General features: G+C 35.0%; 62 protein-coding genes and 1 riboswitch (1 of these 63 running past the window's edge). Of the genes, 42 read left to right on the forward strand and 20 right to left on the reverse strand.

All coding sequences use genetic code 11. The annotated features are described in order from the left end of the window. Window positions 1-97: 97 nt before the first annotated feature. Together FD688_RS07345 and FD688_RS01280 are read right to left on the reverse strand one after the other, a co-directional pair. Window positions 98-268 (reverse strand): hypothetical protein, encoded by a 171-nt coding sequence (locus tag FD688_RS07345; protein ID WP_190242858.1) that lies wholly within the window; start codon window positions 266-268, stop codon window positions 98-100. Between the two features lie 17 nt (window positions 269-285). Further along, window positions 286-849 carry an NAD(P)H-dependent oxidoreductase gene (locus FD688_RS01280; protein WP_138741485.1) on the reverse strand — a complete coding sequence of 188 codons (564 nt, stop codon included), beginning with the start codon at window positions 847-849 and terminating at the stop codon, window positions 286-288. 169 nt (window positions 850-1018) lie between these two features. On the opposite strand from FD688_RS01280, the gene FD688_RS01285 reads away from it, so the two are divergent. Continuing rightward, complete coding sequence (locus FD688_RS01285) at window positions 1019-1210, forward strand: CsbD family protein (protein ID WP_138741486.1); 192 nt, start codon at window positions 1019-1021, stop codon at window positions 1208-1210. 28 nt (window positions 1211-1238) lie between these two features. On the opposite strand, the gene FD688_RS01290 is transcribed toward FD688_RS01285, so the two are convergent. The 3 genes from FD688_RS01290 to scrK are packed head-to-tail and all read right to left on the reverse strand — an operon-like array spanning window position 1239 to window position 4415. Continuing rightward, window positions 1239-2129 carry an ROK family protein gene (locus FD688_RS01290; protein ID WP_138741487.1) on the reverse strand — a complete coding sequence of 297 codons (891 nt, stop codon included), beginning with the start codon at window positions 2127-2129 and terminating at the stop codon, window positions 1239-1241. 15 nt (window positions 2130-2144) lie between these two features. After that, window positions 2145-3500, reverse strand: a complete 1356-nt coding sequence (locus FD688_RS01295; protein ID WP_138741488.1) for a glucose-6-phosphate isomerase — start codon at window positions 3498-3500, stop codon at window positions 2145-2147. Window positions 3501-3518: 18 nt separating this feature from the next. Continuing rightward, complete coding sequence (gene scrK / locus FD688_RS01300; protein ID WP_138741489.1) at window positions 3519-4415, reverse strand: fructokinase ScrK; 897 nt, start codon at window positions 4413-4415, stop codon at window positions 3519-3521. Between the two features lie 264 nt (window positions 4416-4679). Here scrK and FD688_RS01305 point away from each other — a divergent pair, with 264 nt between their 5' ends. The 13 genes from FD688_RS01305 (at window position 4680) to FD688_RS01365 (ending at window position 19794) form a co-directional block, all read left to right on the forward strand. After that, window positions 4680-6086, forward strand: coding sequence for a sucrose-6-phosphate hydrolase (locus tag FD688_RS01305; RefSeq protein WP_138741490.1), 1407 nt, complete (start codon window positions 4680-4682; stop codon window positions 6084-6086). 111 nt (window positions 6087-6197) lie between these two features. Then, window positions 6198-6752, forward strand: coding sequence for a hypothetical protein (locus tag FD688_RS01310; protein WP_138741491.1), 555 nt, complete (start codon window positions 6198-6200; stop codon window positions 6750-6752). Between the two features lie 99 nt (window positions 6753-6851). Continuing rightward, on the forward strand, window positions 6852-7157 hold the full coding sequence (locus FD688_RS01315) for a PadR family transcriptional regulator (RefSeq protein WP_138741492.1): 306 nt from the start codon (window positions 6852-6854) through the stop codon (window positions 7155-7157). Window positions 7158-7159: 2 nt separating this feature from the next. After that, window positions 7160-7768, forward strand: coding sequence for a DUF1700 domain-containing protein (locus FD688_RS01320; protein ID WP_190242859.1), 609 nt, complete (start codon window positions 7160-7162; stop codon window positions 7766-7768). Further along, complete coding sequence (locus FD688_RS01325; RefSeq protein ID WP_190242860.1) at window positions 7755-8609, forward strand: DUF4097 family beta strand repeat-containing protein; 855 nt, start codon at window positions 7755-7757, stop codon at window positions 8607-8609. The genes FD688_RS01320 and FD688_RS01325 overlap by 14 nt, the downstream gene beginning before the upstream one ends. Window positions 8610-8698: 89 nt before the next feature. After that, entirely contained in the window at window positions 8699-8986 is a 288-nt protein-coding gene (locus FD688_RS01330) for a hypothetical protein (protein WP_034530871.1), read from the forward strand. Window positions 8987-9140: 154 nt separating this feature from the next. Further along, window positions 9141-11993 carry a nucleoporin gene (locus FD688_RS01335; RefSeq protein ID WP_138741495.1) on the forward strand — a complete coding sequence of 951 codons (2853 nt, stop codon included), beginning with the start codon at window positions 9141-9143 and terminating at the stop codon, window positions 11991-11993. A 158-nt stretch (window positions 11994-12151) separates the two neighbouring features. Continuing rightward, a complete protein-coding gene (locus FD688_RS01340) occupies window positions 12152-13327 on the forward strand; it encodes an LPXTG cell wall anchor domain-containing protein (protein WP_190242861.1) in 1176 nt (391 codons plus the stop codon). A 186-nt stretch (window positions 13328-13513) separates the two neighbouring features. Further along, window positions 13514-14620 carry an LPXTG cell wall anchor domain-containing protein gene (locus FD688_RS01345; protein ID WP_138741497.1) on the forward strand — a complete coding sequence of 369 codons (1107 nt, stop codon included), beginning with the start codon at window positions 13514-13516 and terminating at the stop codon, window positions 14618-14620. Between the two features lie 170 nt (window positions 14621-14790). Next, window positions 14791-15888 carry an LPXTG cell wall anchor domain-containing protein gene (locus FD688_RS01350; RefSeq protein WP_138741498.1) on the forward strand — a complete coding sequence of 366 codons (1098 nt, stop codon included), beginning with the start codon at window positions 14791-14793 and terminating at the stop codon, window positions 15886-15888. Between the two features lie 617 nt (window positions 15889-16505). Continuing rightward, entirely contained in the window at window positions 16506-17546 is a 1041-nt protein-coding gene (locus tag FD688_RS01355) for a zinc-dependent alcohol dehydrogenase family protein (RefSeq protein WP_138741499.1), read from the forward strand. A 342-nt stretch (window positions 17547-17888) separates the two neighbouring features. Next, entirely contained in the window at window positions 17889-19241 is a 1353-nt protein-coding gene (locus FD688_RS01360; protein WP_138741500.1) for an APC family permease, read from the forward strand. Window positions 19242-19368: 127 nt separating this feature from the next. Then, window positions 19369-19794 (forward strand): YjdF family protein, encoded by a 426-nt coding sequence (locus tag FD688_RS01365; protein WP_225426086.1) that lies wholly within the window; start codon window positions 19369-19371, stop codon window positions 19792-19794. Window positions 19795-19828: 34 nt separating this feature from the next. Here FD688_RS01365 and FD688_RS01370 read toward each other — a convergent pair whose 3' ends face one another. Next, window positions 19829-20437 (reverse strand): helix-turn-helix domain-containing protein, encoded by a 609-nt coding sequence (locus FD688_RS01370; RefSeq protein ID WP_138741502.1) that lies wholly within the window; start codon window positions 20435-20437, stop codon window positions 19829-19831. A gap of 158 nt (window positions 20438-20595) precedes the next feature. Here FD688_RS01370 and FD688_RS01375 point away from each other — a divergent pair, with 158 nt between their 5' ends. Both FD688_RS01375 and FD688_RS01380 read left to right on the forward strand, forming a co-directional pair. After that, window positions 20596-20796 carry a hypothetical protein gene (locus FD688_RS01375; RefSeq protein WP_138741503.1) on the forward strand — a complete coding sequence of 67 codons (201 nt, stop codon included), beginning with the start codon at window positions 20596-20598 and terminating at the stop codon, window positions 20794-20796. 10 nt (window positions 20797-20806) lie between these two features. Beyond that, a complete protein-coding gene (locus tag FD688_RS01380; protein WP_053795030.1) occupies window positions 20807-21643 on the forward strand; it encodes an SPFH domain-containing protein in 837 nt (278 codons plus the stop codon). Between the two features lie 29 nt (window positions 21644-21672). Here the strand turns inward: FD688_RS01380 and FD688_RS01385 are convergent, their stop codons facing one another. Beyond that, a complete protein-coding gene (locus FD688_RS01385) occupies window positions 21673-21936 on the reverse strand; it encodes a hypothetical protein (RefSeq protein WP_138741504.1) in 264 nt (87 codons plus the stop codon). A 70-nt stretch (window positions 21937-22006) separates the two neighbouring features. Between FD688_RS01385 and FD688_RS01390 the strand changes: the two genes are divergently transcribed. Together FD688_RS01390 and FD688_RS01395 are read left to right on the forward strand one after the other, a co-directional pair. Continuing rightward, window positions 22007-22891: an ABC transporter ATP-binding protein gene (locus FD688_RS01390; RefSeq protein ID WP_190242862.1), complete on the forward strand. Its 885-nt coding sequence runs from the start codon at window positions 22007-22009 to the stop codon at window positions 22889-22891. 10 nt (window positions 22892-22901) lie between these two features. Further along, window positions 22902-23651 (forward strand): ABC transporter permease, encoded by a 750-nt coding sequence (locus FD688_RS01395; protein WP_054604509.1) that lies wholly within the window; start codon window positions 22902-22904, stop codon window positions 23649-23651. 26 nt (window positions 23652-23677) lie between these two features. Here FD688_RS01395 and FD688_RS01400 read toward each other — a convergent pair whose 3' ends face one another. Beyond that, the gene (locus tag FD688_RS01400; protein WP_138741506.1) at window positions 23678-24274 is read right to left on the reverse strand and encodes a helix-turn-helix domain-containing protein; all 597 of its coding nucleotides are present in this window, start codon (window positions 24272-24274) and stop codon (window positions 23678-23680) included. Between the two features lie 179 nt (window positions 24275-24453). Here FD688_RS01400 and FD688_RS01405 point away from each other — a divergent pair, with 179 nt between their 5' ends. From FD688_RS01405 to FD688_RS01445, 9 genes are all read left to right on the forward strand, one after another. After that, window positions 24454-25410 carry a biotin--[acetyl-CoA-carboxylase] ligase gene (locus FD688_RS01405; RefSeq protein ID WP_138741507.1) on the forward strand — a complete coding sequence of 319 codons (957 nt, stop codon included), beginning with the start codon at window positions 24454-24456 and terminating at the stop codon, window positions 25408-25410. A 475-nt stretch (window positions 25411-25885) separates the two neighbouring features. Next, window positions 25886-26632: a hypothetical protein gene (locus FD688_RS01410; protein ID WP_138741508.1), complete on the forward strand. Its 747-nt coding sequence runs from the start codon at window positions 25886-25888 to the stop codon at window positions 26630-26632. 109 nt (window positions 26633-26741) lie between these two features. Continuing rightward, entirely contained in the window at window positions 26742-27146 is a 405-nt protein-coding gene (locus tag FD688_RS01415) for a MerR family transcriptional regulator (RefSeq protein ID WP_138741509.1), read from the forward strand. A gap of 12 nt (window positions 27147-27158) precedes the next feature. Further along, window positions 27159-27584 carry a cupin domain-containing protein gene (locus tag FD688_RS01420; RefSeq protein ID WP_138741510.1) on the forward strand — a complete coding sequence of 142 codons (426 nt, stop codon included), beginning with the start codon at window positions 27159-27161 and terminating at the stop codon, window positions 27582-27584. A gap of 1 nt (window position 27585) precedes the next feature. Then, complete coding sequence (locus FD688_RS01425; RefSeq protein ID WP_138741511.1) at window positions 27586-27897, forward strand: carboxymuconolactone decarboxylase family protein; 312 nt, start codon at window positions 27586-27588, stop codon at window positions 27895-27897. Between the two features lie 310 nt (window positions 27898-28207). After that, complete coding sequence (locus FD688_RS01430; protein ID WP_225426085.1) at window positions 28208-28723, forward strand: biotin transporter BioY; 516 nt, start codon at window positions 28208-28210, stop codon at window positions 28721-28723. 61 nt (window positions 28724-28784) lie between these two features. Then, the gene (locus tag FD688_RS01435) at window positions 28785-28967 is read left to right on the forward strand and encodes a hypothetical protein (RefSeq protein ID WP_138741513.1); all 183 of its coding nucleotides are present in this window, start codon (window positions 28785-28787) and stop codon (window positions 28965-28967) included. Continuing rightward, a complete protein-coding gene (locus FD688_RS01440; RefSeq protein ID WP_053795048.1) occupies window positions 28954-29340 on the forward strand; it encodes a VOC family protein in 387 nt (128 codons plus the stop codon). The genes FD688_RS01435 and FD688_RS01440 overlap by 14 nt, the downstream gene beginning before the upstream one ends. A gap of 58 nt (window positions 29341-29398) precedes the next feature. Then, window positions 29399-29875, forward strand: coding sequence for a kinase (locus tag FD688_RS01445; protein ID WP_138741514.1), 477 nt, complete (start codon window positions 29399-29401; stop codon window positions 29873-29875). Window positions 29876-30172: 297 nt separating this feature from the next. Here the strand turns inward: FD688_RS01445 and glyA are convergent, their stop codons facing one another. The 4 genes from glyA to FD688_RS01465 all read right to left on the reverse strand — a co-directional run bounded on the left by glyA (window position 30173) and on the right by FD688_RS01465 (window position 34768). Then, window positions 30173-31405 (reverse strand): serine hydroxymethyltransferase, encoded by a 1233-nt coding sequence (glyA, locus tag FD688_RS01450; RefSeq protein WP_138741515.1) that lies wholly within the window; start codon window positions 31403-31405, stop codon window positions 30173-30175. Window positions 31406-31691: 286 nt separating this feature from the next. Next, a complete protein-coding gene (yjeM, locus tag FD688_RS01455) occupies window positions 31692-33191 on the reverse strand; it encodes a glutamate/gamma-aminobutyrate family transporter YjeM (RefSeq protein ID WP_138741516.1) in 1500 nt (499 codons plus the stop codon). Between the two features lie 147 nt (window positions 33192-33338). Further along, a riboswitch (Lysine riboswitch) is annotated at window positions 33339-33519 on the reverse strand. Window positions 33520-33592: 73 nt separating this feature from the next. Then, on the reverse strand, window positions 33593-33841 hold the full coding sequence (locus tag FD688_RS01460; protein ID WP_138741517.1) for a hypothetical protein: 249 nt from the start codon (window positions 33839-33841) through the stop codon (window positions 33593-33595). A gap of 69 nt (window positions 33842-33910) precedes the next feature. Beyond that, complete coding sequence (locus tag FD688_RS01465) at window positions 33911-34768, reverse strand: aldo/keto reductase (protein ID WP_138741518.1); 858 nt, start codon at window positions 34766-34768, stop codon at window positions 33911-33913. Window positions 34769-34861: 93 nt separating this feature from the next. Between FD688_RS01465 and FD688_RS01470 the strand changes: the two genes are divergently transcribed. From FD688_RS01470 to FD688_RS01480, 3 genes are all read left to right on the forward strand, one after another. Beyond that, entirely contained in the window at window positions 34862-37213 is a 2352-nt protein-coding gene (locus FD688_RS01470) for an HAD-IC family P-type ATPase (protein ID WP_138741519.1), read from the forward strand. Between the two features lie 53 nt (window positions 37214-37266). Further along, window positions 37267-37764: a DUF1836 domain-containing protein gene (locus tag FD688_RS01475; protein ID WP_053795054.1), complete on the forward strand. Its 498-nt coding sequence runs from the start codon at window positions 37267-37269 to the stop codon at window positions 37762-37764. Between the two features lie 67 nt (window positions 37765-37831). Next, window positions 37832-38473, forward strand: coding sequence for an HD domain-containing protein (locus tag FD688_RS01480; protein WP_138741520.1), 642 nt, complete (start codon window positions 37832-37834; stop codon window positions 38471-38473). Window positions 38474-38485: 12 nt separating this feature from the next. Here FD688_RS01480 and FD688_RS01485 read toward each other — a convergent pair whose 3' ends face one another. Beyond that, window positions 38486-38983 (reverse strand): aminoacyl-tRNA deacylase, encoded by a 498-nt coding sequence (locus tag FD688_RS01485; RefSeq protein WP_053795058.1) that lies wholly within the window; start codon window positions 38981-38983, stop codon window positions 38486-38488. 114 nt (window positions 38984-39097) lie between these two features. Here FD688_RS01485 and FD688_RS01490 point away from each other — a divergent pair, with 114 nt between their 5' ends. The 4 genes from FD688_RS01490 (at window position 39098) to FD688_RS01505 (ending at window position 43422) form a co-directional block, all read left to right on the forward strand. Next, complete coding sequence (locus tag FD688_RS01490) at window positions 39098-39661, forward strand: cadmium resistance transporter (RefSeq protein ID WP_138741521.1); 564 nt, start codon at window positions 39098-39100, stop codon at window positions 39659-39661. Window positions 39662-39673: 12 nt separating this feature from the next. Further along, a complete protein-coding gene (locus FD688_RS01495) occupies window positions 39674-40003 on the forward strand; it encodes an ArsR/SmtB family transcription factor (RefSeq protein WP_138741522.1) in 330 nt (109 codons plus the stop codon). Between the two features lie 67 nt (window positions 40004-40070). Beyond that, window positions 40071-40790 carry a GntR family transcriptional regulator gene (locus tag FD688_RS01500; protein ID WP_138741523.1) on the forward strand — a complete coding sequence of 240 codons (720 nt, stop codon included), beginning with the start codon at window positions 40071-40073 and terminating at the stop codon, window positions 40788-40790. A gap of 241 nt (window positions 40791-41031) precedes the next feature. Continuing rightward, the gene (locus FD688_RS01505; protein WP_054449616.1) at window positions 41032-43422 is read left to right on the forward strand and encodes a phosphoketolase; all 2391 of its coding nucleotides are present in this window, start codon (window positions 41032-41034) and stop codon (window positions 43420-43422) included. A 76-nt stretch (window positions 43423-43498) separates the two neighbouring features. Here FD688_RS01505 and FD688_RS01510 read toward each other — a convergent pair whose 3' ends face one another. Then, complete coding sequence (locus FD688_RS01510; RefSeq protein WP_138741524.1) at window positions 43499-44389, reverse strand: RluA family pseudouridine synthase; 891 nt, start codon at window positions 44387-44389, stop codon at window positions 43499-43501. Between the two features lie 86 nt (window positions 44390-44475). Here FD688_RS01510 and FD688_RS01515 point away from each other — a divergent pair, with 86 nt between their 5' ends. Together FD688_RS01515 and FD688_RS01520 are read left to right on the forward strand one after the other, a co-directional pair. Further along, a complete protein-coding gene (locus FD688_RS01515; protein ID WP_138741525.1) occupies window positions 44476-44856 on the forward strand; it encodes a hypothetical protein in 381 nt (126 codons plus the stop codon). An 18-nt stretch (window positions 44857-44874) separates the two neighbouring features. Beyond that, the gene (locus FD688_RS01520; RefSeq protein ID WP_138741526.1) at window positions 44875-45408 is read left to right on the forward strand and encodes a hypothetical protein; all 534 of its coding nucleotides are present in this window, start codon (window positions 44875-44877) and stop codon (window positions 45406-45408) included. Window positions 45409-45629: 221 nt separating this feature from the next. Here FD688_RS01520 and FD688_RS01525 read toward each other — a convergent pair whose 3' ends face one another. Then, on the reverse strand, window positions 45630-46472 hold the full coding sequence (locus FD688_RS01525; RefSeq protein ID WP_138741527.1) for an SAM-dependent methyltransferase: 843 nt from the start codon (window positions 46470-46472) through the stop codon (window positions 45630-45632). A gap of 207 nt (window positions 46473-46679) precedes the next feature. On the opposite strand from FD688_RS01525, the gene FD688_RS01530 reads away from it, so the two are divergent. Further along, window positions 46680-48008 (forward strand): ammonium transporter, encoded by a 1329-nt coding sequence (locus FD688_RS01530; RefSeq protein ID WP_138741528.1) that lies wholly within the window; start codon window positions 46680-46682, stop codon window positions 48006-48008. Window positions 48009-48052: 44 nt separating this feature from the next. On the opposite strand, the gene FD688_RS01535 is transcribed toward FD688_RS01530, so the two are convergent. Then, the gene (locus FD688_RS01535; protein ID WP_138741529.1) at window positions 48053-48484 is read right to left on the reverse strand and encodes a helix-turn-helix domain-containing protein; all 432 of its coding nucleotides are present in this window, start codon (window positions 48482-48484) and stop codon (window positions 48053-48055) included. 116 nt (window positions 48485-48600) lie between these two features. Between FD688_RS01535 and FD688_RS01540 the strand changes: the two genes are divergently transcribed. Then, window positions 48601-49554: an alpha/beta hydrolase gene (locus FD688_RS01540; protein WP_138741530.1), complete on the forward strand. Its 954-nt coding sequence runs from the start codon at window positions 48601-48603 to the stop codon at window positions 49552-49554. Between the two features lie 171 nt (window positions 49555-49725). Next, entirely contained in the window at window positions 49726-51318 is a 1593-nt protein-coding gene (rny, locus tag FD688_RS01545) for a ribonuclease Y (RefSeq protein WP_138741531.1), read from the forward strand. A gap of 53 nt (window positions 51319-51371) precedes the next feature. Here rny and FD688_RS01550 read toward each other — a convergent pair whose 3' ends face one another. Then, the gene (locus FD688_RS01550) at window positions 51372-52931 is read right to left on the reverse strand and encodes a bifunctional metallophosphatase/5'-nucleotidase (RefSeq protein ID WP_138741532.1); all 1560 of its coding nucleotides are present in this window, start codon (window positions 52929-52931) and stop codon (window positions 51372-51374) included. Between the two features lie 245 nt (window positions 52932-53176). Here FD688_RS01550 and spx point away from each other — a divergent pair, with 245 nt between their 5' ends. Together spx and FD688_RS01560 are read left to right on the forward strand one after the other, a co-directional pair. Then, window positions 53177-53575: a transcriptional regulator Spx gene (gene spx, locus FD688_RS01555; RefSeq protein WP_138741533.1), complete on the forward strand. Its 399-nt coding sequence runs from the start codon at window positions 53177-53179 to the stop codon at window positions 53573-53575. A 65-nt stretch (window positions 53576-53640) separates the two neighbouring features. Beyond that, the gene (locus FD688_RS01560) at window positions 53641-54444 is read left to right on the forward strand and encodes a Cof-type HAD-IIB family hydrolase (protein WP_138741534.1); all 804 of its coding nucleotides are present in this window, start codon (window positions 53641-53643) and stop codon (window positions 54442-54444) included. 39 nt (window positions 54445-54483) lie between these two features. On the opposite strand, the gene FD688_RS01565 is transcribed toward FD688_RS01560, so the two are convergent. Beyond that, window positions 54484-55446 carry a nucleoside hydrolase gene (locus FD688_RS01565; protein ID WP_138741535.1) on the reverse strand — a complete coding sequence of 321 codons (963 nt, stop codon included), beginning with the start codon at window positions 55444-55446 and terminating at the stop codon, window positions 54484-54486. Window positions 55447-55658: 212 nt separating this feature from the next. Next, on the reverse strand, window positions 55659-56438 hold the full coding sequence (locus tag FD688_RS01570) for an alpha/beta hydrolase (RefSeq protein ID WP_053791419.1): 780 nt from the start codon (window positions 56436-56438) through the stop codon (window positions 55659-55661). Window positions 56439-56519: 81 nt separating this feature from the next. Here FD688_RS01570 and FD688_RS01575 point away from each other — a divergent pair, with 81 nt between their 5' ends. Continuing rightward, the gene (locus tag FD688_RS01575; protein WP_138741536.1) at window positions 56520-57509 is read left to right on the forward strand and encodes an NAD(P)/FAD-dependent oxidoreductase; all 990 of its coding nucleotides are present in this window, start codon (window positions 56520-56522) and stop codon (window positions 57507-57509) included. A 4-nt stretch (window positions 57510-57513) separates the two neighbouring features. Here FD688_RS01575 and FD688_RS01580 read toward each other — a convergent pair whose 3' ends face one another. Next, window positions 57514-57671 carry the 3' portion of a potassium channel family protein gene (locus FD688_RS01580; protein ID WP_138741537.1) on the reverse strand. Its footprint extends 604 nt past the window's final position, so only the last 158 of its 762 coding nucleotides appear in the window; its start codon lies beyond the right edge, outside the window — the gene reads right to left on this strand; its stop codon occupies window positions 57514-57516.

Genomic DNA, 57671 nt, shown 5'->3' on the forward strand with positions numbered 1-57671 from the left:
CAGCTAATTTTAATTCTTTAGAAAACATAAAAGAACCCCTTAGGTTAGATTTCTCCAACTCAAGGGGTTCAGTTCACGCTCAATCGAGCGACCTTTTTTATTTGCGATGGCGATTTTTAATCCACATGATAACTGTGACGAATAAAGCGATAATTACGACTGAATGAAAGATAGTGCCGACAGTGGTGTGTGGCAAAATATCGTTACTAATTAGCGCTAAATTGATTAATAGTAGGACAATCATCAAGATTGTGTAGATGTTTTTCATTGGAAAACCTCCGAATATTATTTAATTGTATTAGCACATTTTTGAATGTATTTTTGACGGCGTTCAAGAGTATCCTGCTGGTCTTCCATGTTTCCTAAATCAAAGCAGTGGGTGGTTTTAATTCCACAGTATCCCAATAATAGGTACTTCCATCTGAATAAGACGTTACCAAACATTTTGTAGAAAAAAGCAGGTCCGTGGCTTGTTGTGAATACACTAGCCGTTTTACCTGTTAGTAATTTTTCGCGCTTACCATTTGGATGATAAATATAAGCAAATTTAGGTGTGAAAACGCGGTCAAACAGTCCCTTTAGTACAGAAGGTTCAGCAGACCACCAAATTGGGAAGAAGAATGTTATGTGGTCAGCATTCTTTACCAATTCTTGGACATGTTTGGGAAAAGTTTCATCTTCCATGTGTTGTCTGTAACCATAACGTAAGACAGGATCGAATGTGGTATTACTTAGGTCTATTAATTCAACCTCATGGCCTAATGATTTGGCGTGATTCACATAGTTCAATGCATTACCATGTGAAAAGGAAGCTGCATCTGGATGACCTTGGATAACTAGAATTCTCATATTATTTCCTCCGGAATATTTATCATCATTATATCTTTATACAAATCATTTTACCAATTCTAAATTTGTAACATAATCTTAGTAAAAACTTTACCGCCATTACAGTAAAAATGTTTTATTATAATGTCAGATAAAGTAATTTATCCAATAAATATCTTGAGGTGATATTATGAGTTTAGAAAACGCAAAAGATAAAGTGGTTGGTAAAGCAACTGAATTAAAAGGTAAAGCAACAGGTAGTAAATTAGATGAAATAAAGGGTAAGGCTCAAAACTTCTTCGGTAAGGCTAAAGACAGTTTTGACGAAGCACGTCGTAAGTCAGAAGAACGTAGAAACGAACGCGACGGAGAAAATAAATAAAAAAGACGCCAATCGGCGTCTTTTTTATTTATCTAATGTCTTCTGAGTAGAATTGTTGTTTTGCTAAAGCGAGGTTACCAATAATTGATAACTTGTCAGCATCTTGACTAGGAAGGGTGATGTATTTATCGATATCACCAACATCAAGGTAGCCATCAAATAGTTTCTTGAATTGTTCCTTAATTTTACCTAATTCTATTTCGTTTAAGATACTACCGCCCAAGATAACCTTTTGTGGTCTGATGAAAACGGTGGTTTGAATTACAGATTGTGCGATGTAGAACGCCACAGTATCCCATAGGGGGTTAAACATTGAGATTTCTTGTGGACGCTTATGCGTTCTGGCTTCAATTGCTTTAGATGATACAAGACCTTCTAGGCAGTCACCTTGATATGGACAGGTTCCTTTAAAGTCTTGGTCGTTAATATCTCTTTGGGGGATGATATGACCAATTTCAGGACTTCCCATGTGTCCAACGAACTTTCCATCGTTTACAATTCCGACACCGACGCCATCGCTGATAGTGATGTATGCCAGACTCAAAATTGGTTTATCGTTTAGAATTGAGCTAATATATTCGCCATATGCACGACTATTAACATCAGTTGTAAATGAGATTGGAATATTGAAATGATGCTTAAATGTGCCTAATAGGTTAATATTTTGCCAGTTAGGACGGGATGATTCCTTAATATAACCGTATTGAGAAGAGTAAGTACGAAGTTCCAAAGGACCGAATGATGAGATACCAATTGCAGCTAAATCATCAAAACCTTTAAAGTAATCAATAGCTTTTTTCAAAGTTTCTTGAGGTTCAGTTAAATCAATTACGATCCAGTCTGAAATGTTGCACTTACCGTCACCAACGGCACAAACCATTTGGTTATTATCAGTGGTACAGAGACTTCCTAATAACATATTCAACGCCTCTTTTTAGTGAAATTTTTCGTTATCTTGTTCTTTAATTTCCTTACGTCTTTCTTCGTATCCTGGTTTACCAAGTAGGGCAAACATGTTTTGCTTGTAGTCTTCAACACCTGGTTGGTTGAATGGGTTGATACCATTTAGGTATCCTGATACCGCAATCGCAAATTCGAAGAAGTAGATTAAGTAACCTAAAGTAGCTTCACTGTTGTCTTCAGCATTTACCAACATGTTTGGTACACCACCATTTGTGTGAGCGATAACTACGGCTTCTCTAGCAGTCTTGTTAACTTCGTCCATTGTAGTGTTTTCCAGATACTTTAGGCCATCTAAGTTTTTTTCGTTGTTAGGAATTCCTAAGTTAGAAGCAGGTTGTTTGATTTCAACAACTGTTTCCATTAGGTTACGCATACCTTCTTGGATGTATTGGCCTAATGAGTGTAAGTCAGTACTGAAGATAGCTGAACTAGGGTAGATACCTTTGTAGTTCTTTCCTTCAGTTTCACCAGCAAGTTGTTTCCACCATTCAGCTAAGAAACGAAGATGGGGTTCGTAACTTTCGAGGATTTCGTTAGTGTATCCCTTACGGTACAAGATGTTTCTGTATGCTGCATATAGAAGTGAATCGTTTTCATATAAAGGAGCATCCTTTAATTCGACTTGAGCTTCATGTGCACCATCCATTAAGTCATCGATGTTAGCTCCCGATGCAGCGATTGGAAGAAGGCCAACAGGAGTTAGTACAGAGTATCTTCCACCGATTCCATCAGGAATTACAAAACCAGTGTAGCCCTGATCAATTGCTTCGTCGTGTAAAGCACCTTTTTTAGCATCAGTAGTTACATAAATACGCTTGTTAGCTTCTTTTTCACCGTATTTTTCAACTAACTTTTCTTTGAAGATTCTAAATGCCATTGCTGGTTCAGTAGTGGTACCTGATTTAGAAATAACGTTAACTGAGAAGTCACGGTCACCGATTACACGTAGTAAGTCGGCAGTGTATGCAGGACTAATAGTGTTACCTGCGAAGAAAATTTTAGGGTGTTTATCAGTACCTTCAAGGTTGAAGAAACTTCCGTGTAGAAAATCTAGAGCCATTTTGGCACCTAGGTAAGAACCACCAATACCGATTACCACTAATACGTCAGAGTTTTCTTGAATGTCTCTAGCGGCATCCTTAATGCGGTCAAATTCTACTTGATCAAATTCTTCGGGTAGATTTACCCAGTCACCCATTTTGGCTTCAACACCGGTTCCGTGAACTAGTAAGTCACGAGCGGTTTGTACCATTGGTGCGATTTCCTTTAATTCATTTGATTGAACAAAGGATTTTAATCCCTTTGTGTCTAATTCTACTCGTTTCATTTTATGTTCCTCCATCGATTAATCAATCTTAACGATGTTTTCTTTGTAGTATTGTCTTGATGCTAATGCGAAGTTACCGATTGTAGCTGAACCGTTGTCTTCACATGCAGGCATAGTGATGTAGTAGTCTAAGTCACCAACATCAACGTAGTCGTTAAACATTTCTTTGAATTGTTCACGAACCTTTTTGATGACTGGTGCTGAAATCACTCCACCACCTAGGATAACTTTTTGTGGACGAATGAATAAGGTAGCTTGCATTACCGCTTGAGCAATATAGTAAGCCATGATGTCCCATACAGGATCATCCATAGGAACATCTTTACCTTTCTTTCCACAACGAACGTCAAAAGTAGGACCAGCTGCTAGACCTTCTAGACAGCTGTGGTGATATGGACATAGTCCCTTGAAATCTAAGTCGTCTGGGTGACGTTTTAGATAAATATGTCCAGCTTCAGGGTGACCTAGTGAACCAATGAATGAACCTTCATTGATAATTCCGGCTCCAACACCAGTACCGAATGTATAGTATACCAGTGTTTGTAATGGATTATGATTTCTAATTGATGTAATGTATTCACCGTAAGCAGATCCATTAACATCAGTAGTCCAAAAAATTGGAATGTCGAAGTGTTTCTTCATTGTTCCTAAGAAGTTAGTGTTGGACCAGTTTGGTTTTGGTGTATCTGTTATATAACCATATTTTGGTGAGTCTGTGCGCACTTCGATGGGACCAAATGACGCAATACTCATGGCTGTTAAATCGTCAAATTTTTCAAAGTATTCAATACATTTGCTTAATGTTTCATCAGGAGTGGTGGTAGGAATTCTCACGCTATCAAGAATTTCATAGTTTTCATTACCTACGGCACAAACAAATTTTGTTCCGCCTGCTTCAATGCTACCAAATTTCATATTTGAATCTCCTTTAACCTTTTTCTATGGGGAGTATTAGTTTTTGTATGCGCTCCCAATTTTTATTATGGACCCGATTTTACTAAATACAAGTAAAAAATGATTAAAAAAAGGTTAAGAATTGAAATATGGATTACCATGGGTATATAACTATGATGACAGTCTTTTTAAAGATTTTATAAAGATAATGTAAACGGTTTCATTTGCACTTTAAAACTGCTACAATTATGCACAAATAAATAAGAAAAAGTGAGGCTAGAAAAAATGGATACTAAGTATTGGAATATTGATCGATTAGGTCGACTCTATAAGGATTGGGACCCCAAAGTATTAAAAGAATTAGAAACAAAGATTGCGAAATCACACTGGAGACCCGGATACCACATTACCACTAAGACCGGTTTGTTGAATGACCCCAATGGCTTTTCATACTTCAATAACCAATGGCACTTGTTTTATCAAGCGTTTCCATATGGTGCTGTCCACGGACTAAAGAGCTGGCAGCACATGGTTTCAAATGATTTAGTGCACTGGAAGCGTGTCGACAAGCCAATGGTGCCAGACTTATACTCCGATCGAAATGGTTGTTATTCAGGAAGTGCTATTAATGTCGACGATAAGCTTTTCTTGATGTACACCGGAAATACTTTTGAGGGTGAAGAGATGGCTAGACATCCATACCAACTAGGTGCTTGGATGGATTCAGATAATAATATTTCAAAACTAGACCATCCATTAATTGAAAGTGAACCGGCTGGAGTTACTGGTCACTTTAGAGACCCACAAGTAATCAAACACGGTGAATACTATTATGCCTTCTTAGGAGCCCAAACCGTTGATAATAATGGTGAAATCTTAACTTATCGGACTAAAAAAGTTGATGATGGTTGGGAATTATACAAGAAGTTAGATTTAGGAACTGACAACCTTGGATATATGGCCGAATGCCCAAATGTTGGTTTCATCGATGGAAAGGTCGTTGTTATATTCTGTCCACAAGGTGCTGATAAACACGAATTCCATTACGACAACGTTCATCCAAATGCATATATTGTTGCGGATGATTTAGACTTTGAAGAAATGAAGTTAATTAATCCTTCAGAAATGAAACAATTGGATGAAGGATTTGATTATTATGCTACCCAAGTATTGAATGCTCCTGATGGTCGTCTGCTATCAGTCGGATGGGTGGGATTACCAGACACCGAATACCTATCAGATCCAGAGGGGTGGGAAGGTGAACTTTCAATGGTAAGGGAATTGCACATTGAAAACGGTGATTTAACCCAACGTCCGGTTCAAGAATTCAAACAATTGATTCAAGAAGACGAAGCAAGTGATACTGATTTGCAAAAACACATTGAGGCTGCTCCATTTGATGAACACTTCAATGTGAACTTAGAATCAGAAGATAGTTATCTTCGTTTGTCATACGATGAAAGTGACCAAGAATGGGCATTGAAACGCAAAAATGTTGGCGAAGACGTTTCAATTCGTACATTCAAGGGTGAAGCATCATCAATTGATTTTTATTTAGATAACACTGTTTTTGAAATCTATATTTTAGGTGGCAAGATTACAATGACTGGACAATTTTTCCATGATGGTAATGAAGTCAGAGTTAACAGTGAAAATATGAGTATTAAACAAAATAAGATGAGTAATATGTAAATGAAAGAGCAACTAGATTAAATATCTGGTTGCTCTTTTCAGTCGACTTTATTAAAAAACAATTATATAATCATAAATGTTTCAAATGAATTAAAAGGAGAGGGTTATTTCATGAGAGTGAAAAATACTATTAAGCTATTATTAATGGCTGTACTTGCATTTATTACTATTAGTTTTTCTACTAATGCTGAGGCATCAACGAAGGTTCACTATATTTCAAGTTATCCAAAATTCATTCGTGGATCTTGGTATATGAGAACAAAATGGGATGGTCAATGGGGTGGACGTTACTTAAAATATACTAAGAACCGTAATAGTGGATATAGTTTGTATAGTACAACAAGACAAGCAACAAATGTATTGCATAACATCCGTGATAAGAAGGTCAAAGCATCTCTATTGGGCTGGAAAATTCCAGTTTATGCTGGATATGTAAAAAAGAATAATCGTACTTGGTACTTTGATAAATATTGGGGAGAAAAGAAATCAGTAACACCTACTTTATACTACACATACAGTAAGTACAAGGGTCATCATGTAGTAGTTCTTGCTGACAGTAAGTTCAGAGTTACAAATATAGCATACAGAAATGATAAATTAGCTAAAAAGTACTATAATAAGAAGATTAAGCATTTTAAATATAATAAATATTTTGCGCAATATTAACAAAAGAGCAACCTGATTAAATATTTGGTTGCTTTTTTTATTTCTCTATAATATTATATGTCATATAATATGATTTGAAATATAACTGGAGATGTTCAGATGACCATTAAAGTAGCAACAAAGCTATTAGATGGTTGTGTCTTGGGTCTATTGGAACAAGAAGAGATGTATGGATATGAACTCACTAAACGAGTTCAACAATCTATTAATGTTTCGAATTCAACAATGTATCCAGTCATGCGCCGCTTAAAATCAGAAGGATTGGTTGATACATACGACGAATCTTTTGAAGGCCGCAATCGTAGATACTACAGAATTACTGAAGCAGGGAAGACACAGCTAGAAGAAGTAAAGACAGAATGGATGACGTTTAAAAACGGAATCGATGATTTAATGGGGGAATAAAATTGAATCAGTATATAGAGGAACTGACTCAACATTTAAAGAAACTTAGCGAAAAAGACGCGACAGACGCTATCAGCTACTACACTGATTACTTAATAGATGGGAACTTAGTTACATACGATGAATGTGTGAAGGAATTGGGCTCGCCAAAACGTTTAGCACTTCAAATCCGTGCTGATATTTCCATCAACAACCAAAATAGTTCAACGCCACAAAAATTATGGGAATTACCATCAATTGTGATTTTGGCATTGTTTGCCAGCCCGATACTAGTACCAGTCATAATTAGTCTGATCTTAGTTATTTTAGGTGCTGTTTTGGCAGCAAGTTTATTGGTACTTTTCTCAGTATTAGTACTAATTTTGACTTTTATCGTGTTCCTATGCACAACTGTATGGAGTGTTACTAATATTACTGGTCACTTTTTTGAAAGCATTATGGTATTTGGGATTGCATTATTTTCACTTGGCCTATCAATGGAGATATACCCGTTATCCAAATGGTTAGTGAAAAGATTGGCTAATTGGATTCAACATGTCACAATCTGGACATACAAGAAGTGCCTAACATATGTCCATGCAGAAGGGAGACTCAACAATGAAGAAATTTAGTCTAATTGGATTAGGACTAATCGTTGCTGGAGGAATCATCTTTTCAATTGGATATGCTAAATCTGAACAAAGCATTACCGACATTTTCTTTAGTCGTAATATGGATAAGACATATACTAAGTCGATTAATGAATATGATAAGATTAGTGCCTATGGAAACATCAATTTAACAATCAAATCAGGTAGCAAGTTTACCATCACATCAACTGATTCTAAGGACCATCCACTGGCATACAAGGTGCAAAATGGCACCTTAGAACTTCGCCAAGACAATAATGAAAGTAGCTTTTCAACCAATTTCCAAATGGGTGAATTATCACGACTATCATTTGTGACTGTTACAGTTCCCAGTCATCAATTAACAAAGGTGGACGGGCTAGATAATCGTTTCAGCCTAAAATTAAAACACTACAGTAACAAGTTGCCATTGGATATTACCGGATGGGGAAATGTGAAAATTAAGGACGTTAACGCTAAATCAATTCACGTGCGTGGAATTGAAGACCGTGTCTCAATCAGTGATAGTACGTTCAATGGTGATGCTAGTCAAATTAATTCGGGTGGCGATTATGTCGATTTACATAATAGTAGTTTTAAATCATTGTTCGTTAAGACAACGACGGGGGATGTCAATTTAGATAGACCAACGATTGAAAGTCATCTTTCAGTTATTACCGATATCGGTAACATTTTTACAAAGTTAAAGAAGTCAGATGATGCAAGACTAGAAGTGAAAACATCTGGACCTAAGCCATCTGTGAAAACGGCAACTAAGGCAATTAATCCTGATAAACAATATCAATTTAGGTCTAATACGGGAACAATTACAGTATTGGATTAATCATTTTACGATATATCATATAAATTTCTTATTAAATATAGTAAAATTGTAGGTATAATAATGAAAATCATATCAGGAGGGACAATAACGTGTTTAACGATAAAATCGTTTTTAATTACATGTATAATTTATGGGTAGCTGTCTACTCAGACTTAAGTGACGCTGACGTCGAAGAAATTGGCCAAGTGCTATTAAAGAATAGTAAGGAAGAATACAACAGCCAAAATGATCAAAATATCACCGACGACGACTTCATTGATATGATTTCCGAATACTCAGAAGACATTCGTGAACAAGCTGTAAGTGAAGCTGAAGAAGATATTAAAAAACACCGTGCACCTAAGTTTAAAAAGGTAGACGGTAAGTGGAATATTTAAAGTAAAAGACCGACTCAACTGAGTCGGTCTTTTTTTGTGAATATATTCATTGAAATAAATTATATGTAATTGATGTGTTAAAATTTGATTAATTATATTATAATTTTATTATAATTTAATAAAATACTAATTTTTATATTTAGGGGAGATTTTTATGAAAGAACATAATATAAGTGGGTTGGAATTTTCAAAATACTGGAAGAAAGCATTATATTCATCAGTTGTATTGGGAGCACTTTTTGTTGGGGGACAATATGTAAGCTCAGTACATGTTCACGCTGATGACTCAAATAGTCAACCAATACTTAATATTAAAGATGATACTACTAATACAATAATAGATTCTATAACCGTTGATGTGGGAAAACCCTTCGATTTAACCAATGAAATATCTTATTTAAAAGATGAGGGTGAAGATACAACTAATCTCCCAACAAGTTATACACCTAAGACGAACAATGATGTACTTCATGTTACATCTGCTAAATTAAGTCCCAGTGATAACAAAGATAACCAAACCTATGCTCAAATAAAAGTTACTGATCAAAATGGTAATTATATAAAAGTTTTAAAATATAAGGTTAATAATGATCAATTGGATACTGACATGGTATTGAAAGATATGAAAAAAGATGGGTATATAGTTCCTTCATATATAGTTGATGACTTTGAACAAAAATGGAACGCTGATAAGGTTGGAAATGATTACTATTATAATTTGCTGGTAAATATACCAGAACATATTACTAACGTTCATTTTGTTGATCAAGATAATAAACCTGTTGCCTCCTTACAAAGTGGTGTATCCACTTATGGACATACAGATGTTAGTGGTTGGTTAACAAATAAATACACAATTATAGGATCGTCATTAGTTGATAATTCATTACCAGATAATACTGTTAAAGTACAGCATAATTCAAATTATGACAATTTGAATACTATTAATGCTGATGTCGTAGGTAACTTCGTAAAGAACAGTGTTGCGGGAGTTGTTAAGTCATCGAGTTCTGATAATGATTTCAACCCAGCATCATATCTTTATCATTCAATGGTTACAGTTGAAGATATGGATGGAAAGATTATGGAAAATGATATTGTATTTAACCACGATGATAATATTGTCGATACTGGATATTTTATTGATAAGTATATAAATAAAGTAACTGACGTTAATAATAACGGACTTATTCCAAATTATATTGATCTTAATAAAGGTCCTTATGTATTCAAAATTCATCGTCCTTCTTCTATGACACAATCTTTAACGCTTACCAAACCAGTTAAACACACTACCGATAAAGCTAAAATTATATTTTACGATGATTATACTGATTCGGAAATTACACTTAACTTTCCTGTTGATGGATATGTTAATGAGCCATTTAGTTTAAAAAATGCGAAGATTCAGTTATCTGATTTAGGGTATGACGTGTCTAACATTCCTGATACGTTCACACCAAACGAAGATCCAACTAAAAATAATATTTATGTTCCGTCTATAGATACCGAAAAATTACCTAACGATTCAGCTTCGATTATTTTTAGATTAGTCGATCAAAATGGTAATTATATTAAATCCGTTTATGAAAACGCTAATGATGACGTATATGATATGTCTGAAGTTGTCAATACATTAAGAAAACAGGGATATGCCATTCCTGATTCTTATAAAAGTATAGTAGATGTTGATGAAACCAAAAAGAATGTATTTTATATCACTGCTACTTTACCAGTTCATACTTTGACTATTAACTATATTGACCAAAATAACAATGTAGCTTTGACTACGACCAGAAAAGTCACTGATTATGGGCACACAGATGTTTATATTGACACACCGGATATGTTAGGTGATGGAGGATATATTAATCCAAATCAAGATTATATAGACAATAAGGATAGCTCAGCTAATGTTCAAGTTACTTTAGCAGAAGTAACTTTACATGACAATCAGCCTAGAGGTATGAGTTACGATTATCCTAATCCAGATGCTAACTTTACATCAGAAAGCACTTCAAAAGGTAATCCTAATCCTAATGGCGATTTATATTACACAACAATTAAATTTGTAGACAAGAATAATAATGTCGTTGATTCTGTAATAGTAAGCAGTTCTGATTCAAATGTAGTGAACATTGATGGGTTGAATGATTATGATGGGTTGAAAATTAATTTAGACGCAGTTACTGATATGGTGAGTGACATAGATTTAACAAAAGGTCCATATATATTCCACTATGATCCTTCTGTTCTATATGGGAACTCTTCAAACCCAACACAAGGTAATGGTGATACTGGACAATCACAAAGTAATAACTCTTCAAACCCAACACAAAGTAATGGTGATACTGGACAATCACAAAGTAATAACTCTCAACCAACACAAAGTAATGGTGGTACTGGACAATCACAAAGTAATAACTCTCAACTAACGCAAAGTAATGGTGGTACTGGACAATCACAAAACAATACTTCACAACCAACGCAAAGTAATGGTGGTACTGCACAACCTTCTGTACAAAATAGTTCCCACATAACTTCATCTCAACAACCAGTTAAACAGCAAAAACAAGTTAGCAAAAAAGTCACAGCCAATAAGCCAACTATTGCTGAATATAGAGCAGCAGTTAAAAGTCTTAATAAAGCTAAACGCAAGGCTAAAAGTGATTCTAAAAAACTTAAAGCAATGAAGAAAAAGGTTAGAAAACATTCTAACAAGAAGCTGAAGTCAACATACAAGAAGTTACAAAATAACTTATTCTCAGAAAATAAAATAATTAAAGCACTTAAGATAAAAGTAGCAAAACTTGCTAAGTACTTTAAAAATGTTTCAATTATCAGAAGTGAAAATAAAAAGATTAAATCTTTAAATTCACAAATCAAGAAACTAAAGAAAAGTCATTCTAAAGCAAGTAAGAAGAAATATGCAAAGGATGTAAAAGCTTTAAAGAAAGCTAACAAATCTTTGAAAGCAGCTACCCAATTTGTTAATAATTACAAGTGATATAAAAGCAGGCCAATACACGGGCCTGCTTTTTTGTTTCGTTGAAAAATTGTAACTTTTTTTAAAAAATAGTAAAGATTCGTTCTCATCTATACACAATGTCCAAAAAGCTTCTAAAATGGAGTTGTAAAAAACATAAAGGAAAGAAGCTGTGTATTATGATGAAGTTTAATAATACAAAGAAATGGGTTTATGCCGCAGCTATGACTGGGGTATTATTTGCTGGAGCCCAATATGTTAATTCATCCAGTAATTATTTAGTTAAGGCGGATACAACCGACAACACGTCTCAACATCAATACAAGTATAATTCAAAGATTAATTTCCAAGATCAAAATAATAATTCACTTGGTGGTATCACTGCTTCAAGTGACAGCAATAATTTCCAGAAGTCACGTTTGTCATACACCTTGCATTATAATAACAAGACATATGATTTTTCAGACCAAATTAAAAATGATAAAAACATTCCTGATACTATTGATTTGAGTAAATCTGAATATAATTACACGTTGAATCAACCAACTCATACATTGACGGTTAATATCGTTGATAAGGACACAGGAGCGATTCTTGCTACAAAAGGATATACTGTAACAGATTTTGGTACAACCAGCATTAAGGACTTCGTTGACCAATACGCAAATGAATATAGTTACAGTTATTCAGATCCATTCAATTATGAAGATCAATACAATGTTGAAGTATCAAAGCAAAATGTCTCAAGTGCTAGTGGTACCACCATTCATGGGCAAACCTCAGCATCTTATGATAATGACGGTAAACAAATTGCTTCAACAACTACATCATCAGCTGCAGCATCAACTAAAACTGATACTAATGAATCCAGTTATAGTTCAAAAGAAAGTTCATCAGCTGAATCGTCAAGCGCAGCAAGCTCTAGTCAATCTAGCAAAGCATCCAGTGCTTCAAGCTCCAATTCATCCAGTGCAGAAAAATCCACTGAATCTTCGAATGATAGTCAAAGCAGTGAAGCTACCAGTAATTCATCACAAGCAGCAAACAAAAGTTCTGAGGCAGCAAATACATCATCAGTTGAATCATATGTTGCTTCTTCTGTAGCATCATCAATAGCTGAAAAGAAATCAGAAGCTGACAATAACAATGAAAAGAAGTCAGTTGTTAACACTCCAATTAACTCTGGAGAAATGAATGCATCTAAAAATGCTGGTACTCCAACAAAGGAAGAAGCCAATAAGTTACCACAAACTGGTGATAAGACTAACCAACAAGCTATTGCTGGTATGGGCGTTATCGCTATGATTATAGGTGGATTGTTGGGGATCTTTGGATTGAGAAGAAAGAATAGATAGTTTATCTATATTTATCAAAAGGAAGGCCTATATGGTCTTCTTTTTTTGTTATAAATGGCGTGAAAGTTTAAAAAAGTATAAAGTTGATGTCAAATATACATAGAAAATTAAAAAACGATATATAATAATTAAGTAAAGTTAATTGTATATTAATTAAAATTTTATAGAGAAGAGAGACGTTGTATTATGAAGTTTAATGATAAGCAATCAAAATTATTCAAGAACGCTAAAAAGTTCGTGTATGTTTCAGCAATCACAGGGGTATTATTAACTGGAACACAAGTTGGACAATATGCATCTACATATACAGCACATGCGGATGATACCACTACTCAAGATAACAATATTGCCACAATTTTTGTTGACCAATTTGGTAACCGCATTTATGGCGCATACTATCAAATTAGTAAGGGTGAAACTAATGTATCATCTCAACGCATTGCCGATTCATTACGTAGTAGTGGCGTTGATGTATCAAGCATGCCAGCAACGTTTGACTTAACTAGCCAACGTACTTATAAGCTACCACAACCAACCCATAAATTGACAGTTAATCTTGTCGATCAAAATAATAAAATCGTTCAAACTAAAACTGTTGATCAAGTGACTAATTACGGCCAAACTGATTTAAATGATTTGATTACGTGGGCACAATCAAATAAATATGGATATAATTCATTCCCATCAGCTGTGGACAATAATGAAACTACTGTAAATATTTCTGTAATTGAACCAACCACAACAGTTGTTAACCACACTACTCAACAACAAACAAGCTCAACGATTGAGACAAACACTAATACTACACAAAGTGATTCAAATACTAAAGTTCAAACCGGCTCAAATGAAAATGAAAAAAGCTCAACACAATCATCTGCATCAAATCATGATGAAAAAAACAGTTCTTCTGATAGCGAATCATCTAATTCGGTTGAAAAATCAGGTGCATCAACTAAGCAATCAAGCTCTGCAAGTGAAAATGTAAAATCAGAAGCGGATTCATCAGCAGTCTCATCATCTGCTTCAACTTCATCAGAAAGTTCAGCACAATCATCAACTTCAACACAATCACCAAAGAGTGATGAAAAGGTAATCAAGTCAATTGACCCAGTAAATAAGGATGCAAAAAAGACAGGTAAGCAAACTTCTTCTGCTAACAAGAAAGATGTTCGTGCTAAATTACCACAAACTGGTGACAAGACTAATCAATCTGAGGAAAGCTTACTAGGTGTTATGACAATCGCACTTAGTGCAGTTCTTGCATTCTTTGGTTTAAGAAGAAAAAACAAATAATAATAAATTAATTGTCTAAAAAAAGAGGCCTTTTGGGCCTTTTTTTTAGTTTAAATAAAACTGTTTTAAGAATATGTAAAAAAATCTGTAGAACTAATAATAATCAAAAAAACATCGATATAATACTCAACGAGTACTCACAAAATTAGAAAGAAAAGAGACGTTGTATTATGAAGATTAATAAGGATTCAAATCTATTTAAAAATACGAAAAAATTCGTTTATGTTTCAGCAATTACTGGTGCTTTATTGGCTGGAACTCAAGCGGGATATTTAGTATCTACATATACTGCGCATGCTGATGAAAACGTTCAATCATCAGTTGTGAATTTGAATTTTGTGGATCAATTTGGTAATCCAATTCAAAAATCATATGGCAGTAATGAAGTCACCACAGCAAATTATGAAATTGGAGTAGAAGCAAACACTACAAGAAGTAAGGATTACTTCATTGGTATTTTACAACTTCAATTCCCTGGAGTAAGCACATCTGAAAATAATATTCCTGACAATATTGATTTAAGCAAACCAGCTACATACACTTTTAAATTAGTTCAACCAACGCATACGTTAACTGTAAATTTAGTTGATAGTTCTAATAATGTTGTTAATACTAAATCTATTTCCGGTGTAACCAATTATGGAAAGTCAGACATTACTGACATGTTTAATTGGGCTAATGAACATAATTACGATACTAATGGTTTCCCAACATTAGTAAGCAATGGTGAAAATGTAAAAAATATCTCAGTTTCATTGATTAAAAATAACGATGATACTAAAACCACTACAGCCGCACCATCCAGCTCTGCAAGTCAATCATCACAATCTTTTGCTGTCGCTAGTTCAACACAATCGACGATTCAATCAAGTTCATCAAGTCATGTTGTACAAAGCTCTAGTGCGCAATCTAGTTCTTCATCTCAGATTTTTCACAGTTCAAACGCAGAATCAAATTCAACAGTTTCATCATCTGCTAATTCTGTAGTTTCCAGTCAAAGTGAAAATCCAATTCATAGTCAAGCACCTAATCATAATGAAGCAGTTAGCAGACCATATGATCCAGTAAATTATGGCGAAGAAAGCAAAACACGTAATGTAAAACACATTAAGCAATCTCCCGTTGACTTCATTGAAAATAAAGCAAACAAGAAATTACCACAAACCGGTGATAACACACATCAAGCTAGAGCTATTGCATTGGGTGTAGCGACAATTGCAGTTGGTTTAGGTGTTGCTTACTACGGACTAAGAAAACGCAACAAGTAATTATAATTAGACAGTTACTCCAATTATTTATACAAATATCTAATTTGTAACTTTTTTATGTATTTCATGAAAATCGATTTAACAATGTTTTGTTTAATTTTCTTAATTATGAGAAAAATTTTTAAAGACATTCATTAATAAGGAGTGTAAAGTGTAACACAAGAGGAGAGAAGTACTTAATGTTAGAAACACTATTTTTTATCTTTTTTCTGGGTCTATGTTGCACACACTACTATGTTAGATTTGGAAAATACTTTGCACTAGCAGGATTAATAATCCCGTTGATAATTATAATTTTAACCGTAATATTAACGATTAATCTACACAGATACACAATCATCATCTACGGACAAGGATTCCTAAATGTTCTAGAATCCATATTAGTCGTTAATCAGGTTAGACTTAGATTCGAAGGGGAATAAAAAAGACATCTTACGCAGCGTTGTAAGATGTCTTTTTTAAATGAATTCATGGATAAATGTATGTTATATTTATAATAGAACATTTGTTCGTAAGATGCAAGTGATTAAATCAAATGTTTTTGAGTCTTATTATTTGACTTAAAGTGTACTTTATATGAAATAATTATAGTTATCAAAATTATGGAGGATTCAATTATGAAAAGTGCAGTATTTATTGAACCTGGTAAAGTCGAAGTGCAAGACGTCGACATGCCAAAGATTGAAAAAGATGACGACGTTATCCTAAAGGTAGTTCGTACCTGTGTCTGTGGATCAGACCTATGGTCATACCGTGGATTAGACGAATACAAAAAGAAAGCTTACAACAATGGTCATGAAGCATTGGGTGTTGTTGAAACCGTTGGTAAAGATATCACTACTCTACAACCTGGTGATTTTGTAATCGTACCATTTACCCATGGTTGCGGTCATTGTGCGGCTTGTTTAGCGGGTTATGATGGAAGTTGTCTAAATCATTCTGATAACTTTACTCAAAGCGCTCAAGCTGAATACCTAAGAGCTCAACATGGTGAATGGTCATTAGTTAAGGTTCCTGGCAAACCAGAAGATTACAGTGATGAAATGTTAGATTCACTATTAGCTCTATCAGATGTTATGGCAACAGGATACCATGCAGCTCGTACTGCTGATGTTCAAAAAGGTGACACTGCTGTAGTTATCGGTGATGGTGCCGTTGGTCTATGTGGTGTAATTTCTGCTAAACTACGTGGCGCAAAGCAAATTATTGCGATGAGTAGACATGAAGACAGACAAAAATTAGCCAAGGAATTTGGTGCTACCGATATCATCTCCGAACGTGGTGATGAAGCTGTTAAAAAGGTGATGGAACTAACTCACGGTAATGGTGCAGACGCTGTTTTAGAATGTGTTGGTACTGAGCTATCTACGCAAACTGCTTTAGATGTTGCTCGTCCAGGTGCTAAGGTCGGTCGTGTTGGTTTGCCACACTCAGGTAACTTAGATATTGTTACCCCATTTGGTAAGAACATTGCTCTTGCTGGTGGTATTGCTTCAGTTACTACTTACGATAGACAAGAACTATTGGATGCCGTACTATCAGGTGCCATCCACCCAGGTAAAGTGTTCACTGGTAAATACAAACTGGAAGACATTAATCAAGCATACAAAGACATGGCTGAAAGAAACACTATCAAGGCTACGGTTGTTAACGATTAATATTTAAAAGATCGACTAATGTCGGTCTTTTTTTATATCTTCATAATATGAATTAGAAAATTATTAAGTGCTTATAATTGACTTATCATAATCAAAAGTTTAGTATACGATATAATCGTTAGAAAATATATCGGAGGAGGAGACACATATGAATAATTTTATGAATATGTACAGGTGTGATTGTTGTAAACCGGCGGCTTCTCCTCTGGTTATTTAATCGCGTCGTGATACATACGATTAATCTGAGAAGAGCTGCTGACCTATAGTGATGGGATCAGCGGCTTTTTTGTTTGGAGGGGAATACATACATCACATCATAATACTTAGGAAGTGAAATAAATAATGGATTTAGATGAGTCAAAAAAGATTACTAAATTTGAGACATTTGCGTTAGCCGTTGCAGCTGTTGCTCCAACTGGTTCAATTGCTTTTAACGCTGTACCAGCAGTGCCGTTTGCTGGCATTAATGTACCATTAGCGTTTCTACTTGGTGCGATTGGATTACTTTTTGTAGGTATCTGTTTCGCGGAATTATCAAAACATATTTCAGACGTTGGTTCAGTATATGCTTATAACCAACAAGCTTTAGGAGAAAGATTAGGCTTAGTTAGTGGTTGGACGCTAACATTTGCCTATGTGAACTTGGCGGTTTCATGTATGGGGGCAAATACTAACTTTGCACACGTATTCTTTGCTCAGTTAGGTTTTAATTTCAACAATACAATTATTGCGTTTGTAATTTTATTAGGAGCTGCACTAGTTCTTACATTTGGTCTAAAGCTTACTAGTAAATCAGCCATTGCAATTGAATTTTTGGCGATTGCTATTTTGGTTGTACTAACCGTTATCATTTTTGCCAAAGGTGGACGTGATGGCATTAGTGCCCAACCATTTGTCCCAACTCACAGTAGTGTATCTGGAATTGGACAAGGAATGGTATTTGCCATCCTTTCTTTCTGTGGTTTTGAAGGTGTCACAACTGTAGCTGTTAGAACAAAGAATCCAAAACGTTCAGTGCCATTATCTATTATTGTTACAATTATTTTTGCTGGAATTTTCTTTGTTATTGCTAGTTATATGCAAGTAATCGGATTTGGTATCCACCATGTCTCAGATTTCGCTCATTCTTCATCGCCATTAAACGATCTTTCATTAATGTATATGGGTCGCCCAATGGCTTTGATTATGGATTTTGCCATTCTAATCAGTAGTTTTGGCTCCGTGCTTGGTATCATGAACGCCGGTGCATACATGATTTACGCAATGGGTGTTAAAAAATATCTACCAAAATACTTTGGCAAGTTTAATGAAGAACTAAATAGTCCCACTCGTTCAATTTGGTTGTTAACGGCTATTATGGCAGTGGCTTATATTATTTTTGGTGTTCATTATGGACCTGAAGTAATTTATGCCAACTCCTCAACACTCGGAGTGTTAAGTATGTTGACAGTTTATGGTCTAGCTTGTCTTGGAACCATTCTATATTTCCATAAGCATAGAGATACTATTAAGCGTTCATTTATTAAACATATTTTGATTCCAGTTCTAGGAATTTTAGTGTTAGTTTACCCAATGTGGACTAACCTATATCCAATCCCAGACTTCCCTGGCAACTTATATCCATATGCAGTAATTTTATGGATTATTATTGGATTGGTAGTATACGTAATTAAAAAGAGAAGAAAAGAAGATTAATCAAAAAAAAGACGTCACTTATGTGGCGTCTTTTTGGTATTTATAAATTATTCGAAGTTATGTTGATATATGGTTCTAATAGTTTTATTATTTAAATATAATTTATATTGGAGAGGAGGGTCAAAACATCGATAAGTTTGTTAAAGGTAAGGCGGTTGTAGTTTTTGATCCTCCTTTTTATCGATTAATTATTGAAAATACGTTTGATGATAATTATGAAGTAGCTAAGGTAACGCTAGGAACTTCAGAACCATCCGCCTACTCAATAAATAATCTTATAAATAAAAAGTGGTCACGATTTAAGTTTTATCAAAAATCTTCTGATGAAGTTAATGTTTCAGAGAAAAGAATTAATCCTAAGAGACTACAAAGAATCAGTAGAAAAGAAGTGTCTAAAGGCATTGGGACCAAAGCCCAACAAGCTTTAAAGGAACAGAGTCAGCTAGAAAAGAAGACCAGTAAGAAGAAAAAAAGTGAATATAATAAAGAAAAGAAATTAATTAATTTTAAAATGAAACAACATAAGAAGATGGAAAAACATAAAGGACATTGATGTTATTTAAAAAACGTCACGATTGTGACGTTTTTTATTTTATATTGAACTTATCAATTATATACATGCTTAATGTCATTATTTCTAGGAAAATTCCAGATAAGATTAAATTAAAATTACCTTCATCGGTGAAAATGACGTAAATTCCCCATACAAGTAAAAACAATAATATCGTGCAACCTAAAATAAAAAATATTTTAATTGGTAAACTGCTATTACGATTTACCAATGATAAATCATGGTTCGACTTTAATAAGCCAGATTTTTTCGTGAAGTAATCGCATGCTATTCTAAGAAGAATGATGCCGACAATAAGTATTTCGAATAAAAATCCATTATTCATAGGTGATATGGTCAATGCTAAGAAGAATATTGCATAAATACCGTAATTTAATTCTAGAAAATTATTTCTAATCTTGTCCTTTGAAATGGATTCTTTTAGGCTAGGATAATCATCTAGAAATTCATCATATGGTATTTTATAGAGATTACTAATGTCAATTAATGTACTGGTGACTGGATAACTCTTGCCATCTTCCCAGTTGGAAATTGCTTTTTTTGAGACACGTAAACGTTTTGCTACTTCTTCTTGAGAAAGATTCATAAGTTCACGTTGATCTTTGATACGTTCACCGAATTCCATATTTTTATCTCTTTTCTATTAAATTATTTGTCATCATTATATCTAAAAAAACTTCATTTTAGTATTAAATTTTCTTATATGTTTTTTAGACGAAATGTATCGACTATTAAATATAACAATGGGATAATGGGGCATGAATAAAGGGGGAGGTGTTTTTCATGACTGACAATTTAGAACATCGAATGTTTTTAGGAAGAGTCGTTACTACCGATGACTTCTCATCTGATAAAACGTTGGTTCAAGTAGGGGGTATTTGGTATCGATACCATTTATCCGGTAATTCTACTTATCAGGATGGAACTGATTACCAGGTTGTGAATAACACAGGTAATACTCTTCATTTACAAAAAATTAAGTGAGGTATTGATTATGCCATTTGGAGTTAAAGTTATTCGTCAAAATAACGAAGGATTAGTGGAAACATTAGGAAAGTACAGCCACACTTTAAGTTCTGGTTTACATTTCTACATTCCAGTGATTCAACGCGTTAGAACTGTTAGTCTTGCAATGCAACCAAAATTACTACCAAAGTATTCATTGATTACTAAAGATAACGCTGAAGTATTGGGAAGTGTCAGTTTGAACTACCACGTAACTGAACCTGTTAAGTACCAATACGAAAACACCGATTCAGTAATGTCGATGGTTCAGTTAGTCCGTGGTCATTTAAGAGATATCATTGGTCGTATGGATTTAAACGAAGTATTAGGTTCCACTAAGGAAATCAATAAAGAATTAGCTGATGCAATCGGTGATTTAACCGACATCTATGGAATTAACGTTGATCGTATTAATATCGATGAATTAACTCCAAGTAAGGCAATTCAAGAAGCTATGAACACTCAACTTACAGCTGATCGTGAACGCCAAGCTGAAATCTCACGTGCTGAAGGGGATGCCAAGTCAGTCGAACTACGTACTAAAGCACAAAATGAAGCATTAGTTGCGACTGCTGAAGCTAATGCACAAGCTACCAAGACCAAGGCTGATGCTGAAAAGTACAGAATCGACAAGATTCAAGAAGCTTTACGTGGTGCTGATGACAAGTACTTCAATGCTCAAAGCATCGAAGCATTTAGTAATTTAGCCAATTCAGACACCAATATGGTAGTAGTGCCAAACGACGGTGCAGACTCATATGGTCAAATGACCACTTTTGCGAAACTACTAAAACAAAACAACGAAAAGAAAGAAACAAAAGAATAATAAAAAAGGCCTGACGAATGTCAGGCCTTTTATTTATCTTTTTTAATGCCATTTTTCTTCTTGTGTCTATCATCACCGTAACCCCAAATACAAAGGGTTCCAAAGAAAACAAGAAATACCATTGAGAAATCATGGAATGAATAACTTTTTGAAATAACCATTAGAAATATTACCAGAATATCAATTAGTAGTGGTAGAATTCCGCCAACCCAAAAATATTTTGTATCGGTTAGTACGTAAACTTCCAGTAGGTAAAGTGCAGCAAGCACTAGTAGGAAAATAATGAACCCCACTTCGTTTTCACATACGTTCTTAATTAATGTATTATGTAGATATAATATAGCAGAATTGGAGAGAACTCAATTGACAAAAAGTGTTGAGATTAACAATTTAGACAAACGAATTGGTAAAAGATTGATTCTAAATAATATTTCGTTTGAAATTAATCAAGGCGATATTGTGGGATTAGTTGGTGAAAACGGTGCCGGTAAGACTACAATTATGAAATCAATTTTAGGGATGATTGATAATAATGGTGGCTCAATTAGCATTAATGGCAAAGAAGTTACTGTTTCCAAAAGAGATGGGTTAAAAGGTGTTGGCTCGTTAATTGAAAATCCGGTGTTATATCCATACTTAAGTGGATTGCAACATCTTGAATTGTTTTCTGAAACCGAAGATAACGAGATGATTGATTATTTAGTCAATCGATTGAATATGCAAAATTACATAAATAAAAATGCGATTAATTATTCGCTAGGGATGAAACAAAAATTAGCAATCGCAATGGCACTAGTTAATCGCCCAAGCTTCGCAATTCTGGATGAGCCAGTTAATGGCTTGGATCCTAAAAGTACCAAAGAAGTTAGAGATTTAATTGTTGATTTGAACAAAGAAGGCACTACATTCTTAATATCCAGCCACATTCTTGCTGAATTAGAAAAGATTATTAACCGTGTTGTTATCATTAAAAAGGGTACCAAAATTTTTGATAACTACTTGGAATTCTTTGGCAACAAAGTGAACAAAACTTTCGTTAATACATCAGACAATAATTCTGCTGCAGAAATTCTTAAAGGCAAAGATATTAAAGCTTCTTTGGACAACAATGGTTTAACAATTGTTGGTGATTTTAATTTACAAGAAATTATCGATTTGATAAACGACAAACAAATTAGTTTTACATCTATTCAAACCATTAATGATGATTTTGAAGATGATTTAATCCAAATCTTGGATGAGAAGTAGGAGAGTTAAAATGTTGTATCTTATTAAGCAAGAAATGTTTAAAAACTATCATAAAAAATCGACGTTTATTTCAATGATAATTCAAGTGCTTTTTATGTTATCAATGGCAATTTTGTCATTGAAATATAGCAATGTCTTTAAAGGCAAATCATTATTCATAGAAAATTATAATGCGACTCTATGGATTGTTTTCGTCTTAATCTTCATGGCTAGTAATATATTTTTAAACGAATATAAATATGGGACCATCAAGCTATTAATTTCTAAAGAATTTAGTCGAACTCAGATTTACTTTAGTAAGGTCATTTTTGTCTTTATTCAGTCAGTTGTTTTATACTTACTCGCGATTATAATGACATTTATCATTAACTTTATTTTCACAAGAGTTGCAATTACATCAGCTGATATGAAATCATTGTTTACCAATATTGTCTGTGAGTTTTTCTCAACCTGGTTAATTGTTAGTCTATGTTTCCTTTTAGCATCAATATTTAGATCATCGGGACTATCAATTACTATCAGTATTATTTTGTATTTATCAGCTTCAATCGCGTCTAATTTAATGTTTATGGTTATTGCATCAAACAAGCTACTAAGATTTAATCCAATCAACATGTTAAATATCACTAACCAAGCTGGTGATTCATCATATAGTCACTTAACTCTATTGCCAATGTATGCTTACTTTATTGGAATACCAATTTATGTATTCATCTTTATGCTAATAGGAAACTACATCTTTGTGCAAAGAAATAAATAAAAAGACCTGACGACTGTCAGGTCTTCTTATTTATTTTTTAGATAATAGACTACAATAGCGGTTTCTAAAATTACAATTAGAAAAAATGCGATGATTAAATGTTTAGTAAAAAATGCAGTTGTTAAAATCGCTAGAAAGGATATTGATATAATATTAGACCATTTATAATCTAAATGAAAAAGTTCACCAAATAGGTCGAAGTTTTTAAAACCTATTTTATTTAGGAATTTGTTAATTAATGACACAATCATCACAACAAAAAGAGCTATCCAAGATAAAATGAATTTATTAATGCCGATAACAGAAGGATTAGTAATAATAATTCCATACAAAAACATGATAAATATATCGAAAGAATAAGCGGTACATATTAGTCCAATTAAGTTTTTGCGTACGTCATTTTTTTCGATGAATTCCTTCATACCACTATCTTCTTTTAGCATGGTATCTAATGAAATATCATATATATTACTCAAGGCAATTAAGCTTTTGATATCGGGGTAACTTTTTTCATTTTCCCAATTTGAGATGGTTTGTCGAGAAACATTTAATTTTTCTGCTACCTCATCTTGAGTTAATTCTTTAATCTTGCGTTGTTGTTTTAATCGATCACCAAATTGCATTTTTATCGGGTCCTTTCGTTCAATTTATTATCAGAATTATATAAAATTTTACCGAGAAGAGCTAGCTAAGTTTCTTTGCATTGTTGATTTATCAATGAAATATTCTCTTTTAATAAAATTGATTACAGTATTTATTTTGTCTTTTATGATATTATTTACTTATTAACGAAAGGAAGCTCATGATGAAAAAAGATCAATTATTGCAGTTGTTTATCGAACATAAAGGTGACTGGCTTTCTGGTAATCAATTAGCAAATGAAATGAACATTAGCCGTACGATGATTTGGAAGCTAATTAATCAATTGAGACAACAATGTCATCAAATAGACAGCAAGACTAATCAAGGATACAGGTACATAGGGAACAACGAACTAAACCCACAATTAATCGAATCAGACTTAAATAATGAATACGAAATCATCTTCAAGAAGGAAATTACATCTACGAATTCATACGCCAAGCAAATCAATGACCAAAGTCAAGATGGAAAACATCGTTTGGTGATTGCTGAAAAACAAACTCAAGGACACGGGCGAAGAGGGAGAAGTTTTTATTCTCCAGCTAAGAGTGGAATCTACATGAGCATGGTGGTGCCATTCCGTGATGCCAAACATTTAAATCCTGGTTTGCTAACGACCATGACCGCAGTAGTGGTTGCTAAAGCACTAAAGAAAAGTTATCCAGAAGAGGATTTCTTGGTTAAATGGATCAATGACATCTATGTAAATAACAAGAAAGTTGTTGGTATCCTAACTGAATTAGTGATGGATGCTGAATTAATGCAGCCTTCAGCAATTGTTGTGGGTGTTGGAATTAGTCTATCATCTAAAGAAATTCCGGACGAAATAAAGGATAAGGTTGGTTGGATTAGTGACAAGCAGATTGATAAGAATAAACTAGTCTCCGACATCGTCAACGGATTTGACGAAGAATTTCCTCATTATTTGGAAGCTAACTTCATTGAAGATTATCAAAAAATGTCATTTTTAAATGGTAAAAAGGTCAGTGTTGATACGACAAAAGAGACAATTGATGGGACAGTTACTGGAATCGATAAAGAGGGGCATTTGTTATTAGATGTTGCGGGAAAATCAACAACAATTAATAATGGTGAAGTCGTAAAAGTGAATTTTTAAAAGCCACCTTGAATAAGGTGTCTTTTTGTCACCAATTAAACGAATTGTTGAAATATATATAATCATCTTTAAAAAAATTTAATACTTTAAAACGTTATATTTTCAACGTTTCTTAAATATATATGTACAACGTGTCTATTATCAGCGCTATTTTATTCACCTATTTTTGAAAATTAGTGATATATTAAATGTAGATTATAACAATATAATCTAGTCTGGTTTGCGATGTATCTTGTCTGTTGTTTTTTTCTTAAATACGGTATTAATCGTATTCTTATTTTTTTGTATCAATAAAGATGATTTTTTTGATTATATTTTTTCATTTTAACCGAAAAGATCACCTGATTGTATAGTACATATATGATGCATCTATACAGTTTTTTAGATTTACGGTTTCACGATGATGACAACGTCATTACCGAAATTTTTAAATTAAAAACGAATCCTGAGTAAGGATTTTGAGGGGGATTTTATTATGAAAAAGAACTTTAAAAAGGCCGTGCTAGCTCTAGTACCTGCCGCAACTCTATTTTTCTCAACTGGTGTAAGTGCATTTGCTGAAACTTCAACACCTACTTCAACACCAACTACATCAAAAGATACAAGCAAGAGTGATTCAAAAGGTACTACAAGCACACCAGCTGCATCAAAAGATACAAGCAAGAGTGGTTCAGAAGGTACTACAAATGCATCATCTGCATCAGCGGATAAAAGCAATGATTCTAAGTCATCAGACACATCTTCATCAAAATCAGATGATAAAACTGTAACAACAGATACTAAGAAAGATGCAACTTCAGCTACAACAGATACTAAGAAGGATGCAACTAAGTCAGAAACTAAACTAGAAGCTACCAAGACTGATACAACTGCTGAAACTAAGACTGTAAAAAAACATGTAGCTAAGAAGTCATCAAAGAAAGCAGTAAAGAAGACAGTTGCAAAGAAGACAACTAAGAAAGAAGCCAAGAAGGCTGCTAAGAAAGCTGCTGCAAAGAAAGAAGCCAAGAAGGCCGCAAAGAAAGCTGCTAAAAAAACAACCAAGAAACATGCAAAGAAAGCAACTAAGAAGCATGTAAAGAAGACTTCACATAAGAAGAGTGCTGTTAAGAAACATGCAAAGAAGCACTCAAAGAAGCATGCAAAGAAAGTAACTAAAAAACACTCAAAGAAGACAGCACACAAGAAGGTTTCACACAAAAAGGCTGCTCACAAAGAATAGTAAAAATAAAAAAAGGATCATCGAAATGATGGTTCTTTTTTTATACACTTGACTTATAGTTAACTCTAACTGGTACATTTACTATTGAAGTTAGTAGAAAGGACTTTTTATGAACAAATATAGCATTGGAAAATTTGCCACCAAGGTCGGACTAACCACATACACATTGAGATATTACGATAAACAGAAGTTAATTATCCCTAAACGTGACGGAAATAATAGGCGATACTATGATGATGAGGACGTAAAGTGGATTGGGTTTATTTTGCACCTTAAGGGAACGGGTATGTTAATGACCGAAATTCAAGAATATGTTGAATTGCGCAAACAAGGAGATTCCACCATTAATCAGAGAAAGAAGTTGTTACAGTCCGTTAGGAAGAGAAGCATTGCTGATATTAACGAGCGTAAGTCTCACTTGGAAATTTTATCTCTTAAAATTGATTGGTATGATGGCAAACTAAAGCATAAGGTCAACGAAAACTTCGAAGAATATATTAAACGATTTAGATAGGAGTTGTCATTAATGAATGAAGAAGTAAAGAATGGGATTATTTTTGATCGTGGACCTAAGAACGATGTATACGCAAAATACTTTACTGGTCAAAGCTACCTAAGTGGAATGATTAGTCCAAAAGACGAAGTGAATGTCGGTGTCGGAAATGTTACCTTTGAACCGGGATGTCGAAATAATTGGCATATACACCATGACGGATACCAGTTACTATTGGTGACTGGTGGAATTGGATTGTATCAAGAAGAAGACAAACCAGCTAGATTATTACGACCAGGGGATGTCGTGGTAACTCATGATGGTGTTAAACATTGGCATGGTGCTACTTCAGATAGTTGGTTTTCACATATTGCAATCACTGCCGGAACTCCTGAATGGCTAGAATCAGTAAATGATAATCAGTATAATCAAGCCAATAACGAAGGAAAGCGTGATTAATATGAAAAAACAGACAGCTGGAAGAGATAACTTAGGTGAATTCGCTCCTAAGTTTGCCGAAATTAATGATGATGTACTATTTGGTCAAGTTTGGAGTAGAGAATCACAACTCTCTTTAAAACAACGCAGTATGATTACAATCAGTAGTTTAATTGCTGCAGGTAATTTTGAACAATTGAAAGCTCATCTTCAGATGGGTAAAGAAAACGGCATTACTAAAGATGAAATTTCAGAAATCATCACACATTTGTCTTTTTATGTTGGTTGGCCAAAAGCATGGTCGGCGTTTAATGTGGCTAGAAAAATTTTCTAATAACTTTCTTTGGTTACGAAAGAGTATAACAAATAAACAAGAAGTTAAAATTAAAACACTTAACTAAGAAGCACAGACGTATCCTAATCTTCAAACGTGCACAAATAAGAAAAGCAATTCGTAAGTTAACTAAGTAATCTTAAAAGACGCTATCAAACGATAGCGTCTTTTTTGCTGCACTTAATTGACAACTTATTTTGACATGTCGGTTAACAATTGGTAATATATGGAATTGTTAACTTTATATAAAACGACGGTTAACAATAAGGAGAGAGATATGAAAACGAGAGACGTGACACAAATCGCGCTGATGACGGCGTTAATTATTGCATTGGCATTCGTACCAGCAATTCCAGTTGCAATTATTCCGGTACCAATCGTTCTACAGAATTTTGGAATTATGTTATCTGGTTTATTATTAGGTGGTAAAAAGGGAACTATTTCAGTAGCAATTTTAATGGCAATGGTAGCTGTTGGGCTACCGGTTCTTACTGGAGGACATGGTGGAGCAATTAGTTTCATCGGCCCCTCTGGAGGATACCTATTGTCGTGGCTATTAATGCCTTCACTAATGGCGCTTTTTAATCGATTATGTAGTGCATTTGTCGATAAAAATAGTTTTTGGAATGTATTAATTTCTACTATTATAGTAAGTATCGTAATATCATACTCAATTGCGATTGTGTGGATCAGTGTGCAGATGCACATCACATTGAGTCAATCATTACTTGCTAACATGGTATTTATTCCAGGCGACATTATCAAGGCTGTTATTGCTGCCTTCGTTGCCAAACGATTATTACCAATCATTAATAAAAATGCTTAATATTTTTCCTTTCTCGCATTGACGTATATAATGGTGACAAAAGCAAAAAGGGGATGTTTTCATGGATACATCAAAAATGATTAATCCTATGTTAGGTTGGAAGTTACGTCCACTTGTTGAACAAGTGACTTCAACTGATGATATTGAAGATATCAAATTTAACTACATGTTAATGCCTAAGCCAGATACGCCAGAACATGCTGCAGAATGGAAGAAGGTATTAGCGCAATATGAAAATAAGTAATTTTGACCATTTTGTTTTAACAGTCAATAACATTCAAGATAGTCTTGATTTTTATAATGGAATTTTAGGGATGGAAAAAATCACCTTTAATAAAGGTGATATTAAAAGATACGCCGTAAAATTTGGTCATTCAAAAATTAATTTTCATGAGGTTGGAAATGAATTTGAACCAAAGGCAGAAGTGCCTACACCAGGATCGGCAGATTTTTGTTTAGTGACATCTACTCCCATTAACGATGTCGTTAAGGAAATAAGAAGCAAAGGTTGCGATATTATTCAAGGCCCTGTTGAGAAATCTGGAGCAGATGGAAAAATCATTTCAGTTTATTTACGAGATCCAGATGATAATTTAGTAGAAATATCTAATTATTAAAAACAGCGTTTTTATGCTGTTTTTTATTTGCTATATAATTAGACAATGGAGGAGTAATATGGATCCTGTATTAATTGTGCTTAGGGGAAATGCAGTGACTGGAAAGACCAGTGTTGCATCAGCTCTACAAGAAAGACTAGGAACCACGAACGTAATGTTGGTTCAACAAGATATAACTGAAAAACATACAGATACACAAATTCCAATGATTCAAAAGCTGGTTAACTACGGAAAAAAGCACTTCCATTATGTTATTTTGGATGGGATTTTGCCCAAGGAAGTATACGGAGAAATGTTACATAGTTTCATTAAAGACTTTGGTAGCCAACAATTAGTGTATTACTTTAATGATTCGTTCGAACAAACATTGAAGCATAACGAACAAAAAATTCAGCCACACGATATCGACAAACTAAAATCGTGGTGGATTGATTCAGATATACTATCCGTTGAAGATATAAAATTAGAGAACGGTGAAATTGAAGAATATACTAATCAAATCATTGATGATATCAACGATTTACCTCTATTCTGATTTTATATTAAATTGGATTTAAAAGAGAGATACATTTGTAAATAATTAATATCTAATTAAAATGTGTACAAAAATGTTATACACCCTTGCTAATGATTCATTTTTATTTTATATTAATTCTTGTGTTTTTTTAGATCGTCATATATAATAAGAACAGTTGTTCGCATAAAGGCGATCAGTTAACTCATATTTATTATGTTAATGAGACCTCTCATCTCATTAATACATTTATATTTTCTTATCTCTCTCAAAAAAAGACCACTCTCTCTCAAGAAGGTCTTTTTTTATTTTACATATTTATCTGTTAATGGGATGTTTAATGACTAGGTCATGTACTTGTTGCTTGGCATCATCTAAGATGTTTTGATGACCAGGATGATTTAATACATCAACAATGATAGTGGCTACTTTGATAGCATCATCTTCACTGAAGTTACGACTAGTGATAGTAGGAGTACCAATTCGGATTCCTTCCATAGTATCACCATTTTCTAAGGGCAATAGTTCTTTGTTAGTGGCAATTCCCACAGAGTAAAGTAGTTCAGCTGCTTGATCACCAGTAAGACCAACTGCGTTTAAATCCAATGTCATTTCATGATTTTCGGTATCACCAGATACAACACGAATCTTTTCATCTTGATTAAACACTTTGGCCATTGCTTTAGCATTCTTGATTACATTAACGGCATATTCATGGAAGTCTGTTTTCAAGGCTTCACCCAATGCAACGGCTTTGGCAGCAATAACATGTTCTAAAGCACCACTTTGTGATATTGGGAAAACTGCGTAGTCTAACTTATCTGCAAATTTTGCCTTGGCTAATATCATACCACCTCGTGGTCCACGTAAAGTTTTGTGGGTCGTTGTAGTCACAACGTCAGCAACTTCAACTGGGTTAGGGTGAACTCCAGCTGCAACTAGTCCAGCAATGTGGGCCATATCGACCATTAGGATGGCGCCGACTTCATCAGCTATTTTTCTAAATTCATTCCAGTCAATGATATGACTGTATGCGGAAGCACCAGCAATGATTAGTTTTGGTTTTACTTCTAAAGCGATTTGGCGAATGTTTTCAAAGTCTAGTAATTCTGTTTTAGGGTCAACACCATAAAAATGAGAATCGTAAAGTTGACCGGAGAAGTTATGTTTTTGACCGTGGGTAAAATGACCACCAGCATGCTCACTCATTGCAAGAATATTATCACCGGGTTTTAAGAAAGCGGCATATACAGCTTGGTTGGCTTGGCTTCCAGAATGAGGATGAACGTTTGCATATTCTGCGTGAAATAATTCTTCTGCACGTTGTTTAGCAATTCTATCAATTTCATCAATTGCTTCGTTCCCGGTATAGACACGTTTTTCAGGATATCCTACTGCATATTTATTCGTTAATACAGAACCTTGAGCTGCACGTACAGCCTTGGATGCAATGTTTTCTGATGCAATTAATTCAATGACGTTATCTTGACGATTGTTTTCGTGTTTGATTGCTTTGAAAATTTCTGGATCTTCTTTTGAAAAATCATACATAATTTATTCTCCTTTTGGTAAATAAAAAAACGCCCCTGTACTTTCGTACAAGGGCGTCGTAACACTGTTCCACCTTATTTTTATATCAAGCTCGCACTTGATACCTCTGGTTCTTAATGCGCATTAAGATTTCGATTCAATTGATAAATCTTGACTGCCTTCATCCAAGGACTTGGTATCTCGTTTCACTAAATCAGATACTCGCTTAACAAGTCGATTTGAATTACTACTTTCAAGTTGACACAAGAATATATCAAAAAAATTATACTGTCAAACTATTTTTTAATTAATTTGTAATTCTGTTTTGAAAACGGTGGTAAAAACTCCATGCGATGATGATAAAGAATACCGGACCAAATAGTGTCCAGAAAGCGGTTTGAAAGTCATTTTGTAATAGTGGTTGAAGTGTTGTAAAAATAATTGCAAAACTTAAAGCTAAAATTGTAATAATTGATGTTATCCATGTTGTCCAATTATTCTTATAGAAGATGAAATTGTCACTGGTTTGCTGTACGCGCTTCTTAAAGATAGGGAAAGCAATAACTAAGAATAAGTATGGCACGGCAGTCGTCATATTGTTCATGTCGGTCAAAATGGTGTAGAAGGTTTGTGCACTTGATCCACCAAATGAAATTCCGGCGATGATTAGAATAATAATAAAACATTGAGCCCATAATGCGTTAGCTGGGACATTAAAACGGTTAATCTTTGTTAAGCGCTTTGGCCATAGTTCCTTAGGAGAACCTTCGATAAATGACTTAATAGGTGCGTAAGTTAAGAAAATAAATTCACCGGCGTAACTTAGAAATCCTGTCAAACTAGTAATTCTAGTCACCCATTGTCCCATGACAAGAGATTGTGCAACACTAAGGTGTAAGAAATTATGACCAAAGACGTATCCTAGATTGGTAAGTAATGCAAAACGAACGTTACCTAAGTTGATATTAGAACCGCTTAAAGTATGTAACCAATTAGTACTGATTCCACAGAGTAAGATGCCGATTAAGTATCCTATGGTCATGATAATAGTTGCAATTACAACAGCGCGAGGGAAAGTACGCTTAGGGTTCCTGGTGTTATCAGTAATACTACCTAGCGTTTCCATTCCGGCGTACGCAAAGATAGCATAGACTAAGAACGAAAAAATGGCAATCGGTGATTGGAACGCAGGATTAGGTGAATTCAGTAAAGCGTGGGTTGTAACGGGTTCAGCAAAGTGACCATGATTAGCAGCTAACACAAAAATCGATAATAAGATAAAAATAGTCATGTCGAAAATACCAATAATCCCACTAAAGTAAGAAAGGCTGGCGATAGACTTCATTCCATGATTGGCTAACCAAGTCATGATAATAATGACAATAATTCCTAAAATTCCAATGGTAGCAGTAGAATCCAAGGATCCGATGTGCCAGCTGCTGGTAGTATCATGACCTGAGATAGTAACCGCTAGGGGAATCCACATGGTGGTTAGCATGAAAACCATTGTAATGATCCAGCCTGCTAACCAGGTGAAACTACCGATGAATGCCCACTTCTTACCGATGCAATGTTCTAACCAAGAATAAATTCCTCCGTGTGCGTCCTTGTATGAAGAACCAAATTCAGCGAACATCATACTGGTTGGAATAAAGAATAATACTGCTCCTAATATGTACCAAATGATACTGGAGTATCCCATTTGATAAAATGCTGTTTGTGAATTGGAAATTCCGAAGATGGTGGAAAAGATAATTAACACCAATCCCATCGTTGATATCTTATTGTTACTTGAGACCTTATCCATAATATTTTTCTCCCTTCAAAAGAAGAGTGCTACGGTAAAGAAAAAAGGCCACCTATTGATTTTCAAAAGGAGGCCGGTGTAATAAGAAAGGACTATTCATTCGAATAGTCCTTTTAAAATTATTATCGTGTTAATTTCTCTACGTATAATCTTAAAAGCACCCCGTGAATATAAAATTCACGACAGTCCCTAGTTTATTAAACTAGGCCCCAACAAGTTAGTTTTTTAGGTAACTAATTGTTTCGGCAAATGTCCCTTTAACTTGGTCTCTATGCCTCCTAAATGGCTCTTCCAAGCGACTCTTAACATTTGCGCCTCTTCCTTAGATAAATTATTAAATTGTTTATATCATAACGCTAAATTAAAAAAATGCAACTAAAAAATTATAGTTTTATTACTTTTTATTTTTGTGATGTGTTCTTTTTACCGTTAATTTTTTCGCTCATCGCCTGATTTTCCGATTTTAGTTGGTTGACCATTTGCATAGTTTGTTGGGTATGGGCTTCCATCTCTTGAGCACCTTGTTTTCTTTCATCGCGATCGAAGAAAAAACTAATTAACCACACGATGAATAGGCATGTATAGACCACCACAAAGCCAAGCCCTAACAGGACAAACATTGAAACGATTCCGATAATTAATAACCACATGGCCAAAACCCCTTATATATGTATTATTAATAAGCGATTATACACCTAGTATAATTGCTTATTAAATTTTTATTTGTGACGAGGGTATTGATGCTCGATTTCATAAACGACTTCAGGATCATCGCCGGTACGAAAATCTTGATTTAAATCGTCAATTAACTTCATTTCATGATCTGATAATTCAAAATCATATAGGTCCGCATTTTCGACCACTCGTTGTGGTGTACTTGACTTAGGAATGATAGTTACACCGTTTTGTAGATGCCATCTCAAGATAATTTGTGCCGTTGATTTACCATGAGATTTGGCAATTTCTTGGATGGTATCGTCGTTTAGCGTAGCACCACGACCCATTGGACTCCAAGCTTGTGTGACGATTCCTTCATCCTTGTTTGCTTTTAGCATGGATTTTTGACTTAGGTAAGGATGGACTTCGATTTGGTTAACGACAGGCATCTCATGAGCTTTAGTTTTTAATAAATCCAAGTGAGTTTGATGGTAATTACTTACCCCGATTGACTTCACTTTGCCTGCTTTTTTGGCATCTTCAAATGCACGCCAAGTATCAAAGAAATTTGAACGAACTGGCCAATGAACAAGTAATAAGTCAATATAGTTAGTTTGAAGTTTTTCAAGTGACTCATCAATTGCATCTAATGTTGATTGGTATCCTTGTTTTGGTTCAGGGATTTTTGTTGTAATAAATATTTCATTTCTGTTAATTTGTAGCTTTTTAATTGAATTACCTAGTAGTTCTTCATTATTATAGAACTGTGCAGTATCGAATAATCGATATCCGGCTTCATAGGCCGACTTAATAGCTGCATCCATACTATCTTGATCAGCTAGTTTATAGGTTCCAAAGCCTTCTATAGGCATTTGATTTCCATCTCTTAGCTGTATGGTATCTTTAATTGAATTAGGCATATTAATGGCCTCCTTTTATTTTTAAGTACCAGAGTCAATGATAGTCCATAAAAACTAGATAAATCAAATTTTTTACACGTTAGGGGTGTTTTTTTGCAATCACGAATCGACAGTCAAAAGGGATTGACTACAAAACAAGCCAAACATTTATATGATCAAGGATTACATAATACCAAACGGAAGGGTTTTACCAAGACTATTCCTCAGATATTACAAGGAAATGCATTCACATTGTTCAACTTTATTAATATAGTTTTGGCGGCAATGGTTTTTTATACGGGCGATTATAAAAATCTATTGTTTTTAGTGATTGCGATTTCAAACACAATTATTGGAAGTATCCAAGAAATTAGATCAAAACGCCAGTTAGATAAAATGGCGATATTATCACAAGGATTAATTAGGGTCGTGCGTGATGGCCAAATTAAAAAGGTTGAAGATGACCATATTGTCTTAGGTGATGTTTTATTAATTGGTCATGGTGATCAAATTCCAATCGATGGTAAAGTATTGACTTCTGATTCTCTACAAGTAGATGAATCACAAATTACAGGTGAAACTAATTCCATTGAAAAACAACATGGTGATTCTGTTACTTCTGGAAGTGTTGTCTTGAGTGGAAGTGCCAGAATTGTTGCGACTGAAGTTGGTGAGGACACTTTTGTGAATCGAATGGAATTTGAGGTTAGTCGTACTAAAAAAGATTCTGATAGCAAGATGCTAAAGACCATTAATAAGATTATTAAATGGTTAACGTTTGTGATTGTACCGCTTGGGGCGCTATTGTTGTATACAAAAATTATGCGTGGTGATGACATTAACCAAGCGATGTTAGGAACGGTTGCGGCGATGATTGGAATGATTCCTGAGGGATTGGTTCTATTGTCATCAGTAACACTTGCTGTATCTGCTGCCAAGTTAGCTCGTCATAAAGTTTTAGTCCGTGCTTTACCTGCAATTGAAACGCTGGCTCGTGTTGACACAATCTGTTTAGACAAGACAGGAACCATTACTTCAGGAAAATTGAAATTGGAAGATGTATTGCCAGTTAATAACCACTCAAAGGATGAATTAAGACATATTTTGGGTAGCTTAGTATATGCATTTGAGGATGATAATGAAACTTCAGCTGCAATTAAGCAGGCTATTTCAAATCCTAACGTGAGGGTTTTAAAGAGTTTTCCATTTTCTTCAGATAAAAAATGGAGTGGTGTGCAAACCAACGAAGGAAACTACATTATGGGGGCGCCACAATTCATCATTAAAAAAATGACAAAAGAGGTTTCTGATAAGATTAGTAACTATGCTAATCAAGGTTATCGTGTTATGGCTTTGCTAAAGAGTAATAAGGATTTAACCGATGATTTAAATGATGCCGAATTGTTAGGATTGGTGTTAATTAGTGATGAGATTAGACCTGATGCTAAGAGTACTCTTGAGTATTTTGTAAAACAGGGTGTTAGCTTAAAGGTAATTTCCGGAGATGATCCCAAAACGGTTAGTGCGATTGCTAGTAGAGTTGGTCTAAAAGACAGTGATAAAACGGTTGATATGACACAAGTGCCATTTGATGCCGATTATCAAGAGTTGGTAAAGGATAACGCTGTATTTGGCCGAGTTACCCCACAACAAAAGAAACGTTTAATTCGTTCTTACCAATTGAATGGAAACACTGTCGCCATGACAGGGGATGGTGTTAACGACATGTTAGCAATGAAACAAGCTAATTGTGGAATCGCAATGGCTTCCGGTAGTGAAAGTACTAAAGGGATTGCTGATTTTGTACTAATTAACTCTAATTTTTCAGCAATGATAGACGTTTTAGCTGAAGGTCGTCGTGTTATCAATAATATTGGAAGTGTGGCATCTCTTTACTTGATTAAGACGATGTTCTCATTGTCACTAACAATCTTGTTTATGTTTAGCATTCACAGCTACCCATTCCAACCAATTCAATTAACGCCAATCAATACATTTATGGTCGGATTACCATCATTCCTATTAGCTCTGGCACCTAACTATCAAAGGGTTACTAACCAATTTAGCGCTAAGATTTATAATGTCGCATTGCCGGCAGCTATGACGATTGTTGGATACGTTGTGTTGATTATTTACATTGGCAAAGCTTTCCACTTTGATTACGTGCAAAGAGCCACGATTAGTGTTTTGGTGACTGGATTTATTTATTGGATAGCTTTATTTAAGGCATCTCGTCCATTAAATCGTGTTAAGTTATCAATTATTATTCCGTCAATTGTAATTTTTGCATCCATCTTTATATTTTTTCCATCAATATTCTCATTGGTCGATGTATTCAAAATGCCGATATTTATTCCGGCAGCATTGGTTGTTGTCACAGCGGTACCGGTATTCATTTTGATGTCGTCAGTTGTTCGTCGTATCTTGATTAAAATTAATCCAAGTAAATTTGACGACTCCATTTAAGCTAGTATATAAAACTACTTGATATGATATAATATTGATATTGAGGTGATCTAATGAACAGCAAATATACTAAGTGGCAGGACCAAATGAAAGAAGTTACTTTGCCTAAATGGGAAGAACTTCCTAAGTTTGATTTATACATGGATCAATTAGTGGCCGTTGTCAACGAGGCGATTGGACCACTAGGGATGGATACCGTGACTAAGTCTATGGTTAATAATTACGTCAAAAATAAGGCGACATTTGCGCCAGTAAAAAAGAAATATCAAACTGTCCATGTGGCAGATATAATAATTATCAGTTTATTAAAGCCGGTCTTTTCCATTAAAGATATTAGAAGGGGAATTGACGAAATTACTAAACAACAATTTCCTAAACAGGCCTATGATGAATTCATTGAAATGCTTGTTGAAAAACTACACCATATCGCAGATGGTAAGTCAGTGGCTAACAACGATTCAGAAATTGAACAACTACTAAGTTCAATTGCCGATACCATTGTTAACAGATTAATTGCTAACGAAATATTTGAAGATATGATTTATGAATAATAAAAGCGCTCCTTAGTTGAGGAGCGCTTTTTGTTTAGCTTATAATTATAAAAAAGGTGGAATCAAGATGAAAAAAATAGATGATTTAAAGCAATATGTAAGTGAACAGCTAGCTAATGATGCTACCGGACATGATTTTTCACATATAATACGAGTTGCTAATTTGGCAAAAGAAATTAGCAATCAGACTGACAATGCTGATTTATTGATTGTTTTAACCGCTGCATATTTACACGACGTTATCGATGATAAGTTAGTAGATAATACATATGACAAACAAAAAGAGGTGCAATCCAAATTATCTGATTTGGATTACACCTCAAGTCAAATTGATGAAGTGATGGATATCATCACGCACATGTCATACAGTGCGAACTTAAAGCATCACTATGAGCTTACGATTAACGGTCAAATTGTCCAAGATGCCGATCGACTAGACGCAATCGGTGCAATTGGTATTGCTAGAGCTATGTATTTTGGGGGCCACTTTGGTGATACCATTTATGACCCTCAACAAGTGCCTCGCATGGATATGGACAAAAGTCAATATCGCAAACATACAACCGTCATTAACCATTTTTATGAAAAATTGTTTAAGCTACCCGAGTTAATGAATACGTCAGTTGCTAAAAAAATGGCAGACAATCGTAGTAAATATATGCACGATTTTGTAAGAGAATTTAAAAATGAATGGCGAGGCATTCAATAATTAGATACGTAATTACTTGACGATATCAACGAAGTGACCGTGGACTAAATTAACTAAATCAGTTGCGTCTAGTTCAACAGAACGTCCAACTTGGCCAGATGAAACTAGAATTTGTCCTTGTCGTTTGGCTTCGTTATCAATGTAGATCGGATAGTGGAATTTTTCATAGATACCAACAGGCGTGTTAGCACCATGAACGTACCCAGTGGTCTTCAATAGGTCCTTTAGAGGAACCATATTGACCTTTTTATTTCCGGATTCTTTGGCCAGCTTCTTTTCGTCTAAATGTTGATCCAATGGCACCACGCCAACAACAGGACCAGTATCTTTGCCTTCAAGGACTAATGTCTTGTAGATACGATGTTGATCCATGTCTTCTTCTACTTCTAATTGAGCGACGTTATTTTCGTCATGTGTTGCGAATTGGTGTTGGATATAAGAAATGTTATTTTTATCAAGAATTTGTTCAACTAATGTCTTATGAACCTTATTTTTCTTCTTTTTTCCCATTTCAAAATCACCTCGTCATTCATTTTAGCATAGAATTGACAAGCGATTAACGATAATATAAAATATACCTAAAATTATATATACCAATAAAGGTATATTCGAAAGGAAAAATTTATGAATTGGTTACTAATACTAATTACCTTTTTAGGAGTTAATCTTGATTTCTTTTTTATTCTGCTTTTCATGTTAAAGAAGTATGATTTAAAGTCTGTTACAGTTGGTTATTTAATCGGGTTGTGGGTGCTTCTTCTTTTAAGCTTTAATGTGGGACAAATCTTAGCACATTTTCTACCAGAGTGGATATTAGGATTACTTGGTTTTCTACCCATTTACATGGCATTAAAAGATGAAGATGAAGATGCTAAAGAAGTCAGTCACAAGTCACCAGTAGTGATTACGCTAGTGACATATTTATCCGTATGTGCAGGATGTAATCTTGCGTTGTTCTTACCAGTTCTTTCTAGTATTGATACGATTCAATTCATTCAAGTTATTTTGATGTTGACCGTGCTATCTGTTTTGATTATCTTCATTATTAAATCAATTGGACAAGTTAAAGTGGTTAATAGCTTGATGGAAAAATATGGTGAAATTTTGACGAAACTGGTTTATATTGGTGTCGGAATTTATGTACTATTTGATAGTGGATTAGTTGCACATATTATTTCTTGGTTTTAGGGGATGTTTTTAATGCAATATAAAAAACAAATCATTGAAGAAGTGGCATCAATCTATAAGGTTTTAAGTAATGAACGCAGAATTATAATTATTACTGTCTTGATGGAGGATAACAAACCGTTGAGTGTAAACGAGATTTGTCAGCAGACACAGTTAAGCCAACCGGTCGTTTCAAAACAATTGGGTATCCTATATAAATACCAAATTGTTTGTAAGGAAAAAGTTGGTACCAGTGTTATGTATGGTGTCGACGATCCGCACGTGGTTGAAATGATTTCAGATATGATTCAACACGTAAAACATGAGATAGTTGGAAAACCTCATCCAAGGAATTTGTTTTAAATTTGCGAAGTTGTATCGATAAATCTGTTATACTGATTTTTAGAAAATTAATCGTGAGGAGTAGAAAATGGCTGATTTAGTTTATAGGAGAGTGTCATCTGACTTAAAGCAAAAGATAGTCGATAACGAATTTCCTAACAAACGCTTGCCCGACGAGCGAACATTAAGTGAGACCTACCATGTAAGCCGCAGTTCTGTGAAGCGGGCATTGAAAGTATTGGCTGATGACGGAATTATTTTCAAAAAGCGTGGCTCAGGAACATTCATTAATCCGTTATTTATGAAAAATAAGACGATTTTTCATTATGAAGGTTCTAACCTAGGGATTACTGATAGTATGAAGAGTCAGGGAAAAGTACCGAAGATTAAGTTATTGAGCTTTAAAGTTGTACCCGCAAGTAAAGAAATTCAGCAGGATTTATTCTTGGCTGATGGAGACTTCGTATATGAGATTCAACGACTTCGTCTATTTGATGACAAACCATTCATGATAGAAACAGGATACATTCCTATTAAAATTGCTCCAGAGTTAACACAAGAGATTGTTGAAAAATCTATTTTTAACTATGTTGAGGACACTATTAATAAGAGCGTTACACGTTCATTTTTATCAATATTGGCAAGTCCATCAAATGAACAAGATCAAAAATTATTGAACCTAAAACCTACTGAACCAGTTGGTGTCATGGAAGGGATTTTCTTTCTAGATGATGGAACCCCATTTGAGGTCTCAAACATGCGTCTGCACTATCAATATTTACGTTACAATACTTTCGTTATGGTATAAAAATTTAATACGAAAAAGTTATGAAAATCATTGGACTATTATGCCAAAATCGTTCATAATAATGACGATGTAATAATGGTTTAATTGCAATGTGGAAATTGGACCGTATCAATTTGCAAAAAGGTTGACTTTTTGTAAAAAGTCTTTATTATATTCATTGTAATTAAAATTATCGGGCGTAGTCTGATGATTTTTCCATTATTAATTTCAATAGTTTTTATTTTAAAAGGAGTGTTAATTAATGGCTCAAGATTTCGATTCCAAGCAATACTTGGAAGAATTAGATAAATACTGGCGTACTGCTAACTACTTATCAGTAGGTCAACTATATCTAAAAGATAACCCATTATTAAAGAGAGAATTAACATCAAGCGATGTTAAAGTTAAGCCTATCGGTCACTGGGGTACTATCGTATCTCAAAACTTTATTTACGCACATTTAAACCGTGTTATTAACAAGTATGACCTAAACATGTTCTATATTGAAGGTTCAGGTCACGGTGGCCAAGTTATGGTATCTAACTCATACATTGATGGTAGTTACTCAGACATTTACCCAAACATTTCACAAGATGAAAAGGGTATGGCTAAATTATTCAAACAATTCTCATTCCCTGGTGGAGTTGCATCACATGCTGCCCCTGAAACTCCAGGTTCAATTCATGAAGGTGGAGAATTAGGTTACTCACTAGCCCACGGTGTTGGTGCTATCTTTGATAACCCTGATGTAATTGCCGCTGTTGAAATTGGTGATGGTGAATTAGAAACTGGTCCTCTAGCTGCAAGTTGGTTCTCAGACAAGTTTATCAACCCAGTTAAAGATGGTGCTGTTCTACCAATCATTAACTTAAACGGTTTCAAGATTTCTAACCCAACTATCATGTCACGTATGTCAGACCAAGAAATTACTGACTACTTCAAGGGTATGGGCTGGAAAGCTTACTTCGTTGAAAACGAACAAGACTTCGATGATCACATGGCTTACCACGAAAAGATGGCTAAGGTTATGGACGAAGCTGTTCAAGAAATTAAAGATGTTCAAAAGAATGCACGTGAAAACGAAACTGCTGACACTGCTAAAGAACCAGTATGGCCAGTTATCGTTGTTAGAACTCCAAAGGGTTGGACTGGTCCTAAGTTTGACTTAGACGGTAACCCAATTGAAAACTCATTCCGTGCTCACCAAATCCCAGTTGATGTTTCATCAGACAAGATGGAACACGCTGACTTAATCGTTAACTGGTTGAAGTCATACAAGCCAGAAGAATTATTTAACGATGATGGTACTATCAAGGATGACATTAAGGCTCTAGCACCTAAGGGTGACAGAAGAATGTCAGTTAACCCTATTACTAACGGTGGTATCGATCCTAAGCCACTTATCTTACCTGACGTTAAAGAATTTGCTGTTGACGTTAAGACTCCAGGTGAAACTGTAGCCCAAGATATGGCTGTATGGAGTAACTGGTTAGGTGCCGTTATGAAGGCTAACCCAGATAACTTCCGTGCATTTGGTCCTGACGAATCAATGTCAAACCGTCTATTCGGTGTGTTTGCTGAAACTAACCGTCAATGGATGGAAGAAATTATGGAACCAAATGACCAATACGTTGCCCCATCAGGTCGTTTAATCGATTCACAACTTTCAGAACACCAAGCTGAAGGTTGGTTAGAAGGTTACGTATTAACTGGTCGTCATGGTTTCTTCGCAACTTACGAATCATTCGGTCGTGTTGTTGACTCAATGTTAACTCAACACTTCAAGTGGTTACGTAAAGCTGCTGACCAACCATGGAGAAAGAAGTACCCATCATTGAACTTTGTTGATACTTCAACTGTATTCCAACAAGATCACAATGGTTACACTCACCAAGATCCAGGTATGTTAACTCACTTAGCTGAAAAGAAACCAGAATTCATTCGTGAATACTTACCAGCTGATGCTAACACATTATTAGCTGTTGGTAACGTTGCTTTCGCCAGCCAAGAAAAGATTAACTTAATCATTACTTCAAAACACCCACGTCCACAATGGTTCTCAATTGAAGAAGCTACCAACCTTGTAAACAATGGTTTAGGTTACATCGACTGGGCTTCAACTGACCAAGGTCAAGAACCTGACGTAGTTATTGCTGCTGCTGGTACTGAACCAACTTGGGAATCACTAGCTGCTATCTCATTACTACATGACGAATTCCCAGAAATGAAGATCAGATTCATTAACGTTGTTGACTTCTTGAAACTACGTTCACCTAAGGTTGACCCTCGTGGTTTAACTGATGAAGAATTTGACCGTCTATTCACTACTGACAAGCCAGTTGTATTCGCATTCCACGGATTCGAAGGTCTTGTTAAGGATGTATTCTTCGATCGTCACAACCACAACGTTCACGTTCATGGTTACCGTGAAAACGGTGATATTACTACACCATTCGACATGCGTGTATTGAACCAACTAGATCGTTACGACCTAGCTAAGGAAGTTGTTAATGACATTCCAGAATACTCAGTTAAGGGTGCATCATTCGTACAACGTATGAACGACATGGTTGACAAGCACAATGCTTACATCCGTGAAGTTGGTACTGACTTACCAGAAGTTAACGAATGGCAATGGAAACCATTAAAGTAATTAGATAATTTATCTGATTCACTTATGGTTAATCCATAAAGAAAAGAACCGTATCTTTTGATACGGTTCTTTTTGTTTACATAAATTTTTTAAACGAATCGGGAAGTGGTGACTTAATCTCAATTTGATCCATATAGTAGGGCCTAATTAGTGTTAACTTCCAGGAATGAAGTAACATTTCATCATTATCCGAATTAGGGTTATACAAAGGGTCACCCACAATTGGGTGGCCAATCGATGCTAAATGGACCCGTAGTTGATGAGTGCGCCCAGTATGAAGTGATAATTCCACCAATGAATGGTTATTAGTGGTAGATTTTACCAAATAGTCGGTTTTGGCATTTAATGGTTTTATTCCGTCGATTTTTCGTTTACGTTTATCATCTGGGTCAAACCCAATTGCTTTTTCGATTGTTCCAGAAGCTGGATTGATAATACCATCGGTCCAGGCGAGATAGTTTCGATGAATGATTTTGTCCTTGATAAGTCGAACTAGAATTGGAACGACCGCAGGGTTTTTCCCAACGATAATGGCACCAGAAGTGAATTGATCCAAACGATGAATCATAAACGCGTGTTGGTTACTATCATTTAGATAGGCTTCACAGAAGTTCAATAAAGTGTTGGTTTCGCCCGGTTGGTTGGGGTGGGTCTTGAATCCACGTGGTTTATTGACGACTAACAAATCATCATCTTCATACAAAATTTCCAGTTTGATGGAATTATCCGGAACTAAGTTTTGTACCGGTAGTGAAAAATCGGATTCTATAAACGATAGATGAAGTTCATCGCCGTTTTTAATTGGAAAATTCATGGGCAGATACTTGTTGTTGACCAATACCCGTTCATTTGTCCGTAGTGTGAATATGAGGTGCTTAGGGATTAATAATTTCTTTTGTAGGTATTCTCTAAGTGATGTTTCTGCTTTAATCCCTGAAATATTGAGTTTATATTCCCATTTTTGCATTTTTTAACCTCTTTTAGTCAAATGTGTTACTATATTTAGTCGAGTTGTGATAAGGTGTAAATAGTAATTTTAAACCGGAGGGCATTATGGATAAAAAGATTATCAGCCTTTGGAGTCTCTTATCACTAGTAATGTTTATTATATGTGATTTATTAATGGGTGGAAATGCCCAGGATTTAATCAAGACAATAATTGTTGCGGTAGTATTATATCTACTTCTAATTATAGGTGGTTTACTTAAGTGGCGTCTAGCCTATCACTTCCTATTATTCGTGGTAGGTATCTATACTTTAGCAATGATGCGTATTGTATTTATATTCGTGGCCGAAAGTCATAATGGTGTTTCAATTATCGCATTGGTATTTGCGGTATTAGGGATTATTGTGAACTTATTGTGGTACCGGATTGCTGCAAAACAAATTAAAGGCGACTACGTAAGAATCGTTAAAAAGAACGTAAAAAAATAAGATAGGTGTTTTAATAATATGGAAATGGATGCACAAAAATTTATCGATGATGTAACTGCTGAAAGTTTTGAAAATTACTCAGCTGAAGTATCTTTAGCAGATCTAAAGAAAGACGCTGCTAAGGCATTTCAACCATTGATGGAATTTATGGAAGAACAAGTAAACAGTGGCCGATTAGCTTCTGCGCTACTACAAGTAAAAGGTGAAGATATTAGTTTTTACCTACAAAACAACATCGTCAACTTACCATACAGATATATCAAAAATATTTCAAAGATGATGAGTGACGAAACAAATTGTCCACTAAACGTCTACATGTTCGTAGAATCGCCAGACGTGAACCGTTCAAAGATGCGTATTGATGAATTATCATCACAAGACGACTTTGCGGTAAACGCTGACTTAAGTGCTAAATTGAGCGCATGGACGAATGATCAACTTGCTGCAATCGAAGAAAACCAAAAGATTGAACAAGAAGCTGCCGAAAAAACAGATAAGAAAAAAACAGCTGCTAAGAAGAAAACTACTAAAAAGACTGCTAAGAAAGAATAGTCTAAACTACACTTATGTGTTATACTACTTGTTGCGATGAGTCGAGGAGATCGCGCAACTACGGTTGTATTCACAAGATGTGATTAAGCGATATTTTCGAAGGGGACACATTATGCGGACGTAATTCGCGTGTCTGATATGTTGGTGATGTGAACACCACTTATCCGTCTACTTAGTAGATGCCAAAAAGAGCGCAACTTCATTTGAAGTTACGCTCTTTTTTATTTGATTAAGTATAGTTGATCTTCAATTAAATCAAATGGTTTATGGTGACGGTTTAATTTTTTAACATCTTCGTTTTCGATAAATTCTGCGTTGTCCCAGAACTGTTTAGAATCAGTGGCACCATATTTTTCGCCGATAGTGATTAGTGGGATATCTTTACCGTATTCACGGATGGCTGATAGTAGTTTCCAGTCAATATCAATACCATCAGGTGACCAGCACATGATGATGTAGTCAATTTCGTCCTTGTATTTTTGGAAAGCGTCGATTGCATCCAATGATTCGACGTCCGTAACTAGATGCTTTCCGGTCTCATTTTCCTTCTTCCAAGCCAGATTATCAGTACAAATAACATTAGCACCGTTTTCACGTAATCCTTTAGAGATGTATCCGTTTCCTGCCATAACTTCAAGGGCTTTTTTTCCATTTAAGAATTTGGCGATGTCATTGGTGAATGGGGCAGAGATGTATGCCCACATTCCATATTGATTTTCCAAATAATCACGAAATTCACGGATGTCCTTATCTAATTTTGGTAGTTGATCAACAAATTGATTCCAGACTGCATCTCCTTTAGGATCGTCCATCGGATATTTTTCGTTTACGTAGGCAAAAATGGTATCTTGGATGTCATCGGGTAATAACAATATTGGTAAGTCCTGTGGTAATTGTTTTTGTTCTAATAAACGGTCGGCTTCTAAAATATTATTAATTAGGTATTTAATATCAGAAAAATCACTGAATAGGTCATAGTACTTCTTCATTCTTTCAATATATGAAGGCTTATGTGTGATTTTTTTGTTTTTCTTCATTTTTTTCAGTAGTTTCTTTTTATCCATTGTCTAACTCCCTTGAGTTGGTTAGTTATTATTTTATGGGAAAACTGATGGGAATGCAAAAAAGCACTCATATGTTAGGTTATATAACATATGAGTGCTTTTTTTATGTTTAGATTTGAATTAAATCAATTTAAGACTGTACTTATTTATTTTTAATGCTATAATATGTAACATGATATAACATTAATGAAATGAAGGTAGATATTGATGGATTTAGCAAGTACAGGATTTGTTTTTATTTCAAGTATTTTGGTTCTCTTTATGACCCCGGGACTAGCATTCTTTTATGGGGGCCTAGTTTCAAAGAAAAACGTTGTTAATACAACTATGTCAGTTTTCATTATGACTGGTTTAGCAGTTATCTTATGGATTGCTTTTGGTTATAGCCTATCATTCTCAGGTGATTTGGGTGGATTTATTGGAAACCTGGCACATCCATTTATGAATGGGATTAACTTAAACGAACTAACAGCCACTAAGATTCCAGTAAGTATTTACTCAATCTTTGAAATGATGTTCGCTGTTATTACACCAGCGCTATTCGTTGGTGCGATTGTTGGTCGTATTCGTTTCAAGTTCTTATTATGGTTTGTAATCCTTTGGTCAATTATCATTTACTACCCAATGGTACACATGGTTTGGTCACCAACCGGATTCTTAGCAAAGCTTGGTACTTTAGACTTTGCCGGTGGAACTGTCGTACATATTAATGCAGGGATTACTGCGTTGGTACTTTCAATTTACCTAGGTAAGCGTCTCAACTTTGGTAAAGAAACTAAGCACTACAACCTTTCATGGGTATTACTTGGTACTACTATTCTTTGGATAGGTTGGTATGGTTTCAACGCCGGATCAGCTCTAGGCGTAAACAACGTAGCAATGCAAGCTACCATGACATCAACTGTAGCTGCTGCTACTTCAATGATGGTATGGATGATGTTAGATATGCACTTTGTTGGTAAGCCACAATTAGGTGGTATCTGTACTGGAACGCTTTGTGGACTTGTTGGTATCACTCCAGCAGCAGGGTTCGTAACTATCGCCGGTGCTTTTGCAATTGGAATTGTTGCTACTTTAGTAAGTTACTTCTACGTAAACGTTCTAAAGTCCAAAGTTGGCGCTGATGACACATTAGATGCCTTTGGTTGTCACGGTGTTTCAGGAATGGTTGGAAGTATCATGACAGGTTTACTTGCTACTAAATCAGTAAACAGCTCAGTTGTTGATAATGGTCTATTGTACGGTGGTGGTATGAAGCTATTCGTAACACAAATTATCGCTACTTTAGTAACTATCATTTTTGTTTCAGTGGCTTGTGCTATAATCATTTCATTACTAAGACTAGTAATGCCAATGCGTGTAACTGAAGAAGAAGAAAAAGCTGGTCTAGATATCGTAGAACACGGTGAAGCTGCCGATTACATGGTTTCATACGGTGAAACTGGCAGGGATCACAGTAAGGATATTGAAGCTAACGCTGATGAGTTTAAAGGACAAATTCATCACTTGGACAATCCAAATTTACCTAAAGATTAAAAATGAATAATATAAAAAAACTCCAGATATACTCTGGAGTTTTTTTATATTTTATAATCATCAAAATTTAAATTAAGTTCTTCTTGGTATGCTTCAGGTTGTTCACCGTCTTCTAGGTATTGGCGGTCTTTACCATGAAGATAACCATTAATGAGTTGATATACTTCGTAACGGTCTTCTTGATCCAAAGTATGATTACCAAATGTTAATTCATTTTTGTCCATCAAGACACTACCTAAATTGAAGTGTTCAACAGAAGTCCTTCCGGTCAAATAGTCCATGCTAACATTAAAATATAATGCTAATTTTTTGATTTCGACGTATGAAGGTGAACGAATCCCGCGTTCCCAATTACCAATTTGTGAAGGGGTATTTTTATGTTCATCTTCGGGAAATCTTTCGTTTAAATTATTTGCCAGTTGGTTCATACTGATATGTTGCCCTTTACGAAGGGCTCTTAGTCGAATCGGAAACATGTACAACACCTCTATGCACATTATAACCGAAAATGAACCAAATTGGCGGTTAGTTGCTTTTTATTTATTGAAACTCTATACTCAAATTAATAAATATTGGAATGGAGAGCATTACCTTGAAAAAGAAAACCAAAATCTTATTATCTACCGTAGTTACATTGTTTGTACTGACGGTAGTTGGTTTTGTGGGGGCGGGCATGTATTTCTACAACGTTGCAGTTGTTCCTTCACATAAGACCTTTTTAAGTAATGATAAAGTTAGGAAGAATTCACCCTTATACGCAGGAACCCATTGGTATTACAATGTTAAAAAGATTCACTGGACTCAAAAGTCAGCTACTGGTAATTTGAAATTAGTTGCTAACTATATTCCAGCCAACAAGAGAACCAATAAGACTATCGTCATTGCCCACGGATATATGGGTAGTAAGGAAAAAATGGCTCCTTATGCATATATTTTCCATCAAATGGGATATAATGTTTTAACTCCTGACGATAGAGGACAAGGCCAAAGCGAAGGTAATTACGTCGGTTACGGGTGGCCTGATCGTCTAGATTATATTAAGTGGATGAAAAAAGTCATCAAATACCAAGGACCCAAGACTGAAATTGTGATGTTTGGTGTCAGCATGGGAGGAGCTACTACTATGATGGTATCGGGTGAAAAGAATGTTCCGCACCAAGTTAAAGCATTTATCGAAGACTGTGGTTACACCAGTGTTTCTGATGAGATTAATTATGAAGCAGGCCAACTTTACCATATGCCAGCATTTCCTCGTTGGCCACTAGTGCCAATCTTGAGTGGGATTACACACATTAGAGCTGGATACAGCATGTACGAGGCTTCATCGCTAAACCAAGTGAAGAAGAATCACCGTCCAATGTTATTCATTCATGGTGAAAATGATAAGTTCGTTCCGACTAAGATGGTTTACCCATTATATAAAGCAAGTAAGGGACCAAAACAACTACTGGTTGTCAAAAATGCAGCCCATGCTGCTTCTTATGAAACTAATCCGAAATTGTACGTTGATACAATTAAAGGATTTTTGAACAAATATTTTAAATAATATTAAAGGCGTTAGATATTAAATTTAGCGCCTTTTTCGTAATTTTAAAAACTTTCAGTGTATCAAATAGGGGGTTAAATGTTATTATAGATAGTGTGTAATAACACCATCAAATAATACGTTTAATATTCGTTAAAAAATAAATAAAAAAATCAGAAAGGAGGACGCTTTTTGATTGAACTAGCCGCATTAGTATTTTTAATCGCTGGTGCTTTGTTAGGTTTTTGGATTAGTGATATGCGCATCAAAGGTCAAGTTGATGCTGCAAAGAACATGGCAGCACAACATCTCCAAAAGACCTCTGAAGAGACTTCCATTAAGGCTAAGCAAATTATTGCTGATGATAAAGAAGATATCATGCAATATCAAAAGATTGCCGATGACGAAATTGAATCTCAAAAAGAAGAAAATATCAATCGTGAAAACCGTTTGAACCAACATGAAAAGTATTTGGAACAAATGAAGAACCGCCTAACTAAATATACTAATGATTTAAATGAACGCAGCGATAAACAGGCTAAAGTCCAAGATGATATCGACGACGTTATGCATCAAGCCGAAGACATTTGGCAACAACGTGAATTGACTCTACAATCAATTAGTCATATCGATAAGAACTATGCTCGTCATGCTGTCTTGAATCAGACCGAAAACGCTCTTCGTCGTGAAAAAGACATTGAAGTTAAGTACAACTTATCCGAAAGCAAAGTTGCTGCTAACAAAATTGCTAATGATTTAGTGATTGAAGCCATTCAAAGAGGACCTAGGGATGAACCTAGAAATCATATTGAAAGAAATATTACTTTGCCAAGTAGCGACATTAAAGCCAAATTAATTGGTAAAGATGAACAACATGTTCGTCTACTACAAACTCTAACTGGAACAGATTTAATCTTTGATGAAGATTATCCATTACTACTTCACATTGTTACTCATGATCCAATTAGAAGAGAAATTGCTCGTACAACCATTGAAAGTCTAATTATTTCTCGTCACTTTACCAATAGCAATATTGAATATTTAGTTAACACTACTACTCAAAAAGTAAATGCATCACTACGTGAAACTGGTGAAACTGTTGTTCACTCATTACACGTTGGTCGAATTCATCCAGATTTAATGAAGATTATTGGTAAATTGAAATTTAGAACTAGTTATGGTCAAAATGTTTTGTATCATTCTATTGAAACTGCTCAATTAACGGGTGCTTTAGCCGCTGAATTAGGATTAAACACCCAATTAGCTAAGCGTGCTGGATTACTTCACGATATTGGAAAGGCAATTGACCACGAAGTTGGTGGCACTCACGTTGAACTAGGTGTCAAACTAACTGAGGCCTTTGGTGAAAATGAAGTAGTTGTGAACTCAATTGCGTCTCATCATGGTGATGTTGAACCAAGTGATCCAATTGCTATTTTGGTTGCGACAGCGGATGCTATTTCTGGTGCTCGTCCGGGAGCTAGAAGCGAATCGATTGAAGAATATGTCAGTCGTTTACGTAATCTAGAAAATATCGCTAACCAACATAATGGAGTTCGCGATAGTTATGCAATTCAAGCTGGACGTGAGATTAGAATCATTGTAAATCCTGAAATGCTAAATGATGATAACAGTAAGTTATTAACTAAACACGTTAAGGATCAAATTCAAGATGAATTAACATATCCAGGTAAAATTAAAGTTACTACCATTCGTGAACTTAAAGCTGTTCAATACGTTGGTAAGAACAAAAAACGCAATCATAACACTGTTAAAGAAGCTTAATGCTATTATTTTAAAAAAAGATTCCCAAAACGAAATGTTTTGGGAATCTTTTTTTATGGTTTGTAGATGACTTTAAAGTTATGATTGTTTTCAGCTTTAATATTTTTATTCTCTTTTAAATAATCAGCGATTAATTGGCTCATCATTCGATCATCGGATTTGATAATCTTATCTTGAGAAAACATTTGGTAGTTACCACCGCCGACGGCACGATAAATGTTTAAGACGATTTTTAGTTCAGCATCGTCATCAATTGGCTTGCCGTGGTAGGTTAAATTTTCGATACGGTGTCCGACTGGCTTAGCAACATTAATTACATAATTGACGCCTTCATACATATCATAGTTATAGTGCTTAAGCTTGGGGAAAATGTAATCATGATTAACCCCGATTTTTTCATTTTGGTAGTCGAAGTACTTGGCACTAGTTTCCATTGCTGCTTTCAAGTCAGCACCAGTTATCTTTAATACAGCAAGGCTGTTAGGGTAAACATAGTTAGTGATGATATTTCTCATTGTAATCGGATTTTCAAAACCGTGAGCTTCATCATTAAATAGTGCGGTTGCAGAAATATCTACTCCCATTGTTTTCATCTGAATATTTTGAATAAATTGAATAAAACTAGTTTTGTTCAAACGTGCTTCAAAGGCGTTATCAAAATCCATTGAGCCATCAATATGAGCCATTGGTTCATCTAGCCATTGATTAATTTGTTTTTGAATGTCGACTAATTTATTCGCGATTGAATGGTCAACAGGATACTTCTTGGTGGGAATTAATTCAGCCTCACTGGATTGCACGAAGTATTTACCCTTATCATCTTTTTGTACATCTAGTTCGATATGACCGATGTATTGGCCACGATATCCAGGTTGAATGATTGGCACACCCAACAAGTGTCCAGCAATCTTTCTATGTTGATGTCCAGTAATGATGGCATCAATATTTTTAACGTTTTCGAGAATGTCGTAAGTTTCGTTTTCTCCATTTAAGACTTCAGTGGGAATGCCTTCCTTATTACGTTCGATTCCGCCATGATAAACAATAACGTTTAAATCAGTTTCTTTAGTCATTTCAGGAATATATTTTGCTGCAGTATCCTTGGCAGAAAGAAAGGTGAGTCCAGCTAAATGGGAGTTTTTTTCCCATTTAGTCGTTCCTTGAGTGGTTAGACCTAAAAAACCAACCTTTACACCGTTAATCTCTTTAATTTCATATGGTTTACCAAATGGATGGTTACCATCTTGATCAATAATATTAGCACAAAGAAAATGGCGTGTGCTTTCATTTAGAGTGTTGTGCAAATATGATAATCCATAATTAAACTCATGATTTCCTAATACCCCAAAATCATAGTCAATGTCATTAAAAACATTGTCGATTTCTTTCGGTGCCGATTGCTTTTTAATCTCTGCAATGTAATAAGCCAGTGCAGAGCCTTGTAGAAAATCACCGTTATCAATGGCTACGACGTTATCCAGTTTAGTTCTAAGATCATTGATTGCGGTAGCGCAACGAAGCACACCAAAGGGCTTGTCATCCTTTAAGTTCACATAGTTAGTGGGAAACAAAAAGCCGTGCGTATCACTTGTCTCTAAAAGATTTATTTTCATCGTGCCACCCCCGTCTTAAATTATCATGATTCTTCAGTTTCTTTTGTTGTGTATATTTTATCACTTTTTCAAAAATGAAAAATTAAGATTTGATTAACATTTACCTTTTCTTAATAAAAATTTAAATTGATTTATCTTATAGGTATGTTAATATAATTACAGTTAATTGTATTTACATTTAGTAAGTACTACTAACCTAACCATAATTGTTTTTATAATAATTAAGCGATTAAGGGGTGATATAAATGTTGAATCTTTACGTCGCACCAAGTAGTGCATCCAGTCGTAAAGCCAGAGCTTGGTTAAAAGCTCATGATATTGATTTCCGCGAAAGAAATATCAATTCAAACCCATTAAATGCAGATGAGGTAAAACAAATTTTACGTCTTACTGAAAATGGGAGCGAAGACATCATTTCAACAAGATCCAAAATTTTCAAAAAGCTAAATATCGATTTTGATAGCTTGTCACTATCAGATTTGGTAGATTTAGTTGTCAAGTATCCAGACCTTATCAAACGTCCTATTGTGTTTGATGACAAACGTTTGGAAGTTGGGTACAATGAGGAAGAAATTCGTCGTTTCTTACCCCGTTCCATTCGTGAAACTGAACTAAAAGAATTAGAATCACAGTTGGAAGCTTAATATTTTAGAGTGACGGCATTACTTTGTAATGTCGTTTTTTTATTCACTCAAAAGGAGTCGCAAGTATGATAAAAATGATTGCGTTGGATTTAGATAATACACTACTTAATTCAGCTAAAGAAATTAGTGATGAAAATGTTTCAACACTACAAAAATTACATAAAAATGGAAACTCAGTAGTTTTATGTACTGGTCGACCAATTAATGCGGTCTGGCCATATGTAAAACAACTGGGATTAACTGATGAAAATGACTACACGATTACATTTAATGGTGGCATGGTAATTAGAAACCATGATCGAAAGATTTTAAATCAAAAGGGATTATCGTTAGAGGATTTTTCATTAATACATCAATATGCTTTGGATAATGATTTGCCATTGGATATTTTAGATTTTGAAAAGGTTTATGAATTAACAGATTTAGTGAAATCTTCCTATAAGGAAGTTTTGAATTCATCGCTTGAATTCGTTCAAAAGGATTTTTCCAAATTAGAAGATAAACCATATAGTAAGGCTATTATGTCTGAACAAGTTGTTACATTGAATAATGCTCGTGCTAATTTTCCAGCGGTAATTAATGACCATTATAAAATTGTCCGTTCTCAGCCTAAAATAATGGAATTTTTGCCTTTAAACATGAGTAAGGCCTACGGTTTAAATATCCTATTAAAACACTTAGGAATGGATTTTTCTAATCTCATGGCATTTGGTGATGCAGAGAATGATTATGAAATGATTGAAGCAGCCAAAGTGGGTGTTGCGATGGGAAATGCTTCTGATGAAATTAAAGCAATTGCTACAGAAATCACCATCGATCATGATAACGATGGGGTGGCGTTTTTCTTAAATCAATATTTTAACGACTAAATAAAAAAGGACTTAAACATGTGTTTAAGTCCTTTTTGTTTATTTATTGTTTGCAAATAAGTAGTTTAAGTATTCCATAAATGTCTTTAGGTAACGCTTTTCATCTACTTGGATAGCAACACTAGCAGTAGGATTTGGATCATCTAGGTGAGCAGTATCACCGGTAGTACGTCCGTAATTTAATTCACCAGTGTGGACCAATAAGTCTAAGTCCAATGTTTGAACGAAGCTTTGGTCGCAAGCAACACCAACAGCTAATGGGTCATGTAGTGAACAACCGCCTAAGTGTGGGTACATTTCAGCGTAAATATCGATGTAGTAGTCAACAATATCAGCGAATTTTTCACCAGCAACAGTGCCTAAATCACGCCATTGTTGAGTTTCTTTTTTGGTTAATAAAGTTCTTAATGTAACGTCTAGACCAACCATAGTATCATGTAGAGGACTTCTAAATACTTCGTTTGCAGCAGTTGCATCTTGGTTGATGTTTGCTTCAGCAGCATCAGAAACGTTACCGGGAACGGTTAAAGCACCACCCATTAAGGTAACATTACCAATTAAGTCAGCAATAGATGGGTCCTTACGTAATGCTAAAGCAAGGTTAGTAAGTGGACCAGTAGGGATGATTGTCAAATCCTTACCGTACTTGTGAGCGGCTTCGATGATGAAGTCGACACCTGATTGTTCTTCTACTTTGCGACTACTTGTTGGTAGTTCAACTTCACCAACACCGTTTTTACCATGAATGTGAGCAGAAACTTCCATTACTTCGAAACTGTCAGTTTCTAGTGAATGAGGTTCACCTTCAAAAACTGGTACGTCAGTAGCACCTAATAGGTCTAGAATTTCTAGTGAGTTTTTAGCAGCTTGTTCCACTAATACGTTTCCATATGAGTTAACAACACCCACTAAATCGGCGTTAGGGGCAGCGACAGCATAGGCGATAGCCATTGCATCATCGACACCTGTATCAACGTCTAAAATAATTTTTTGCTTTGCCATAATGAAAAACCCTCCCAATATTAATTCCCCTCACGGATCATTGTCCGTGAACATTTTTCATTAACTTCAATTATATGGGCTTTTGCTTCAAAATAAAAGGGGATACTAATAAGTTTTTAACTAAATGACACAAAAAGGCGAACAAATTTAATGAAAACAAGAAATTTGTTAATAAAAAATCTCGACTTCTAAACGAAATCGAGATTTGATTGCTAGTTTCTAAATAGGAATTCAGCAATTGTCTTATCCAATGTTGGGTTTTCATGTAACATTGAATGTTCAGCAGAAATTGGATCTCCACGGTACAAGTAGAATGTGTAGCTCTTAACGTAAGGTTTAACTAGTTTACCCATTGGTTTAACGATATCAACGGCTTCTTCACCATCGGTACCAACGTTGTAGATTTCACCAGCGATGTTAAAAATCTTTAGGTTACGTGGCAAGTTTTTGGCACGTTTATCACCAGCAGGGTAGTCATTAGCTATACTTACGAACTTGTTAATCTTAGGCGCATTCTTTTGATTAGGATTTCGAACCATGTATTCGTAAGCAATTTGACCACCTGAAGAATGTCCTAAGAAATTAACTGATTTAATGTGATAAGTCTTGTATAAGTAAGTCATCACATTTTTCATTTGTTTAGCTTCTTTGATGGGGTGTGTGTTGTCTTCAAAGATTAATTGAACCAATGGGTTGTCAGCTGAAATCTTCTTGACATATTTCTTCATGGTAGTAACCTTACCTTTGCTAGAAATATGAATACGAAGAGCACGCTTAGCAATACCGTGATCGTTGAATTGATTAATGAAGTCATCGGTTGAAACGGCGTTACCACCGTAACCAGGGATGAAGATAGTAGCAGTTCTGGTCTTGTCTACCTTCACGTCATTTAGGACACGACCTCTGAAAATCCATGAGGTTGTGATAAATAGGGCAATTGCTTCAATAATCAAAACAATCCCAATGATAATTTTTCTGCGTTTGCTGTGCATAATTGTTCTTCCTTTGCTAAAGTATAATTATAAGATACATAATATATTAAATAACACCAAAATAAAAGGAGTTAAAATAAAATGTCAGATGAAATCTATGATATTACGATAATCGGAGGGGGTCCCGTTGGAATGTTCGCCGGTTTTTATGCCGGACTACGTACCGCCAAATTCCAAATCATCGAAAGTCTTTCAGAACTAGGTGGGCAAGTAAATGCATTATATCCAGAAAAAACGATTCTTGATATACCAGCCTATCCTGCAATTTCAGGTCGTGATTTAGTGGCTAACTTGAAGAAACAACTTGCCACCATGGACGGTGACATTAAGTTGAATCAAACAGTAGTCAACGTTGAAAAAGACGACGACCTTTTCAAGGTTACCACAAATAAGGAAATTACCAAAACTAAAGCCATCATTATTGCAGTTGGTAACGGAGCATTTAACCCACGTAAATTAAGTGCTAATGGTGTTGAAACAATTTCGGACCAACAACTAGTATACACCGCTTCGGACTTAGATGCCTTTAAAAATAAAAAAGTTTTAGTCGCAGGTGGTGGAGATTCTGCAATTGATCAAGCGCTAATGCTAGAAGACATTGCCGATGAAGTCTACTTATTGCATCGTCGAAACGAATTTAGAGGGCTTGAACACACCGTTAACTTATTAAAACAATCGAGTGTTAAACTAGTGACGCCATACTTAATTAAGTCATTAGAAAACGTGGACAATAATCAAGTTAGAGTCCACGCTAAGAAAATGAAAACTGATGATGAATTCATAGATATTGATGTTGATAAGATTCTGGTAAATTATGGTTTTATTTCTAATAATAAAGACATGCAAGGCTGGAATATTGATGTTGAAGAAGACCACCATGCCACAAAGGTTGATGGCAGTCTTCAAACTAATATTAAAAACATTTATGCCGTGGGTGATCAAGCTAAGTATGACGGTAAGCAAACCATTATCGCTACTGGATTCGGTGAAGTTCCAATCACTATCAATGCAATTATGAATGACCTATATCCAGGTAATCGAGCACCAATTCACAGTACTCAATTATCATAAGAGACTATTTTTTATTAGCATCCTTTGATGGGGTGCTATTTTTTTTGACCGTCTTTTGTAGGCTTTGAACTTCTTTAGTTAAAGCTTCAATTTGTCTGGTTAAGTTATCAATTTTATCGTCTGTTTCGTCCTTATCTCCATGAGTGAAGAAGTCAGTAATGG

Origin of the sequence: Apilactobacillus kunkeei (genome assembly GCF_005930975.1) — a bacterium.
GTDB classification, from domain to species: domain Bacteria; phylum Bacillota; class Bacilli; order Lactobacillales; family Lactobacillaceae; genus Apilactobacillus; species Apilactobacillus kunkeei_E.

Coding starts and splice junctions, on each gene's coding strand:
- FD688_RS07345 (WP_190242858.1), bottom strand. CDS start 268: ATGAAAAACATCTACACAATCTTGATGATTGTCCTACTATTAATCAAT.
- FD688_RS01280 (WP_138741485.1), bottom strand. CDS start 849: ATGAGAATTCTAGTTATCCAAGGTCATCCAGATGCAGCTTCCTTTTCA.
- FD688_RS01285 (WP_138741486.1), top strand. CDS start 1,019: ATGAGTTTAGAAAACGCAAAAGATAAAGTGGTTGGTAAAGCAACTGAA.
- FD688_RS01290 (WP_138741487.1), bottom strand. CDS start 2,129: ATGTTATTAGGAAGTCTCTGTACCACTGATAATAACCAAATGGTTTGT.
- FD688_RS01295 (WP_138741488.1), bottom strand. CDS start 3,500: ATGAAACGAGTAGAATTAGACACAAAGGGATTAAAATCCTTTGTTCAA.
- scrK (WP_138741489.1), bottom strand. CDS start 4,415: ATGAAATTTGGTAGCATTGAAGCAGGCGGAACAAAATTTGTTTGTGCC.
- FD688_RS01305 (WP_138741490.1), top strand. CDS start 4,680: ATGGATACTAAGTATTGGAATATTGATCGATTAGGTCGACTCTATAAG.
- FD688_RS01310 (WP_138741491.1), top strand. CDS start 6,198: ATGAGAGTGAAAAATACTATTAAGCTATTATTAATGGCTGTACTTGCA.
- FD688_RS01315 (WP_138741492.1), top strand. CDS start 6,852: ATGACCATTAAAGTAGCAACAAAGCTATTAGATGGTTGTGTCTTGGGT.
- FD688_RS01325 (WP_190242860.1), top strand. CDS start 7,755: ATGAAGAAATTTAGTCTAATTGGATTAGGACTAATCGTTGCTGGAGGA.
- FD688_RS01335 (WP_138741495.1), top strand. CDS start 9,141: ATGAAAGAACATAATATAAGTGGGTTGGAATTTTCAAAATACTGGAAG.
- FD688_RS01340 (WP_190242861.1), top strand. CDS start 12,152: ATGATGAAGTTTAATAATACAAAGAAATGGGTTTATGCCGCAGCTATG.
- FD688_RS01345 (WP_138741497.1), top strand. CDS start 13,514: ATGAAGTTTAATGATAAGCAATCAAAATTATTCAAGAACGCTAAAAAG.
- FD688_RS01350 (WP_138741498.1), top strand. CDS start 14,791: ATGAAGATTAATAAGGATTCAAATCTATTTAAAAATACGAAAAAATTC.
- FD688_RS01355 (WP_138741499.1), top strand. CDS start 16,506: ATGAAAAGTGCAGTATTTATTGAACCTGGTAAAGTCGAAGTGCAAGAC.
- FD688_RS01360 (WP_138741500.1), top strand. CDS start 17,889: ATGGATTTAGATGAGTCAAAAAAGATTACTAAATTTGAGACATTTGCG.
- FD688_RS01370 (WP_138741502.1), bottom strand. CDS start 20,437: ATGGAATTCGGTGAACGTATCAAAGATCAACGTGAACTTATGAATCTT.
- FD688_RS01375 (WP_138741503.1), top strand. CDS start 20,596: ATGACTGACAATTTAGAACATCGAATGTTTTTAGGAAGAGTCGTTACT.
- FD688_RS01380 (WP_053795030.1), top strand. CDS start 20,807: ATGCCATTTGGAGTTAAAGTTATTCGTCAAAATAACGAAGGATTAGTG.
- FD688_RS01395 (WP_054604509.1), top strand. CDS start 22,902: ATGTTGTATCTTATTAAGCAAGAAATGTTTAAAAACTATCATAAAAAA.
- FD688_RS01400 (WP_138741506.1), bottom strand. CDS start 24,274: ATGCAATTTGGTGATCGATTAAAACAACAACGCAAGATTAAAGAATTA.
- FD688_RS01405 (WP_138741507.1), top strand. CDS start 24,454: ATGATGAAAAAAGATCAATTATTGCAGTTGTTTATCGAACATAAAGGT.
- FD688_RS01410 (WP_138741508.1), top strand. CDS start 25,886: ATGAAAAAGAACTTTAAAAAGGCCGTGCTAGCTCTAGTACCTGCCGCA.
- FD688_RS01415 (WP_138741509.1), top strand. CDS start 26,742: ATGAACAAATATAGCATTGGAAAATTTGCCACCAAGGTCGGACTAACC.
- FD688_RS01420 (WP_138741510.1), top strand. CDS start 27,159: ATGAATGAAGAAGTAAAGAATGGGATTATTTTTGATCGTGGACCTAAG.
- FD688_RS01425 (WP_138741511.1), top strand. CDS start 27,586: ATGAAAAAACAGACAGCTGGAAGAGATAACTTAGGTGAATTCGCTCCT.
- FD688_RS01430 (WP_225426085.1), top strand. CDS start 28,208: ATGACGGCGTTAATTATTGCATTGGCATTCGTACCAGCAATTCCAGTT.
- FD688_RS01435 (WP_138741513.1), top strand. CDS start 28,785: ATGGATACATCAAAAATGATTAATCCTATGTTAGGTTGGAAGTTACGT.
- FD688_RS01440 (WP_053795048.1), top strand. CDS start 28,954: ATGAAAATAAGTAATTTTGACCATTTTGTTTTAACAGTCAATAACATT.
- FD688_RS01445 (WP_138741514.1), top strand. CDS start 29,399: ATGGATCCTGTATTAATTGTGCTTAGGGGAAATGCAGTGACTGGAAAG.
- glyA (WP_138741515.1), bottom strand. CDS start 31,405: ATGTATGATTTTTCAAAAGAAGATCCAGAAATTTTCAAAGCAATCAAA.
- yjeM (WP_138741516.1), bottom strand. CDS start 33,191: ATGGATAAGGTCTCAAGTAACAATAAGATATCAACGATGGGATTGGTG.
- FD688_RS01460 (WP_138741517.1), bottom strand. CDS start 33,841: ATGTGGTTATTAATTATCGGAATCGTTTCAATGTTTGTCCTGTTAGGG.
- FD688_RS01465 (WP_138741518.1), bottom strand. CDS start 34,768: ATGCCTAATTCAATTAAAGATACCATACAGCTAAGAGATGGAAATCAA.
- FD688_RS01475 (WP_053795054.1), top strand. CDS start 37,267: ATGAACAGCAAATATACTAAGTGGCAGGACCAAATGAAAGAAGTTACT.
- FD688_RS01480 (WP_138741520.1), top strand. CDS start 37,832: ATGAAAAAAATAGATGATTTAAAGCAATATGTAAGTGAACAGCTAGCT.
- FD688_RS01485 (WP_053795058.1), bottom strand. CDS start 38,983: ATGGGAAAAAAGAAGAAAAATAAGGTTCATAAGACATTAGTTGAACAA.
- FD688_RS01490 (WP_138741521.1), top strand. CDS start 39,098: ATGAATTGGTTACTAATACTAATTACCTTTTTAGGAGTTAATCTTGAT.
- FD688_RS01495 (WP_138741522.1), top strand. CDS start 39,674: ATGCAATATAAAAAACAAATCATTGAAGAAGTGGCATCAATCTATAAG.
- FD688_RS01500 (WP_138741523.1), top strand. CDS start 40,071: ATGGCTGATTTAGTTTATAGGAGAGTGTCATCTGACTTAAAGCAAAAG.
- FD688_RS01505 (WP_054449616.1), top strand. CDS start 41,032: ATGGCTCAAGATTTCGATTCCAAGCAATACTTGGAAGAATTAGATAAA.
- FD688_RS01510 (WP_138741524.1), bottom strand. CDS start 44,389: ATGCAAAAATGGGAATATAAACTCAATATTTCAGGGATTAAAGCAGAA.
- FD688_RS01515 (WP_138741525.1), top strand. CDS start 44,476: ATGGATAAAAAGATTATCAGCCTTTGGAGTCTCTTATCACTAGTAATG.
- FD688_RS01520 (WP_138741526.1), top strand. CDS start 44,875: ATGGAAATGGATGCACAAAAATTTATCGATGATGTAACTGCTGAAAGT.
- FD688_RS01525 (WP_138741527.1), bottom strand. CDS start 46,472: ATGGATAAAAAGAAACTACTGAAAAAAATGAAGAAAAACAAAAAAATC.
- FD688_RS01530 (WP_138741528.1), top strand. CDS start 46,680: ATGGATTTAGCAAGTACAGGATTTGTTTTTATTTCAAGTATTTTGGTT.
- FD688_RS01535 (WP_138741529.1), bottom strand. CDS start 48,484: ATGTTTCCGATTCGACTAAGAGCCCTTCGTAAAGGGCAACATATCAGT.
- FD688_RS01550 (WP_138741532.1), bottom strand. CDS start 52,931: ATGAAAATAAATCTTTTAGAGACAAGTGATACGCACGGCTTTTTGTTT.
- spx (WP_138741533.1), top strand. CDS start 53,177: ATGTTGAATCTTTACGTCGCACCAAGTAGTGCATCCAGTCGTAAAGCC.
- FD688_RS01560 (WP_138741534.1), top strand. CDS start 53,641: ATGATAAAAATGATTGCGTTGGATTTAGATAATACACTACTTAATTCA.
- FD688_RS01565 (WP_138741535.1), bottom strand. CDS start 55,446: ATGGCAAAGCAAAAAATTATTTTAGACGTTGATACAGGTGTCGATGAT.
- FD688_RS01570 (WP_053791419.1), bottom strand. CDS start 56,438: ATGCACAGCAAACGCAGAAAAATTATCATTGGGATTGTTTTGATTATT.
- FD688_RS01575 (WP_138741536.1), top strand. CDS start 56,520: ATGTCAGATGAAATCTATGATATTACGATAATCGGAGGGGGTCCCGTT.